The sequence below is a fragment of the Streptococcus parasanguinis genome (assembly GCF_009717775.1).
In the GTDB taxonomy this organism is placed as follows: Bacteria; Bacillota; Bacilli; order Lactobacillales; family Streptococcaceae; genus Streptococcus; species Streptococcus parasanguinis_AG.
Genome location: NZ_WMZF01000001.1, coordinates 401198 through 458263, shown reverse-complemented (window position 1 = coordinate 458263; position 57066 = coordinate 401198). Strand labels below are relative to the sequence as shown.

Genomic DNA, 57066 nt, shown 5'->3' with positions numbered 1-57066 from the left:
TTGAAGAGTTTTCTATTTTTACGATTTGCGAGCTTAGTTATTTTCTAAATAAAATTCGAACCGCTCGCCGACATACTGACTTTTTACATACTCAAAAGCCGTCCCATCTTCAAAATAGGAAACCTGTGTCAGACCTAAAATAGCCTGCCCTTTTGAAATCTGTAAGTACTCCGCAATCTTATCCTTGGCCAATCGCGCATAGATGGTCTGGTGCGACTTTCCAATCTTATAGCCATGACGCTCCAAGGTTTGGAAGAAATGGCTGGTAACCTCTTCACGATTGAAATTCTTAATAAATTTCTCTGGAATAGAGGCCACTTCATAAACAACAGGGATCCCATCGGCATACCGGACCCGCTCCATCCGAATGATGGTTTCTGTCTTATCAATGCCCAATTTGTCCACTTCTTGGAGGCTAGGAATGGTTTTACGGTAAGAAATCACTTGGCTAGAAGGTTCCTTGCCTTGCGATTTCATAATTTCTGTAAAACTGGTTGTGCCTCGCATTTTTTCTTGGACGCGCGTGCTAGTGATAAATGTGCCACTTCCTACTCGTCTTTCAAGCACTCCTTCTTCAACCAGAAGGGTAATGGCCTGACGAAGCGTCATCCGACTCACTTGAAATTTCTCAGCTAGATCGCGTTCGCTGGGAAGGCGCTCCCCGATTTTCCATATTTTTTGATCAATCTCAGACTTAATCTGATCATGGATTTGGATGTAAGCTGGAATCATAACCTTGCTCTTTCTCTGTGTTATCTCTATTGTAGCGTAAAATTCCTAATTCTTCAATCAGAGATTGGTAAAGACATGGCTTTTGTGTTAGAATAGAGGAAAGTAAATTTCTTTAAGAAGGGGATAAGATGACAAACCTATCAACTGATTTGCATGATGTTGAAAAAATCATCGTGCTTGACTACGGTAGCCAATACAATCAGCTTATTTCACGTCGGATTCGTGAAATTGGAGTCTTCTCAGAGTTGAAGAGCCATAAGATTTCTGCTGATGAAGTTCGTGCAATCAATCCAGTTGGGATCGTTCTTTCAGGCGGACCAAACTCTGTATACGAGGAAGGTTCTTTTGATATCGATCCTGAGATTTTTGAACTCGGTATTCCAATCCTTGGAATCTGTTACGGGATGCAATTGTTGACCCATAAATTGGGTGGGAAGGTCGTTCCTGCAGGTGATGCTGGTAACCGCGAATATGGTCAATCCGAACTGACTTTGACAGAATCTTCTGCTCTTTTTGCCGGCACACCAGACAAACAATTGGTCTTGATGAGCCACGGGGATGCTGTTACAGAAATTCCGGCTGACTTTATCCGCACTGGTACTTCTGCTGACTGTCCATTTGCATCCATTGAAAATCCAGACAAGAAAATTTACGGAATCCAATTCCACCCTGAGGTTCGTCACTCTGTTCACGGTTATGATATCTTGCGTAACTTTGCCTTGAACATCTGTGGGGCTAAAGGTGACTGGACCATGGACAACTTCATTGATATGCAGATCAAAAAAATCCGTGAAACCGTCGGAGACAAACGTGTCCTTCTTGGTCTTTCAGGTGGTGTTGACTCTTCTGTTGTTGGGGTTCTCCTTCAAAAAGCTATCGGCGATCAATTGATCTGTATCTTTGTAGACCACGGTCTTCTTCGTAAAGGAGAAGCTGACCAAGTGATGGATATGCTTGGTGGTAAGTTTGGTTTGAACATCGTCAAAGCAGACGCTGCAAAACGTTTCCTTGATAAGTTAGCTGGTGTGTCTGATCCTGAGAAAAAACGGAAGATCATTGGTAATGAGTTTGTATATGTCTTTGATGACGAAGCAAGTAAACTCAAAGATGTGAAATTCCTAGCACAAGGAACTCTCTATACAGACGTAATCGAGTCAGGTACGGATACTGCTCAAACCATCAAGTCTCACCACAACGTTGGTGGACTTCCAGAGGATATGCAGTTCGAACTGATCGAACCACTGAATACTCTTTATAAAGATGAAGTTCGTGCGCTTGGTACTGAACTTGGTATGCCCGACCACATCGTTTGGCGCCAACCATTCCCAGGACCAGGTCTTGCTATCCGTGTCATGGGTGAAATCACTGAAGAAAAACTTGAAACAGTCCGTGAATCTGACGCTATCCTCCGTGAAGAAATCGCTAAAGCAGGTCTTGACCGCGATATTTGGCAATACTTCACGGTTAACACAGGCGTTCGTTCAGTAGGTGTTATGGGTGACGGCCGTACCTACGACTACACTATCGCCATTCGTGCTATCACTTCTATCGATGGAATGACAGCTGACTTTGCGAAGATTCCATGGGAAATCCTCCAAAAAATCTCAGTCCGTATCGTAAACGAAGTTGACCACGTCAACCGCATCGTCTATGATATCACAAGCAAACCACCTGCAACTGTAGAGTGGGAGTAAAAAAAGGTCCGGGGGACCTTTTTTTCATGAGCTAAGAAATAGAAAAGCGAGTTAAAGGTCCATTGGACCTTTTTTTATGAGCTTAACATAAAATTTTTTATTAAGTATAAAAATAGGAAATCACACACAAAAAGCACTCTGACTTCTTGTCAGGAGTGCTTTCCTGCTATTTTTAGCCAACTAACCCACTAAAGAATTTAACGATGGCATTCCAGATGGCTCCGAAGAAGCCAGCAATGGCATTCCACGCATTTGTGAAGAAGTTTCCACTGTCTTTTAGAATAGCATTTGTATCAAAATTGAGATTGATATTATTAAAGGTATCGCCTGCCTTGTCTACGATACTATCTTTCAGATCCGACAAGGTCTTCGTAAAGCTTTTGCTACTGATGACACTACTCTTTGAGAGGTTGACTGCGAAATTCACGATCAAATTAATCTGATCACCTGTTACAGTTGTATCCAGCTTATAATTTTTCAGGGTTTCTTCGACAATCTTTCGAATATCATCCTTGCTTAAATCCTGATTGTTCTGTTTGGCATTGGCTACTGCTGTTTTAATGTCGGTCAATGCTACGTTTAACTTATCCGCATCGAAGTTTTTCTTACCAGCGTTTTCTTCATTGATCCCGGATAAAGTCTTTAACTCTTCTTGGGCCAGATCTTTGCTTTCTTGAGAAACTTTGGCACCATTTTTCTCAAGCGAGTAATAGATCCCAGCTAAGGCACTTTCTCCGGTCACTTGGATAGGGGAAGCTACTGTAATTTGAGCATGCTCCAATCCAAGTGTAACGGCTGCATTACGATACATATCTGCAGTGACCTTGGTGATATTTTGAGGTGTCACGATATTCACTTCTAGTGGCTTTTTTTTGCCTAATTTTTGAATTTTAACAGAGGAATAAAGTTCCAAACTATCATCGTTGGCAACGTTCATAATCGAAGAATAAACCTCTGGTGTCATGGTCTTCCACTCTTCTTTATCTTTTGAACTATCGTAGTTCAAGAGATTCAAGGTTTGTTCAATTTGACTTTGGTCCAGCGAATAGCCCAAAACATAGTCTGGTTTGACATAGGTTTCATCGATGACTTTCTGCAGATTGCTATCTGCAGAAACACGTGGGACAGCTGTAAACAAAGCCAAAGTCGTCGTTACAAACAATGCAATCTTCTTTAATTTCATCTTTTTCTTCTTTCTAATTCAAATTACCTCTGGGTATCTCATATTACCTTTCTTACCTCACTAGAGATGAAAAAAGAAGTAAATAAAGAGTTTACCCACTTCGATTTTCATTATACAGTTGATTTCTTAAAACTAGCTTACAGTTTTTTTAAGAATGCATGACATTTTTATTTTCCCTAAAAACCGGAGGCAGAACTGATCAGCTTAAAAAAGAGCCAATTGGCTCTCTGGAAAATGATTAAAACCATGAAAATAACTTCATAATCGTCATATTGGTTTCTACTAAACGAGAATAATAAATGTTCCCCCCATTAATGTAGAGTTCCATCCCGTTTAAAAGAGAGATAGGGTGGAGGTAAAGATAAGTTTCACCGGTTACATTGCCAAGACTTGGCGCTACTACATCCCGTGAATAAGCTCGGGCCAACTCTAGGGAATTTGTCCCACCGTGTTTAGCCACATAATCAATGTAGTCTTTCCCGAAATTATAGGCTTGAACGGCTGTCCAGCTATCAACGCCTTTTTTCTTGGCTTCTTTTAACTCATCTGAAAGAGTCTGAATACCTTGGCGAATACTGGCCTTATTATCACTAATGGTATTGGTTTCACCACTTGCACTCTCACTTGCCTGCATGACATCGTCCTCTCGACCTTTGGTCTCAGTATAGATCATAGCAAGAATGAGGTTTTCATTGGCCGTGGTGTCCTCTTCAGCAAGGACTTCTCTAACCAGGGAGCGGTACTGCATGACTTGTTTGACATCATGGTGGATCTGAATTCCCTTGTAGATTCCAAATATTAGTAAGATGAATAAGAAGATCTTCACTATACGTTTAATCATTATTTACTCTGTATATCCTCAATATTTTTGATCAAAATAGAATAAGTCCCATTCTCGTTTAGAATAAATTCAACAGATTCTGCATCTTCATAGACATTATTCGGAACGATCAGTTCAATTCCATTTGACAATGACAATTTCTGATTTTCGAACTTCTTCAACTGGCGACTGGCATCAATCTCTTCAAAAGTGACAGGCTCAGGCACAGCTTCTTTAACTTGGTCAATAAAACTGAGGCGAGCTGTCAAATTGTCGTCGAAGAGATCATCTGCTAATTTCTCAGGAGAGAGTTTATTTTCTTCCTCAATATGGTTAAAAATAGCAGATTTAACCTTTGATTGAAATTGAAAATCATCTGAGTTAAAGCTTTCCGCAATCTTCTGGGCTGTTTTTTCTAGTGCTTTGATCGATTTTTTAGGGGAGATCTTGGGTTGCGCCTGCAACAGATTCTCAGAAAAATAGTTCAAGAACGTCCCGTTGTACTTGATCCGTTTTTCAATCAAGTGGTATTTGCGACTTTGAAGATTGATGACCAAGGCCTCATCAGCACCAGTGCCAAAACCAGGTAGATTATTTTGCGTCAGCTTAATCGGATTATCCACTTCACCACCAAGATGCGTCAGGGTTTCCCGTAAGGCAATCCGAAGAAAGGCAAAATGGTCCACCCCTTCTTTTGAGAATTGGATAAACACCAAATCGTTAGTCTTTTGATTCTCAGAGACGACAAATTCTTCCTTCCATCGATTCGCTACTGCAACCGAAGTTTCTAATAGGTCATCTGAGATCATCTCAAGAAAAGGATTGTCCTCTTCGAAAATACCGGTCCTGGCTTCATCGGAATAGACCCGTTCAATCTTCTTACGCAAGTATTCCTCGATTTTAGGCGTGATATTGAGAAATTTATCTGCCAGATAGAGATCGGTATCGTCTGGGCTAAATTGATGAATGATGGCTTTTTTTACGTAAATATCCATAAGATGGTTTAGTCCTCGTAAAGTGGAAAGGCGTCTGTCAAGGCTTTGACTTGGCTACGTACTTCGTCTAATACTTCTTGCTTGTCCGCATTCTTCAGCGCTTTGATCATGAGTTCAGCAACGGTGCGACTTTCTTTTTCACCAAAACCACGGGCAGTGATGGCAGCTGCACCAATCCGAATCCCACTGGTCTTAAATGGAGACAGGGTTTCATAAGGAATAGAGTTCTTGTTGAGGGTGATATTGACTTCATCCAACAAGTTTTGCGCCACTTTCCCATTTTCAACGACTTTAGTGACGTCGACAAGGAAAAGGTGGTTCTCTGTTCCGCCTGAGATGACGCGGAAATCAGGATCTTGCAAGAAGACATCAGCCATGGCCTGACTGTTCTTAATCACGTTAGCTGCATACTCTTTAAAGGCAGGATCCAACGCTTCTTTGAAAGCGACAGCTTTGGCTGCAACGACATGCTCCAACGGTCCTCCTTGAATACCAGGGAAAATAGCAGAGTTAATTTTCTTAGCTAACTCCTCATCATTAGTCAAGATCAGGCCTCCACGAGGGCCACGAAGGGTCTTGTGAGTAGTCGTAGTCGTGATATGGGCATAAGGAACTGGACTTGGATGGAGACCCGCTGCCACGAGACCAGCAATATGGGCCATGTCAACCATGAGCTTTGCTCCTACTGCATCCGCAATCTCACGGAATTTAGAGAAATCAATGATATGAGAGTAGGCTGAGGCACCAGCGACGATGAGTTTTGGCTTCACTTCTTGGGCTTGTTTTAGGATGGCATCAAAATCCAAGAGCTCTGTTTCAGGATCTACACTATAGGACACAAAGTTATAGGTTTGACCAGAGAAGCTCACAGAAGCTCCGTGCGTCAAATGCCCACCGGCAGCTAAATCCATCCCCATGACAGTATCACCAGGCTCAATCAAGGCCATATAGGCAGCACAGTTTGCCTGACTTCCTGAATGTGGTTGAACGTTGGCAAATTTAGCACCAAAGATTTCTTTGGCCCGTTCAATCGCGAGACTTTCGACCACATCGACCACATCTGTCCCGCCATAGTAACGACGGCCAGGATAGCCTTCGGCATACTTATTTGTCAGAATAGACCCTTGAGCAGCCATCACTGCCTTAGAGACAACATTTTCAGAAGCAATCAACTCAATATTGTTTTGTTGACGCTCTTCCTCTTTAGCGATCGCATTCCATAGGTCTGCATCATAAGCTTTGTAATCTTCTTTATCAAAAATCATCGGTCTACTCCTTTATAAAAAATTATTTATGTACATTATCACTGAGGAAGTTCATCTTCCTCAAAAGAAAGCTCTGGCACTTGTGCAAGCAAGTCAGCTTTCGTTATAGAACCTTGCCGCAAAATCCTGGCCTTGGAACCAGAGATATCCAAAATAGTTGAATCTTGTCCAGTCAAGAAGTCATCATCTTCTATACCAGGAACCACTTGATCAAACTCGCTTACAATAGCCTGATACTTTGTTCCACTTGCATGACCTGAAAGATTGGCTGAGGGACCAACCAAAGGACCGTATTTACGAATTAATTCCAATGTTTTTGGGTGAGCCGGAATACGGAAGCCAACCGTATCCAAGCCTGAATGAATCCAGCCAGGTACATTTTCATTTGCCTGAAGAATAATAGTGAGAGGCCCTGGTAAAAATGAATCAATCAGTTTTGTTAAATAGCTAGGTTGATCTTTCGAATAAATTCGAATTGTATGTTCATCGGCTACATTTAAATTCAGAGCCTTTTCTCTAGGCCTACGTTTTAATTCGTAAATATAATCAACTGCCTCTTGGTCCAAAGCTTTAGCGAAAATACCATAGACTGTTTCAGTTGGCAGAATAACCGCACGGCCTGCTTCTAATTCTTTCTCAATGTGATCCATTGTCTACTACTACCATTCTATCTTGTCCAAATTGGTCTTTCAGAACTCGAACGCGTTTGTCAGGAAACGCTTCTTGAAAGAGCTCTTTTACTTTGGCTCCTTGCTTATAGCCAATTTCTAGGTAAATCTTTCCATCTGGTGTTAAAACACTTGGTGCTTGCTGGGCAATCTTTTCGTAGATGGCATATCCATCACGATCCGCAAAAAGAGCTAAGTGGGGTTCAGAGGCTAAAACATTGGCTCCAACCTCTTCTACATCATCCCGAGAGATATAGGGAGGGTTGGATACAATCAGGTCATAAGGACCTTCTAGTTCATCCAGTACATCTGACGACTTGAATTCAAGGGCAGCTTCTAATTGCTTGGCATTTTTTTGAGCCAGGGCTAAAGCCTCTTCTGATACATCGCTAGCTTGAACCCGCCAGGCAGGTCTAGCAAGGGCTAAGCTAATAGCGATAGCACCACTTCCTGTACCAATATCCAGAACTCGTAAGGCTTTCTCATCGTTTTCTTCGAGAATTAGAGCCACCAACTCCTCTGTTTCTGGGCGTGGAATCAGCACGCGCTCATCCACTGTAAAAATATGGCCACAGAATTCTGCACTACCAATAATATACTGGGCTGGGACGTGATATTTCAACTGCTCAAAGATGGATTCAAGCAAGGCCTGATCCTCTACTTCCACTTCTTTTTGCAAGGCAAGGACAAAGTCTGTAAAAGTCCAGTTTTTTAAAGCTCGATACGCGAAGGAGAGGCTTTCTGCTTCCTCTCCAACGGCTATTAATTCTTCTTCATACTGGGCTAATAATGGTCCCAACAACATTATTTGTTCAACTCTTCTAGTTTTTGTGTTTGATCATACAAGACCAAAGCATCGACCACTTCATCTAATTTACCAGATAAGATGGTATCCAGTTTTTGAAGGGTCAAGCCAATCCGGTGATCGGTCACACGGTTTTGAGGGAAGTTGTAAGTCCGGATCCGCTCTGAACGGTCACCAGTCCCGATAGTAGACTTCCGCTCAGCGTCTTGCTCGTCTTGGGCAATCTGAGCAAAGTGGTCAGCCACACGCGCACGGATGATCTTCATGGCTTTTTCGCGGTTCTTTTGTTGCGTCCGTTCTTCCTGCATCTCGACCTTGATATTGGTTGGCAAGTGGACGATACGAACGGCTGTTGCGACCTTATTGACGTTCTGTCCACCCGCACCAGATGCGTGGTAGATATCAATCCGAAGGTCTTTTGGATCAATGTCATACTCGACTTCTTCGATTTCTGGCATGACCAGAACTGTGGCAGTCGAGGTATGGACACGACCTTGGCTTTCTGTCACAGGAACCCGTTGCACCCGGTGGGCACCAGATTCATACTTGAGTTTTGAATAAACCGATTGACCAGAAACCATGGCTACGACTTCTTTGATCCCACCAACGCCATTGTAGGAAGCTTCCATAACTTCAAAGCGCCAACCTTGGCTTTCCGCGTATTTTTGGTACATTTGTAAGAGGTCACCAGCAAACAATTGGGCTTCGTCCCCTCCAGCTGCTCCACGGATTTCCAAGATAATGTTCTTGTCATCGTTTGGATCTTTTGGAAGAAGTAAGATCTTCAATTTTTCTTCGTACTCTTCTTTTTCAGCCTTAGCATCTTTTAGCTCTTGCTTGGCCATTTCTTCCAAATCAGCGTCTCCGCCTGCTTCCTTAATCATTTCTTCAGCGTCAACAATGTTTTGAAGGACTTGCTTGTACTCACGGTAAGCTGTCACCGTGTCACGGGTGGAAGCCTCTTCTTTTGAAAGCTCCATAAAGCGTTTGGTATCAGAGACCACATCTGGGTCACTCAGTAATTCTCCTAACTCTTCGTATCGGTCTTCTACAGCTTGTAGTTGATCATAGATATTCATGTTTGCTCCTTAATTCTTGGTTGTTAGATCATAGATTGCTACAATCTCGTTTTCTATGACTTCGCCAGTTTCTTTAAATCCATACTGGAGATAGCAAGATCTCGCTTGATTATTTTCCGGTTCATAAGATAACCAAAGACTTGTTGCTTTTCCAGCTGGCTCTGTTCGAACAAAGTCAATGACTGCATCCATAGTCGGTTTAAAATAGCCTAAACCTTGAAATCGTTTATCGATCATAAAACGAAATAACAAGTAATTTCCCTTGCTGATCCCAATTTTCCGGTCATAGGCAATCATAACAAAACCAACTAATACTTCCTTATCATAAACTGCTAAGGGAGCTATAAAATCACCATTTTTATCATATACATAGGCTTCAGCTAAGCTAATGGAATTGGATGCAATAAAATTCCTTTGATTTGGATGAACTTCTAGATTTAAAACGTCAAAATAATTCTCTATTGTAATATCTTTTAAATAAATAGACATTATTATCCTCTCTAAAACGTTCTATACGCTTTCAGTTGGTATGTCTGGATTAAAATAATGTTTGCGGCAAACGGAGATATAGGTCTCGTGTCCGCCGATCTGGATCTGCTCTCCATCATAGACAGGTTTACCCGCTTGGGTACGCAAGACCATGGTTGCCTTGCGGGAACAGTATTGGCAGATGGTTTTGATCTCCTCGATCTTGTCGGCTAACAAGAGGAGATGTTTGGAACCTTCAAAGAGTTCATTTCGGAAATCATTTTTGAGGCCAAAAGCCATGACCGGCACATCCAGTTCATCCACGACTCTTGCCAAGTCATAGACATGGTGGCGTTTCAAAAACTGAGCTTCATCGATTAACACACAGTAAGGTTTGATTGCTTGGCTTTTAATAAAGCCAAAGATATCAGTATCGTCTTCAATTGCAACGGCTTCCCGTTTCATACCGATCCGACTAGAAACTACTCCTACTCCATCTCGTGTATCGATTGCCGAGGTCATGATGACGACGCTCTTGCCTTGCTCTTCATAATTATGGGCCACCTTCAAGATCTCAATGGTTTTCCCCGAGTTCATGGTCCCATATTTATAATATAATTGTGCCATTTTCCTTTTGTTCTCTCTAAAATGTGTTTCATTATCATTTTACCATAATTTTGCTAAGCTTTGTATCCCAAAATGTGATAAAATAGTCCTATAAAAAATTTAGGAGGTGGCCATATGCCATTTGTACGAATTGACCTATTTGAAGGACGCACCTTGGAACAAAAGAAAGCCTTGGCCAAGGAAGTAACCGAAGCTGTTGTCCGCAATACTGGTGCTCCTCAGTCAGCTGTTCACGTCATCATTAACGATATGCCTGAAGGAACCTACTTCCCTCAAGGTGAAATGCGCACCAGATAATATTTCCACTAAAAAAACCTTTCTCGCTTGTGATATCACATAGCAGGAAAGGTTTTTTCTTATTTTTCTTGGGCTTGACGTTCTGCTTTCCGTTCTTCGAATTCTTCGTCACTCATCAAGGTTCCACCGACATTGGCTGATTTGGCAAAGGCTGTATAGCGACGCAACCAACCGCTAGAGATTTTTGATTTGAAAGGTTTCAAATATTTGCGACGTTCTGCAAGGGTTGCATCATCAACAAGCAAATCAATGGTACGATTTGGAAGATCGATCACGATTTCGTCCCCATCTTCAATTAAGGCGATATTCCCACCTTCTGCTGCTTCTGGAGAAACGTGACCAATCGCAATCCCACGAGTAGCTCCTGAGAAACGACCATCCGTAATCAGTGCCACATCCTTACCAAGACCGCGTCCGACAATCTTAGAGGTTGGCGCTAGCATCTCTGGCATACCAGGTCCACCTTGAGGACCCTCGTAACGAATGACAACGACATGGCCCTTCTTGACAGTTCCATTGTCAATCAACTCAAGGGCTTGATCTTGTGAATCACAGCAGATGGCCTTTCCACGGAAAGTGGTCACAGATGGATCTACCCCACCGACCTTGATAACAGCCCCATCCTGAGCGATATTTCCGTAAAGGATTGACAAACCACCTACAGGTGAAATCGGATGCTCGATTGGATGGATAATTTCTTCATTTTTGATTTCAGCACCAGCTACATTTTCTTTCAAGGTTTTACCAGTAACTGTGATACGATCACCCTTAATGGCACCTTTTTTGATCAACTGATTGATAATGGCTGGTACCCCACCAGCTTCATGTACATCATGCATAGTGTAAACACTTGAAGGTGCAATTTTAGAGAGATAAGGTGTCTTCTTGGCAATCTCGTTGATATCTTTGAGATCATAGTCAATCCCTGCTTCACGCGCAATAGCGAGTGTATGAAGCACAGTATTGGTAGAACCACCCATGGCCATATCAAGCGCAAAGGCATCATCGATAGCTTCTTTGGTCACAATATCCCGTGGACGGATATCCTTTTTAATATTCTCTACCAATTGTTTGGCCGCTTGGCGAACCAATTCCCGCCTTTCATCTGAAACAGCTAGGATGGTACCATTTCCAGGAAGAGCAAGGCCTAATACTTCCATCAAACAGTTCATGGAATTGGCAGTAAACATACCAGAGCAAGAGCCACAGGTTGGACAGGCATTTTTTTCCAAGAAATCCAGTTCATCCATGCTCATATCACCAGCTTGATAAGTACCGACAGCTTCAAACAAACTTGAGAGCGTCGCCTGATGCCCTGTCATGTCAACGCCACCCTTCATGGGTCCACCAGAACAAAATACGGCAGGCACATTGGTCCGCATGGCTGCCAAAATCATACCTGGTGTAATCTTATCACAGTTGGGAATATAGAAAACACCATCAAACCAGTGGGCATTGATGACCGTTTCAGCAGCATCTGCGATCAACTCGCGAGATGGCAAACTATAACGCATCCCGATATGGCCCATAGCAATCCCATCATCCACACCGATGGTATTAAATTCAAAAGGAATCCCACCAGCCTCGCGAATAGCTTCCTTGGCAACATCTGCTAATTCACGCAGGTGAACATGGCCTGGAACGATATCAATATAGGAGTTACAAATGGCAATAAAGGGCTTTTGCATATCCTTTGCTGATTTTACTTGCCCTGTCGCATAGAGGAGACCACGCGCTGGTGCTCGGTCGATCCCCATTTTGATCATATCACTTCTCATCTTGTTCTCCTTCTAGTTCTTCATTTCTACCTCCTAATCTTACCACTTTGACATCAATTGTCAAGAACTTTCAGAAAATTTATAATATTCACGGTACGTAAAAAGCCTGGTTTCCCAGACTTCATTTTAGTTTGTTTGTTTTTTTTCGATCTGCCAGAGCCGAAGTTGGTAACAAATTCCACTCACGACAAGGCTAGAAATAAGGCCGATCCAATAAGCATATGGACCAAGGTTGATCACATGATCAAGGAAAATCCCTAGTGGGATAGAGATACACCAATAACTAAAGACACCTAATAAGAACGGAACCGTTGTATCCTTATAGCCCCGCAAAATCCCTTGTAGGGGTGCTGCGAAGGTATCGGCTACTTGGAAAAAGAGACTATAGGTCATGAAAATAGCTGTTTGTTGGATAAAGACTGGATCCTTGCCATATAGCCCTGCTAGTTGGAAGCGGAATGTATAGAGAAAGACCAGGGTGATAATGGCAAAGCCAAAGGCTGTCAGCCGGCCCAAACGGCAATATTGTTTGACCACTTCTGGTCTTCCTGCTCCCAGTTCATAAGATACGATAATCGCCATGGTACTGGAGATACTAACCGGGAAAGCATACATCAGGGTAGAAAAATTCATGGCCGATTGGTGACTCGCAATGGTAAGTGATGGGAATTTTGCCATTAACAAACCAACCAGCGAGAAGATGATGACTTCTGCAAAAACAATTCCACCGATTGGAAGCCCAAGGCGCAATATTTCTTTCATCCCTTTAAAATCATAAGGTTGTGGCTTCCACAATTGGAAAGATGCTACCTTAGGGTGCTTGCACAAGATCAAAACTGCAATAGCCAGCAAGACCCAGTAGGCCAGAGAGGTTCCAAGACCTGCTCCCGCTCCTCCCATCTCAGGAAAACCAAATACCCCATAGATCAAGATATAGTTAAAACAAGCATTCAAAGGCAAGAGCAAGAGCATCAAGTACATCGATAGTCGCGTCATTCCCAACGTATCAAGGAAGGTCCGCACGATACTAAAGAGCAACAAGGGTAAGATTCCTAGAGAAAGGAAATATAAGTAGCGAATGGCCATTTGAGCAACAACATTTTCTAAGCCGATCTGCTTGAGAATCATGGGTGCAATCCCCCAAACAAAGCCTATTAAGAGAATGGCCATACCAAATGACATATAGAGGAATTGGTAAAAATCACCAGCAATCCGTTCTTTATTTCCCTTGCCTAAATGATGCCCAACAATCGGCGTCAGCGCAGAGACAATCCCTGTCAGGAAAGTAAAAAATGGATTCCACAGACTGGTAGCTGTAGAAACACCAGCCAAATCAAGGGTCCGGTACTGACCAGTCATGGCTGTATCGACAAAGCTGGCCGAATAATTGGCCAATTGATAGATCAAAATCGGCAAAAATAGACTCAAAAACAAGCGTAAGCGCTCTTTAAAGTGATAGGTTACATACATGATTCTAACTCTCTTCTCATCAAATAAGATTTTCTCCTCTTCCACTCTACTATATGTTTCTTTAAAAGTCAAAAAAACCGAAGATCCAAGGACCTCCGGTTCATGTGAGATTAGTGTTTGTTACGGTTTAAAATAGCATTGAGAACGATCGCCAAGACACTGGCAACGACAATTCCGTTCGCAAAGAACATTTGGAATCCTGTTGGAAGGCCGTTGAAGAGAGTGCTGTTGTTCAAACCAACCCCTGCAGCAATCGATACAGCAGCGATCAAGAAATTGTTCTCATTGTGTTCAAAATCAACACGCGCAAGGATCTGCATCCCTTGAATCGATACAAAACCAAACATGACTAGCATCGCTCCCCCAAGAACTGGACTTGGAATGATTTGTGCCAAAGCACCAAACTTAGGAAGGAGACCAAGAAGAACAAGGAAACCAGCCGCATAGTAGATTGGAAGACGAGTCTTGATACCAGACAATTTCACCAAGCCAACGTTTTGTGAGAATCCAGTGTAAGGGAAGGTGTTGAAGATACCACCGAGGAGAACAGCCAACCCTTCAGCGCGGTACCCATTGCGAAGGCGCGTGCTATTAATTGGATCTTTGGTAATATCAGAAAGAGCGAGATAGACACCTGTTGATTCCACCATAGAAACTGTTGCGATGATACACATCATTAAGATGGAGGTGATTTCAAACTTAGGAGCTCCAAAGAAGAATGGCGTTGGAACGTGAACCACTGGTGCTTGCGATACAGGTGTGAAATCCACCAAGCCCATTGAAGCCGCAATGGCAGTACCTGCGATCAAACCAATCAAAATTGAAATGGATTTAATAAAGCCAGTCGTATAGATATTAACAACTAAAATGATGAGAATGGTCACCACAGCCAAGATCAAGCTTTGAACGGTTGGTTTTGGCGCATTATTTCCCATATTTCCAATTGCTACTGGAATCAAAGTCAATCCAATGGTTGTAATAACGGATCCCGTTACAATAGATGGGAAGAGATTGGCAATCTTAGAGAAGAAACCTGAGACAAGGATGACATAAATCCCTGAGACAATCAAGGCACCAAACATGGCACCACTACCATGGCTAGCCCCGATCATGCTGAGAGGCGCTACAGACTGGAAGGCAACCCCAAGGACTACCGGAAGGCCAATCCCAAAGTATTTATTGAGCTGCACTTGAAGGAAAGTTGCGACCCCACACATGAAGATATCTGTAGAGATGAGATAGGTTAGTTGATGAGCGTTATAGCCCAAAGCTCCTGCGATCATGATCGGCACCAAAATAGATCCCGAATACATGGCCAAAAGGTGTTGCAAGCCTAGAATGGCCGCCTGTGAATGGCTTTCTTGTTTTTGCATTAGATGTCTGCCTCCTTAAATACAACCTGACCATTTTCAAAACGGTCCAAACGTGCGAGGGATACAACTGGATATCCCAACTCTTCTAACAATCCCCGTCCATCTTGGAAGGATTTTTCAATCACAATTCCAATCGCTTCGACTTGAGCCCCGGCTTGTTCGATGATTTGAATCAAGCCTTTGGCTGCTTGGCCATTTGCGAGGAAATCGTCAATGATCAAAACCTTATCTGATGGATCCAAGAATTTACCAGCAATCGAAACGGTGCTGGTGACTTGCTTGGTAAAGGAATAAACCTCAGCCGTCAAGATGCCTTCATTCATCGTGATGTTTTTCGCCTTCTTAGCAAAGATCATGGGAACATCCAAGGCTTCAGCCACATAAAGGGCTGGTGCAATCCCAGATGCTTCAATGGTCACGACTTTCGTCACACCAGCATCTTTAAAGCGGTCCGCAAAGGTCTGACCAATTTCTTTCATCAATTTGAAATCCACTTGGTGGGTCAAAAAGGAATCCACCTTGAGGATATTCTCACCTAAAACATTGCCATCTTTTAAGATGCGCTCTTCAAGTAATTTCATACTTCCTCCTACTTTTTTAAAAAATCCTCTACTTCATTCACAAAACACAAAAAGGCCTGCTAAGCAAGCCTTGAAATCTCTCTAGAAAGAGAAATAGTCCCGACTTACTTATTGTTAGGTGTTCCGGCACCTTGTAGAAACATCACGCCCATTCGTGAAATAAATAAGTAATTCAATTAGTGTGCATCGCCATTCCAGATAGAATTCTTAACGATCACATAGTCAACATGTTTCAAATCTGCTAATTTCCGGCCTCCTGCATACGAGATCGAACTTTGCAAATCTTGTTCCATTTCCGTTAAGGTATCTTGCAAATGACCCTTGGCAGGCAATAAAATCTTCTTACCTTCGACGTTCTTATATGCACCTTTTTGGTACTCTGAAGCAGATCCATAGTATTCTTTGAAAGACTCTCCATCAATCTCTACTGTTTTACCAGGACTTTCAATATGTCCTGCAAAGAGAGAACCGATCATGACCATAGACGCCCCGAAACGAATCGATTTGGCAATATCACCATGGGTCCGAATACCACCATCCGCAATGATTGGCTTACGAGCTGCTTTTGAGCACCAGCGAAGAGCAGCCAATTGCCAACCACCTGTACCAAATCCAGTCTTCACTTTGGTGATACAAACCTTACCAGGGCCGATTCCGACCTTAGTCGCATCAGCTCCCGCATTTTCCAATTCACGAACAGCTTCAGGTGTTCCAACATTTCCGGCAATGACAAAGGTATCTGGTAATTCTTTCTTGATGTGTTGAATCATCCGAATGACACTATCCGCATGACCGTGTGCGATATCAATAGTGATATACTCAGGCGCATCTACCTTTAATTGACTCACAAAGTCGTATTCGTATTCCTTAACACCAACCGAAATGGAAGCGATCAAACCTTGATCATGCATGCGTTTGACAAAAGGAATCCGACCCTCTTCATCAAAACGGTGCATGATGTAGAAGTATCCACCACGCGCCAACTGCTCTGCTACATTCTCATCCAAAATCGTCTGCATATTGGCTGGAACAACTGGAAGCTTGAAGGTATGGTTTCCAAATTGAACGGTTGTATCTGCTTCTGAGCGGCTATTGATGATACATTTGTTGGGAATCAACTGAATATCTTCATAGTCGAAAATAGGAAATTCATTTAACATAGATTGAAAAATCTCTTTTCTAAAAACTGACCTACCTATGCGCAAGCGCATCGCTACGTCTCTTGACGTTTCCTTGATAGATTATACCAAAGATACGGACCTAATGCAATGGGAATGATTTTATAGGAAATAACGTTCGGAAATTACAAGACAAAAACCCGTTTCAAAAAGAGAAACAGGTTTTATTTATGAACATTTTGGAGCCAATTGTTGACTTCTCTAGCTACAATTTCTGGCGCCTCTGTATACAGTTCGTGCCCCAAACCATCTAGCAAGACTTGCTTGATCTGGGGATCTAGTTGATTCAGAGCTTCTTTTCTCCATTCCGGCTCTTCTTGGTATCGTGGCCCGATAAAGAGGACAGGTAGGTCTGCCAGTGGAATCTGGTAAGCCTTGATCTGACGCCGTAGACGCAATAAAGCCATGACCTTTTCGAGATCCAGATTTAATTCATATCGTTCACTCGCTGGATTCCAACGATAGCTAACCTCTACCGCTTTTCGCGCTATAGGCGTAGGATCTGCTTCATCACTCAGTTCTGCTAACACGGCTTCTTCTAAAGTTGCAAAGACTTGCTGCTTCATGAAAGACGCCGTTCCTTCTAGTTCTTCTTCAAGAGGCAGGATCTTTTCCATATCCAGATAACCACCATCCAAGAGAATCAGAGCCTGGATCTGAGGAAACTCACTAGCCAGATAACGAGCCAAATCTCCACCCAAGGAATGCCCTAATAAACCGATCTCTTTCGCTTGGCCGATCTGATCTTGAAACCAAGCACGAAGATCGTTTTCTGTCCGAATCATTTCCCTATAGGGATCTAGAAAGGTCACAGGAAAGCCTAGCTCTTCAATAAGTGGAGCCAGATGGTAGCGATTGCTACCTAGGCCACCGATAAAATAATATTGCATGTGTTTTGTCCTAACTGTTAAAATTCTAAAAACTATAAGTGATCTCGATATTTTTCGTACCACTCCTTGTATTCTTGATACGTATTGATCGGAGTTTGCTCATTTGTCTTTGGATCGGTTGCAATAACATCTAATTTATCCTGGCCAACTGGCGCAAACCAATGGCGCATATCTTGGAAAATAGCTTCCGGATCATTGTAGTCTCCTTGTCTAACTACAATAAAGGCTAATCCTCCATTCCTCTTAAAATATTCAGGATATTCTTTAATAAAATTTAGCTGAACGTCTTTTCTTACTTTAAAATTCTTTCTGTAAGATAAATCATAATAGCTTATAAAACCGTACTCATTAGCTATATCAGCTAGATTGGTATAAGAAAATGAAAAAGGGCGCCATTTATATTCTGTCTTATCTTCAGGAAGTGCCCGTGTGATCTTCTCACTTTCTAAATCTAAAGCAACTTCTTTTTTATCTTTATCGTTCTCCTTATTTACCAAAGAAAGAACCATATAATCTCTACCATTATCCGAATATCCTCCTCTTGCCTGAAAGTCCAGTTTGTATCTCTGATCATAGGTTTGTAAAAGCTCGACCACGTTAATCGTTTTCGGTGGATTCTTCAAATGATTAAGATCATAGACATCAAATGATAATCCAACCGGTTGATTAGATCCGCTACCAATAAACTTATCTGTAGTTGCAACATAATAATTGGATAAAACAAAAGATCCATTAGCTCCACTCGTCTCATAATAAACATAGCGATTCTGAGATCCAAAAGTTTCGATTTTTTCCACCTTTGTTTTAACAATCAGTACTTCATGATCTTCCTTCCACTGAACATATTTAGGCCAGATGTAGGAATAAGCAGAGTAGGCAAAGAGAGCTAGTAAAATCAAACTCACAATCGCCTTAGTTCGAAAGCTGAGTGCCTTTAGGTATTTCATTCGATTAACATTCTCCTATTTATTTCAAGTTTTTAATCAATTCTCTAGTTTTTCCACAAACTGTTTCGATTAAACGAGGGGTTGGTATTACTCCGGCAATTCCACCTTCAAGCTCATATCTGTTGGTTGTAACACTTTCTGAACCACTGCGAGAAAGGCCAATCCGTTATCAGATGGGGAATACTGGAATGTGATATGGATGACTTTTTTATCAAACTTATCACCGTATCGTTCTACATACTGCTTGCTTTCGAGGAAGTAGATGTAGTTGTTGAGTTTTTCTTGAAGCTTCAAGAGATGCTCCTCTTCTAATGACTCTATCCATTTGTTTTCATCAATCAACAACAACTCTAGATGATCATCTGAAACACCCATCGCATCGATACTCGTAACGTCTAGTACAATTGGCCATACCTCTGCAACTGATTTAATTTTTCTTCTATTCTTATTTTCCTCTTTCTTTTGCTCTTTAACCATATATTCTACTTTCTCTTTATCACAGTTTTTGAAAAGCTCCATAGAATCAATTAAATTACAAATATTACGGTAATAATTCACCTTTTTCTCATTAGGAAGATTATAAATACTGTCAAGAACAATAGGTACTATGGCCTCCGCATCAATAATAAAAGGTAAAGAATCATATTCTTCCAGTAAATCCTCTTGTTTTTTGATAAATGATACAACTTGATATAAATGTATAATATACTGACTAGAAGCTAATTCCTTTAAAATATTAAAAGTTCGATCTGGAATATCAAAATCTCACTCTACATAAATTGGATAAAGGCTATATTCTATCAAAATATGAGTATCTGTAATATCTTGATAATATGAATCTCGATGACCAATTCTATACTCGGGATCAATACCTAAGAAAGCATCTATTTCTCTGTGATTTTCAATAGCTTTTTTATACCTCACAATATCCCACTCGGTATCTTTTTTTAGTCTATATGTCTTCATTTATTTACTCCATTGAATCTAAAATGAACTTTCATGACGTTTCTCTACCTTTCGTTTCGATTAAATAATAGTGCAATATCATTCACTATCTTAAATTGATATCATCGCCCTTTTCAATCCAATATTGTTCTTCTTTGGGGATCAAATGATCAAAACATCCTGAAAAAACCTTCCATCCGTTTGGCACATATCTTTCGTAGTTTTTCATCCCTAGATGATTTGAATAAAATTCTTCTTTATCAAAATCGATGAAAAGATCCGGAAGCAAGGCTTTTCCTTCCAGAATAATCTCTGAATTCAAGTTATCCTCTTCCATTGTGCGTTTGATCATTGAGATCAATTCTTCAACGGTCACCTTCAGCCAATCATCTTTATACATTTCTAAGTAGGACTCAAGATTGCTTTTTGTAACCACATGAAGATTCTGTTGAATCTCAGGTAAATAGGAAAAATCAAGATTCCAACCAGCTTCCTTGTAGGATTGAATATATTTATCAATATCCATTGTCCACATATCATTGGAACAAACGTACCAGTTAAACCTATGGTTCGCAATAACTCCAACAATATTTATTTCTGGCTTGTTTATTAATTGATCTTTATCCACTAGTATTTATCCTATATCTATTCTTCAATTGTAATTAATCCTCGCCATATACATCACTGCCACAAGTCAACCAGAATTTTTCTTCTTCTGGAATCTTATCCCCAAATGATTTATATTGGCCTTTCCATGGTTCTGAAACATATTCTTCGAATGATACGTATTCTGCGTACTGCGAGTACAGTTCCATCTCATCCATATCGATAAACAAGGAAGGTTTAAAATCATAAACTGCGTTCAATCTATCTTCTTGATACGATTTAGCAAATGCTTTTCCTAGCTCATTTCGATCACATTTATATACTTCCATATCTTCTAAGAAATATGGCAATGTTTCATGGGTCAGTTTCGAAGAACGTTTTCTCTCATCATACAGAGTATCAAGTGAATAGCGTGCTACCTCATAATCAATATACCAGAATTCTAAATCCGAAACATACCAGGTATATTTATTTTTATGTTTAAAAAGAACAACAATATTTTCACCGTACTTAGGTTCGATCATAATTTCATTTACTCTTCTTCTTCAAATTTAATGAGTCAAAATCACTTGACTTATTATTTTATCTCACTTTCCGCAACCAAATCATATGGAAAGTACGGAAGTCCTTCAAGCTGTTTATAATCCAATTCCTTCAATTTGCAGAGAGCGCCAGATTCAAAGGACCAGTAGCCTACATGATTTTTTACATTTTGATTATGTAAATCATACCAAGCAGCATCCCTGCTTCCTTGGTACCATTTCTTAACCAAATATTCTTTTAACAATTTTAGGGCCTGTTCAGAATTCTCTTCTTCAATGATTTTCCTAGTAAAGCCATAGGGTCTTGGGAAATCATAGTTTATCCGAATCTTCCACTCTGGATGACGAGACTGGATGAGGTAATCGATCAAATAGTCCTCCGGATCATCCTTTTTGACTAAATCTGCTAACTGATCAAAAATTTTCTCATCAATCTCTAACAGAATGCCAATAGAAAGCGCCCATAGCATTTGTTCGTAGCCCCATTCCTTACTCCAAATTGGAATTAGAAACGATACAAAGGAAATGTATTCCTTTTTAAATGCTGACAAAGAGGCTCCGCTAGAATAAGTTGCTAATAAAATGTCTGTCTGATAAGACAAAATAGTAGCTAAAGTTGACTGATAAACTTCGATCGTTGGCTTTTTATAGTTTTCTATTCCATTATCTAAATCACTTTGAAGTTTTCGTAATTTTTCTTGAAAATACAGTAAGGCTTCTCGATTTGAAATTAAGCCATCTTTATAATTCTCTTCTGTACTTAAAGTATCTCGTAACCCCATTTTGTGTCTCCTTTAAAAACGATTCGTTAAATCAATCTGAGATCTCAAGCGATTTTGTTCTATTTCAAAGTCACGTTTCGTTTTGATAAATCAATCCCCCACTTCCTTGCTCTCTCAAAATCTGCCTCAGTCGGTTCTAATTTTTCATCGATAATATGGCCAGCCTCATCGTACTCAATATAAGTTACTCTTTCCCCTAAAACACAATGTATCTGTGATTTTAATGCGCCGTTTTCATAGTATTTCTTTTGATGCCCATCAGCTGCACCGCAATCTTGAGGATTGATGCTTTCAATATTTCCATTAGGATAAAACAATACATTCATTCCATGACGGAACCCATCTTTAATATAACCATAATACTCTAATTTACCATCTGGGTATAAATCATAAGCTAAACCTGTAAATGGAATTTCTTCACCAGATTCATTCTCACAAACAATCTGCTCGCAATACCATCCACCCCAATCAAGCTCTTCTTCAAAACAAACACCATTTAGAAGCACTTCTTCTTTTGTTAAAATCATATCTTCCATCATTTTTCAACCTTTTTAAATAATTTGTTTCTCATTACATTTTGACATCTGAAAAAGTTAACTGAGCAGGAATTTTTCTTAAAATCCTCCCTTTTTCAAGACATCTTGTAGAGTTTCAGGAGAAATCGTGTCAACCAGAACGTATTTGGCATCTAGCATATAGATGCCTTCAGTCAACGACTCTAGGAATTGTCGATAAGGAACCTCGGCTAGTTTTTCTCCATCGGCTGTCATAATGAATAATCGTGCTACTGCAACCTTACTTCCTCGATACTGTTGCAAATATTGAGGTTCCAACTCAGGGTATGCTGGTAGGACTGTCCTCGCTTCACTATTTAGATAATTGATAGGGATAAGGATGTCCTCACCATTTTGCTCTACTTTAAAAACTTGTTGCTCAGAGTAATAAGCATTCAACTGTTGGGTGAAGCGCAAGCGCTGGTCATAACTATTTAAGAGTTGATCATCCGGTACATGGATAATCTGCCCTAGATAGAGTTCATTGATGTAAATAGGACGTTTCACTCCCATAATTTCCACGATAGGATGATCTTTTACTTCCTTGGTCAATTCCGAAAGAGCTGATAAGAAAATATCCGTGAAATGAAAATCAAGAATGGAATCTTTATCATAGTTCACGCCATCATGTTCACACACACTTACATCTAAGAGAACAAGCAAGGTTTTCAAAAACATCAAGGCCCCGGTCCAGTCAGAAGCTGTCGCTAAATCTGGAACAGATACCTGATAGGCTTGGCCGTCAAAAGCTAGACGGAACCCTAGACTAGACTTCCCTTTGACTCCAAACTGAACAGAATGGAAATCCGAAATAAGAGAGTCTGCAGATGGCTTTAATCCTGTATCCTTAGCGGAAACGCTGTAACATTCAAAGATTTCTGCTTGAAGCACCTCACCAATCCTTAGTGGTTGGTTGCTTTTTATTGTAAAACTAACTGATTTCATATTTTTCTCCTTCGGTCTACTGGCAAATTCTTTCTACGACGTAGAATCGTTACTTCGCTGACAGGGATTTTTCCTGATGCATACGTGATAAGACCGTACTTATCATCCATCAATTCCGCACCATCTGCTATATTGTTTTCATTTAAAAATTCTTTATCAGAAACCAATATTCGCACATAAGAATCGGGTGCTGTAAAATCATCATCTCCACGCTTGTGACCAGCCATTGCAAATTCCTGACCTTTATATAGGACACGATCATAAACCACATACCTTTGACTAATCTCGCTGTAAGAAATAAGCTTTCCGTATATACCTTCACCGGCATCGGAAATATAGGAGCTATAGGGGATGTAGCCTTCATCCAACATCGCTGGATCTTCCGAAAGCAGGATATAACTATTTATATAATTCACAAAATTAGAGTATACTTTGTTTTGATAGACTAGAAATTCTTTACGCATACTAACCCTCCACAAACTGTCATATTAACAACCTTTATCTTCTATTCATCTTGTTTTCTTACTTCGCTTGAAATTTCAAATTCGATCATCCGATCATGATCACTCAAAATAACACCATTGAAAAATAGAACCAGATAAAGCACAATCGGTACAATTAAGAATAGCCTCAATTGGACAAAATAAGCAAATAGAAACATTGGAAGAATGAAGACAAAGAATAACAATCCGTAACCCAAGCCTTTTTGAAAAATTCGTTTCTTCATTACCAAAAATCCACTCCTTCTTTCGTTAGTGTTAATGGATTCAGTGTTTTAACTCTGCCAATATACTTTAAATCCGCCTTTTTTCCTTTAAGAAAGGCTTTTAATTTCATTTTCCTAAGCACAGCAACAAACATAAATGAGAAGGTCATCGCAAGAGCCAAAGATAGTAAATGTACCGTGCCTTGAAAATAATTTGTCGCTTTAATGGTAGGTCCTAGCCAAAATTGATACGGAGTAAGTAAACGAATGAGTGCAGCTATCACAATAGTTGCTCCAAGGTATGATAGACCCTTCCTACTTCTCACGTTTTGGCTATGTGTATGTTTACTAAATGAATAGTTTGTTTGATAAATGGCAAAGGATCTCTTAGTAGACAGACTCCAGTTTCTTTGCACTAAGTACTCTTGATGTTGGTCTGTCACAATCAAATACCATCCTTTTTGAAGTGTCTGCTCATTTAAGGAGATATTGTAGACACGACCTTTAAAATTTTGTTTACAAACCATGAAAACAACCTTTCGATGCTATTAAAACTTAGATCTAATATTTTTAATATCCATTAATCCTTATGTTCAATCATTGAATAACCTATAACAAGGCCCGTTCGATCTGTCATAAACTTTTCACAATTTTCTTGCGCTTATGCACCTTATTTGCTAAACAGATAGAAAGAACAAATAGGAAAATAGAATTGATAAAAGAGCCTTACTACTTCATGTAATCCGTATTGATATATTTTTCAAAACGAAACCTTTTCGTAAAAAATCCATTCGTATATAAAAGATAAGACGAAAAAACCACATAGTCCATCACTAGTAACAAGAAGATACTAGGAGTTGAAAGATATAAATGCATTGAAATGAAAAACATACCAATAAATAAGATGATAAGTAAAACGATGGTTTTGTTATATTTTTTTACTTGCTTTCGAAATTCCTCATACTCATCTTTTGTCAATTCAACCTTTTCAAACTCTATCTTTTTATACAGCCTGTTATTAAAAACAACCGCAGCAATAATTGAAAGAACAAAGGAAACAAGCAAGAGAACAATACTTAGGACCACGTTAGATTCAACACTTTTAAATAGACTCAATCCTAGAACATGGTAACCAATGATAGATGACAAAAATATTTTGGATGTAGATGCCTTATGAGCAACTGACTTTTTCAAGTCGCCAGTAGATAAATCGATATAATAGGTATCTTCTTTATAATCTCCTAAACAAAGAAGCGATTTATAGGTATACTTCATTCCTTCTCCTTCTTATCTGCAGCCCCTTGTATATTACTCAGTCGGGGTCCCCACAAACAAACCGTAAATCTATTACCTACTATCATACCGAAATACAGTTTGAAGTTCAAGTTAGTCACTATCTAGGGGAATTGGATAAGCAAAAAGAGACCATAGGGTCTCTTACTATTTGATTCTATACTGAATGAACGAGACACAAAAAAATCCACTCACTCGGGGTGAAATGGATTGTTTCATTATTAACGGTTCAACAAGAAATTGAACAATTTTTCGACAATTTTTACGACCAACCAGCATAAGAATCCGATATAGCTGAAATAGAAAATGAGTGACAAAATCGTAATAATCATGGTTTCCTCCTTCGTCGATTGCAAGTACTTGTCTTATTATACCTTTTTATGCAATCGAACTCAATAGAATTTTGAAAATTGTCTGATTATTCTTTTTCTTCTTTGGCTTCTTTGGTGTCTTGATCAGCTTCTTCACTGCCTTTATTGACAGCAGTCTTAAATTCAGCAAACATTTTGCCGATGGACTGGCCCAACTCAGGCAGGCGTTTTGGTCCAAAAATCAAGAGGGCGCCCAAGATGATGATGATCAATCCTGGTGCTCCAATATCACGTAAAATTCCCATTAGTTTCTCCTTTTTCTTGAATAGATGACTTTACTGATGGCGACACTGACTTCAAATAAGAGGATCAAAGGGAGTGTCATGGCCAAGTCACTAATAAAGTCCGCTGGCGTCAACACGACGGCTAAGACCAGCAGGACAAAGTATGCGTAACGTCGGTAGGTTATTAAAAACTGTGGTGTCAAGAGCCCAATCGAGGTCAGAAAAGCGACCAAAACTGGTAACTCGAACAAGACCCCTATTGGCAAGGTGGTGTGCCATAAGAAGGTTAAATAATTTTGTGCCGTTAATTGGGTATCAAACAGCCCTTCTCCCAAGCGCATTAGGACCTCTAAAATAGCTGGACTGACAAAGAAATAACCAAATGCAAGTCCCAGCACAAAGCAAATAAAGCTAGCTGGAATGTAGGCAAAGACTGCACGCGCTTCCTTCTCTTTCAAAGCCGGCCTTACAAATTGCCAAATCTGGTAAACAATAAAGGGCAAGGTCAGGCTAAAGGATGTGAGATTGGCCAGCGATACATAGATCCAGAGAATATCATTCGGTCCCAGTACCAGCAGTTTTTGATGCAGGCTAGCCGTCAAGGCTTGATAGATTTCTCCTCCAAATACAAATGCTAGGATGAAGACGATAATATAGCACAAGACCACTGCGATCAATCGTTTTCGAAATTCGACCAAATGTTCAACAATAGTCATTTCATCTGCTCTACTCTTTGCCATGTTGTCTCACCGTAACGAGTGCGATCAAGGCCACAAAGATACCTTGAGGAAGAAGAACTTCCCAGCTTGGATAGATCCCCGCCCAATCGATGGTTGGAAGTCCATTGACCAAATGGCTAGGTAGGATATTGGTCAACTGCAGGGCGTGAATGCTGACACCGAGCATCTTGAAGGCCAAGGCGTAAATCAACCAAGTCAAAATGAAAAAGATTCGATGAGGTTGGATAGCTTGACTAGCCTTAGTCATGGCCACTGCAATGATGATGAGAACAGCTATAGCAAGCCCGATTCCCAGTAAGAAATTCGTGGTCGTAATCCGCGGAATGATCCCGACATAAAAGAGAATGGTCTCAGCCCCTTCACGAAAGACTGCTAAGAAACTGAGGGCAAACATCGAGACAAAGCTTCCTGTAGCCGTTACGGTCTTCATTTGACGGTCCATAAAGGCATTCCATTGTTTGACAGAGGACTTGCTGTGGAGCCAAATTCCGATGAGGATCATCATGACCACAGCGAAAATCCCAACACCACCTTCAATGATTTCCCGATTAGACCCCGAAGTAACGGCTGGAAATGCTACTTGCAGAACAAGAGCAATCGCTGCACTGGCAAGAACACCCGCAATAGCCCCTCCGTAGACCCATTTGAGGGCTTTCCTCATCTTAGCAGCCTTAAGGGTCGTCACAAGCGCCATAACGATCAGAAGGGCTTCCACTCCTTCACGCAGAAGAATCAACATGGCATCAAAGGCGTTGTAAGAAGCTGTCGTATCGATCGCAGACAGGTCTCTGATCAAGGCTTGTAATTTCTCTTGATAGGCCTTTTCTTTCCCCTTGACCATAATGACCGGGGATTCGCTCTCTACGCGAGTGTAGAGACTGGGATTGGTCGTGCTGACATCTCCCTCGATAGTTGGCCAGATAGTGATGAACTGCTTCATAGTCGCTGCAGCAGATTTATCGTCGCCGGATTGGAATTGGCTTTGTGCCTTTTCCAAAAGCTTGATCCCATCTTCCAATGTCAAATCCGTACTGACACTGCTAATGGCTTCACCTTTTACAAAGGCATCAATCCCATTTTTGAGGTCATCATAAGAGGACTGGATGTTGGTAAAATCGGTAGGTTCTGTTTCAATACTACTGCGTAAGAGCGAAATGGCCGTCTCGATTTTGCCATAGTAGGCTGTGCTGTGATCTCTTACCACCGCTTCGTTACGGGTCCAGGTATTATTGAGATCTGCATAGGTTTGACGAGTTTTATCCAGATTCTTAGCTGTAATGGCCTCTTGTAGGTTCTTAAAATAAGGTGCGAGGTGACTCACGAGTTTGTCTTTTTCCGCCTCTAAATCGACCGGATTTTGCTCTTTTTCAAAAGCCAGCAAGGCTGATGAGATCTTGGTAAGATCCTCTTTTCTTACCTCCCCTTTTATTGCTAAGGCTTGGCTAACTTTTTTCCCTGCCTTGGAATCATGGTGGTCTTTTGATTCAAAATCAGACTGAATCGCAGCGATTAATGCCTTGGCCTTATCCTGATTCTTATTTTCTACAGCGGTTGTTGCATCCGTGATCTTGATAAAGAGATCGCTATAAGAGTCCGCAGCCACTGGATGAGTCCAGAACAAGGCAAGAAGGCCTAATAAGATCAAGAATTTATTCAAAGAGTGCTTGACCAAGATACCCTCCTTTCTCAACGCCTGCAAAGCAAGCAAAGAGTCCACTTCCGATATGGGTGATGTACTCGTTCATTTTGTCTACTGCGCCTAAGTTGGTTTGGATTTTGACAAAGCTGTTCGGATCCTTTTGAAAGGCGATAAAGATCAAGCCAGCATCAAATTGCCCTGTTTGTTCATTGATGCCATCCGAATAGGAATATGATCTGCGTAAAATCGGTCGATCGACTTCTTTGGCCAAGCGGACATGTGAATCTACTGGTAATTTAGATAAATCTACTTCATCAAATTCGTTGGTTTTACCAAAGGGAGCACCAGACTCCTTGTAGCGACCAAAGGTATTTTCCTGCTCCTGCAAATTGGTTCGGTCCCAAGTTTCCAGGTGCATTTGCACTAGACGAAGAGCCATATAGGAACCACCCTTCATCCAGTCCTTGCTGTCAGTCCAGACGACCTTGTCAAAGTCCTTCTCCGTCGTGACATTTGCTGTTCCATCCTTGAAACCAAAGAGGTTGCGCGGCGTTTCTTTTCGGTCGCCAATAGCTGCAAATCCTGATTTGCTCCACTTCATGGTAATGGTATTGCGACCCTTACGAATCAGATTTCGCACCGCATGAAAGGCTACCTGCTCATCATCTGCACAGGCCTGAATGACGATATCGCCACCCGTATATTTGTCCTGCAACTGCTCCTTTGGAAATGGAGGCAAATCACGAAAAAGTTTCGGACGTTTGGACTCCAAGCCCAGTTTCTTTAGAAAGGAAGCAGAAACCCCAAAAGTCAGGCTCAAGCGATAGGGGTTGAGTCCCACTGTTTCACCTGTATCCGTTGGTGGCAATAGGGCATTGGCGCCATCTTTTTTGACCAATTCTCCTTCGACTAATTTACTACTATAGTCGGTCCAGTCTTTAAAAAGCTGGATGATTTCTTTTTTGTCCGTCGTGTGAAGGTCTAATACCACCAAGTAGCAAGCCTTCTGCATGGCCGTTATAATCCCTGCTTGATGCTTGCCATAAAAGGAGATGTCTTCATCCCCATCATAAGCTTTTTTGCTGGAACTGTCTTGATTAGCGAAAAAAGCAGATGCACCAGAGAGACCTAGCGCTAGACCAGCCCCTCCAATACCTGCTTTTTTAAGAAATTCACGACGGTCCATTTTTTTATCTAAAAATTTTTCGCCAGCCATTTTTCTTATTTCCCATCTAAAATCACACCCATTTGAGATAATGGTTCACCAAGTTTGGTCACAGCTTCTGCCAATTCCTTGGTATCTTCCTTGGATAAATCTGTGTAAGACTTATAGTTTGAATCATCTGTCATGTGTTTGTCCAATAAAGCATTGACATTCTTGAATTCTGCTTCCAAGGTTTTAACCAATTTAGCATCTTTTTTCTCAATCAAGGGTTTAAAGAGAGAGAAGATCTTTTCAGCCCCTTCAATATTGGCGCGGAAGTCGTAAAGATCTGTATGAGAGAAGACTTCTTCTTCACCCGTAATCTTTTGTGTTGCCACTTCATTGAGTAGATCGACAGCTCCGGTCAACATGATATCCGGTGTGACTTCTACTGTAGCAATTTTAGCTTTCAACTCCTTGATATCGTTCACCAGTTGGTCAGCGTATTTGTCTGTTCCATCTGTAGTATTGTTTTCCCAAAGGATACGCTCAATCCGGTGGAAACCTGACCAGCCATCTTCTGATTTATTTTCATCCACATAATCCACCAAACGGTAGTCGATCTTAACATCCGATTCCCCGAAGGTTTCAGCAATCGGTTCAGAACGTTCATAGGCCATGCGGATCAAGGGGTATTGCTTTTTAGCTTCTTCCAAATTACCGTCTTTTAGGGTAGCACGGAATCCTTCTGTATCCTTGAGCAATTGGTCAATTTGCATTTCAACAAAGTCTTTGTATTCAGCTGTCGCATTGTCCAAGGTCTTCTGATCAGCCTTTGACAACTGCACCGTTGAGCTGGTTTGCGTCTTTTGACTGGACTGTTTGCTAGTAGAATTTGCACACCCTGCTAAAAGAGCAACACTCAATAAGAGTAGACTATATTTTTTCATGAAAGACTTCTCCTCATTTGTTCTTGCCCTTATTTTACCAGATAGTTTCTCATTTTTCAATAATTGTCTGAAAATTTAATAATAGAAAAACTTTTCTGAGAATCTGTCTTTTACAAAAGAATATCTTTGACTCGTCCGATTTCGGATTCTTTAACCACCACAAAGATGCTATCCCCTAGATACAAGCGGGTCGCACCATTGACCGTATAGCTCTTACCGCTTCGCATTTGCGTGGTAATTAAGATATCTTGAGGGAGGTGCAGTTCATGAACTTGCTTCCCTGCAATCTTTTCTGATACAGGGATCTCGATCAGGGTCAACTCTCCTTCTTCTTGCGCCTTATCCGGCAACAATTGCTCGAGCATGGCTTCATAGACTGGCGCTCCATGGAAGAGATCCATGATCATATAAGCCAGCAAGGTCACCATGCCTAGGGGCATTAAACTGCGAATATCACCGACCATCTCTGTCACTAAAATCATCGCTGTTAATGGCGCTTTTGAAATAGCCCCAAAATACCCACTCATTCCTAAAATGATGAAAAGAGGCAGCTGATTTTGAGAGATAAAGCCAATGTTTTGGAGGAAGGTTCCAACGATGGCCCCTAAAAGTGATCCTAATGCTAGTATAGGCAGGAAGATGCCACCTGGTAAGCCACTACCATAGCTCAACATACTCCAGATGAAACGGATCGCAAAATAAAGAAGGATGGTCAGCACTGGATACGGTACTCGAGCTAAATCCAAGACCAATTGGTTCCCACCACCAAGAATTTGGGGAAGAAAATAGCCGATTGGAAGAATCAAGACAAAGGCAAATAAAGAGGAATAATGTGAAGTAACACGGAAAAACTTCTCTAGCAAACGATACAGGCGACCGATATTGAGAACCACTATTTCGTAGACATAACCCGCTGCCCCTAAAAAGACTCCAAGAAAAAGATAAATCCAGTACTGAGACAGATGGAGTGGCGGAATATTTTGTGGCATATGAAGCACTGGTGTTTGACCAAAGACATTGAGTGAAATAAAATTAGCCGTCAAACTAGCAGCCAAGGTTGAAATCCAAAAGAAGCGTGAAAAATGATGGTAGACCTCTTCAACCACAAATAAGAGCCCCGCTATAGGTGCATTAAAGGCAGCGGCAAGGCCAGCAGCAGCCCCACTTGCAATCAAAGACCTCTCCTCAACTGGGCTGACCTTCAAATGATGAGCCACACCTTTTCCACCCATCGCTCCTAATTGAATACTAGGACCTTCACGACCAAGCATTAAACCACTTCCGATGGCCAAGACACCTAGAATATACTTCTTCCACAGGGTATCCCACCAGCTCACCGCCAAAAGGCCCTTAAGCTCCGCTTCGACTTGTGGAATTCCTGATCCCTTGATATCCCGATTGGTGCGAATAAGGCGACCAGCAATCAGTACGATCACCCCATAACCCAATAGCATAGCAAGTAAATAAAGTGGTTGACCAGGCATCTCCTTGTAAACGCCTTGAACAAAATGAAAAATATGTTCGATCAAAAAACGAAAACTCGAGACGATACAGCCCACAACGATCCCAACCAGAACACCTCTGACAATATGGGCCACAATCGAACTAGAGGCAAATTGAAATTCATTTTTAATGGCTTCTTCTTTAGCAGACATTCCTAACTCCTTCAAACTCTTATCCTATTCATTATACCTTATTTCACTGCCTCTGAATACATGGAAAGACAGAAAAAAACAAAACTAGCACCGCTAGCTTTGTTTTTCATTGATTCATTATTCAGCAGTTAAAGCTGCCATTGTGATGTAGTTGTAAGGTTTGTTGAAGTGTGGCAAGAAGAACAAGTCTGTCAAGGCCAATTTATCAATCGTCACGTGTTCTTGAATCGCAAGTGAGAACATGTGGATAGCCATTGAGATGGCGCTATCACGTGATACCATTTGAGCTCCAAGGATTTGACGAGTGTCTTTATCGTAGACGATCTTGATACCAACTTCATAATTATCGTGTTTGATAAATTCAGGTTTTTGAAGGTCGTTGAAGCCAGTTTCAGTGGCATTGAAGCCAGCAGCTTTCGCTTTTTCAAGAGTCAAACCAGTTGAAACCATGTGAAGGCCGTAGATAGAGATACCGTTAGAACCTTGAACACCGATTCCTTCTAATTCATGACCAGTCGCATTGTAGGCACCGACAATACCTGAACGAACCGCATTAGATGCAAGAGCGATATAGCTCATTTCGTTACGAGCGTTATCGAAGATAGTCGCACAGTCACCAACTGCGTATACACCTGGAAGTGACGTTTCTTGTTTCTTATCAACAAGGAAGGCACCGTTGCGGAAGAGTTCGATCTTACCATCAGCAAGAGCTGTATTTGGACGGAAACCAACAGCCAAGATAACCATATCTACATCGAAGGTCTCTTTATCGGTTACAAGGCGTTCTACCTTACCATCTCCTTCAACCGCTTGAACCGTTTGTCCAAGCGCCAAACGGATATTGTGGTCTTCCAAGTTTTTCGCCATGATGTCTGTGAAGTCTTTGTCGTAGTAGCCATTCAAGACAGTGTCCACGATATCTACTAAGACAACATCTTTACCAAGACGTTCGAAAGCTTCCGCAAGTTCAACACCAATGTAACCACCACCAACTACGGCGATACGATTCAAGTGTTTGCTGTTGTCTTTCAATTTTTCGATTACTTCTTCAGCATTTTGGTACAATTTAACGAATTGAAGATTTTCAAGAGTTGCTTTGAATTCGCGGTTACCAGGTACGATTTCAACTCCTTTAATTGGAGGAATGATTGGTGTTGATCCAGTCGCAAAGATCAATTTTTCATAAGATTCTTTGTGTTCTTTTCCATCAACTTCCGCTGTAACCACTTTGTTGTCATAGTCAATTGAAAGAACAGGTGAATTCATGTAGACTTTTGCACCTTTTGCTTCCAATTTTTCTTTGTCAGAGTAGAAAAGACCTTCAGGACCATCGATTTGTTCACCGATCCAAAGCGCCATCCCACATCCAAGGAATGAAATGTTTGAGTTTTGGTCAAAAACTACAATTTCATTTTCATTTCCGAAATTATCTAACATAGTGTTGATACAAGCTGTTCCGGCATGGTTAGCCCCTACAACAACGATTTTACTCATAGAATAAATCCTACCTTTAATTTAATTTACTTCTTGAGTATATCATAAAAATGATATCGGTTACAATTATTTTGCTCAGAATTTGTGATCTTTTTTTCAATTTTCCAGAAAATCACACTTCACATGTTTCAAAAAATGTCAAACAATATGCTCGAAAGGATTGTGAAAACGATATCTTTTTGATATACTGTAAGTGAGTGAAAATAGGAAAGGATAGATTTTTAGTGGACCTAAGTAGTCGATCCGAACGTTTGATGGGTACGACCATCACTGTTTCGATCTGTCACCCACAAGCGAATGAACTCTTAGCCCGCTGCTTTGAACTTCTTCGCTCCTACGAACATCACTTCAGTGCTAATGATGCAAGTTCTGAACTCATGGAGGTCAATCACCAAGCTGGTATTGCTCCTGTCCAAGTTCATCCAGATCTTTTTGAACTGATTGCATTAGGTACCTTGCATAGTCAAGCTCAAGACAGCCATTTAAACATCGCCATTGGTCCTCTTGTACAGACCTGGCGAATTGGATTTTCAGATGCTAGACGTCCCCAGCAAGGGGAAATTGATCAAGCCCTGGCCAAGATCGATCCTCACCAAATCCAGCTCGACCCAGAAAACCATACGGTCTTTCTGACGCGTCCTGGAATGAAGATTGATTTAGGAGCCTTGGCTAAGGGCTATAGCGCAGACTGCATTGCGACCTTTTTAAAGAGCCAGGGAGTAACAGATGCCTTGATCGATCTTGGAGGAAATATCCTCACTGTCGGTCAACATCCCGTCAAACAGCAACCTTGGCGGATTGGCATTCAAAATCCAGTCGAAAAAAGAGGTCAGCACCTACTGGTCCTCTCTGTCAAGGATAAATCTATTGTCACCTCTGGCATCTACGAGCGTCATTTAGAAGTGGACGGCCAGTCGTTTCACCACATCTTTGATAGCGCGACGGGCTATCCGGTCGAGACAGACTTAGCCAGTATCACCATCATATCTGATCGATCCGTAGACGGGGAGATATGGACTACCCGCTTGTTCGGGGAATCTCCTGCTTCTATCCTCAACACTGTTGAATCACTTCCTGGTATAGATACCTTATTGGTTTCTCAATCAGGCAAGATCGCCTATACAAGTGGGCTTCAATCTTATTTATAATTCTCCTATCAGAAAGGAATTTTCCATGATAAAACTTATTGCGATTGTGGGGACTAACTCCAAACGTTCTACAAACCGTCAACTGCTTCAATACATGCAAAAACATTTTGCTGATAAGGCTGAGATCGAATTGGTCGAAATTAAAGATATCCCTGTCTTTAACAAACCAGCCGACAAACAAGTTCCTGAAGCTGTCTTAGATATTGTTGCAAAAATTGAAGAAGCTGATGGGGTCATTATTGGAACTCCAGAATACGACCACTCTATTCCAGCAGTCTTGATGAGTGCACTCGCTTGGCTCTCATACGGAGTCTTCCCATTGTTGAACAAACCGGTCATGATTACTGGGGCATCATACGGTACCTTGGGATCTTCACGCGCCCAACTCCAACTTCGCCAAATCTTAAATGCTCCTGAAATTAAAGCGAATGTCTTGCCAGATGAATTCTTGCTCTCTCATTCATTGCAAGCCTTTGATCAAAATGGAGACTTGGTGGATTTAGATGTCATTCAAAAATTAGATGCGGTCTTCAATGATTTCCGTGTGTTTGTAAAAATTACAGACAAATTGCGCAACGCCCAAGAATTACTTCGCAAAGATGCTGAAGAATTTGACTGGGAAAACTTGTAAGATAGGAGACAGAAAAGAATGAAATTTGTTGGACTTGTAGGCTCAAACTACGATCAATCATATAACCGTAAACTTTTGGAATTCATTCGCCGCCAATTTAAAATCAAATTTGAATTGGAAGTTCTTGAAATCGACGAAGTTCCAATGTTTAACCAAGATGAAAAATGGGACGAAAGTTTCCAATTGCGTCTTTTATATAACAAAATCACTCGTGCAGATGGTGTTATCATTGCCACTCCAGAGCACAACCATACGATCTCTGCTGCTCTCAAGTCTGTTCTTGAATGGCTCTCTTTCGAGGTGCATCCATTTGAAAACAAACCGGTTATGATCGTCGGTGCTTCTTACTATGATCAAGGGACTTCACGTGCGCAAGTTCACCTCCGTAAGATCCTCGATGCCCCAGGTGTCAATGCTTATACCCTTCCAGGAAATGAATTCCTTCTTGGAAAAGCCAAAGAAGCTTTTGACGAAGACGGCAATATCATTAACGAGGGAACCGTCAAATTCCTTGAAACCTGCTTGGATAATTTTATGAAATACGTTGAGGTTGTATCTAAATTGAAAAAACCAAAACCAATTGAACCAGAAGACTTGGATTGTAATCATCCAATCGCTACAACTGTTACTGAAGTCGATCCTGACGATCCAGATTGGGTAGAAAAAGTAGCTGAAATCACTGGTGCCGTTTCCGGCGATACCTATGTCAAACTCGACCACGGTATCCTAACCGTTAACCAAATTGATATGTTCTTAAAGGCTATGCCATTTGAATTGACCTATGCCGATGATAACAACCAATTCCTCTACTACAACAATGCCCATCAAGATCCTGATACCATGTTTGCCAAACGCGTGCCACCTCAATCAGGAAGCCGGATGTCAACCGTTCATGGTTCCCTACCACCAGCACGTATGAAAAACGTAGAATGGGTGATTGGTACCCTTCGTAACGGTAACCAAGACTATGTTCGGACCATTGTTCCAGGTTCTCCTGAAGGCGTGATTAACACTCACAACTACCAAGCTATGTACTATGAAGATGGTTCTTACGCTGGTATCAATGAGATTGTCTTCAACTTCAAACCATGGTTGGACTGGTACCTGCAAACAACAGGTCAACGTCTAGTTGGTGGAAGCGGTCCATTTGCTCCTGCTGGTGGACACGGTAGTGCAGATGCAACTTCTGGTGCTTCTGATGCTGGAGGACATGGTGACGGAGGGCACGGAGATGCCGATGCCACTTCTGGTGCAAGCAACTAAGAAACAATAAAAAAATGAAGCTTCGTGCTTCATTTTTTTATTGTAACTCCTTGATGATCTTCTTAGCATCGTCGTTTGAAATAGCCCCTAATTGGACATGTCCAATTTTCCCATGACTGTCTATAAAGACTTCTGTAGGAATAGAGCGAACCTGATAATCTGCAAATGCAGAACCGTCTGGATTGTACAAGACCGGTACGGACTTGTAATCTTGTTGATCAAACCATTTAACGAATTCTTCTTCTGTTTTTTCACCTTGGAGTCCCGGTGCCATAATGGTCAAAATTTCAAAGTCTCTATCCGTATCCTTGACCAATTTCTCTAATTCAGGCATACTTTTCCGGCAAGGACCACACCAGGTTGCCCAAAATTTCAAATAAACCTTCTTCCCTTTGTAGTCTGAAAGTTTAACCGTATTCCCCTTCATATCCTTTAGTTCAAAGTCACTAGCGTCTTTTCCTACCAAAGCATTCTTATTCGTTGTTGTATTCATTGTTGGCTGATTGTCCATACTACTCTCACTGGATTGATTCATGGAACAAGCTGACAGCAAAGCTAAAGAGAGGACTGAGAAACAAGCGTATTTAAAACCTTTCATCATGCGTTAAACCTCCGGATTATTTTATGAAAAGATAGATGACAAACTGTTCAATTGTCCCAAAAGTAAGAGAATTCCCATCAGAATAATGATGGCTCCGCCGATTTTCTTCAGCAATAACAAATGGGGTTTGAGACGATTAAAGTAAGGTAGGACCAGACTAGATGCTAAGGCCAAGAGTAAAAACGGAAGAGCCATTCCCAAGGTATAAACAAAGAGATAAATAGCTCCCATAAGAGCATCTTGCCCATCTGATGCTGCTAAAGCAAGAACCGATCCTAATACCGGACCAATACAAGGGGTCCAACCAAAACTAAAACCAAGACCAAGTAGAAAAGCTGAAAACAATTCATTCTTCTGTTTGTTGGCTCCAAAATCCATTGTTTTTTGCTTCTCAAGGAAATGAAAGTGGAAAACTTCCATTTGATGAAGACCAAGGATAATGATAAGGGCTCCCATCAGATAACGGAACCAATTGGTGTACATGATCTTTCCAAGCAAGCCCGCTCCAAAACCAATGAGGAGGAAAATAACAGAAATACCTGCAATAAAACAAAGGGTTTTCAGCAAGCCATGCCAGCGAATTTTTTTCCCGAACAATCGGATAGCCTTTTCCTGATCACTTCCTAGTAAGATTCCAATATAAACCGGCAGCAAAGGAAAGACACAGGGAGAAAAGAAAGACAGAATACCCGCAAGAAAAACTGTCAATGAAAAAATGATTGGATTCATAGTTCACTCCGTATATTGATATGCTACATTCAGTATAGCATTGACTGACAAAAAATAAAAATTTCTGCTACGTTTTTTTTACTAAAGTTTGGATTTAGATACTAGTTTCAAAAGAAAAACTCTAAAGCATAAAACTTTAGAGTTTCTAATATACTTATTCTTCTGCCGTTTGTTTATTTGGTAATACGAGCGATAAAAGAATCCCGATAACTACTGGAACCAACCATGGAAGAGATTGAGCCGCAAATGGAAGCAAAGCAATCCCCTTTTCTACTAGTGAAATTTTAAAGGTACTTGCCAGAACACTTGCAAGAGAGACCACGCTGGCCAAGAAAATAGTCAGTTGCATCCCTGGTTTTGAAAGAGCCACAAATTTATTCACTATCACAATCAATACAATGGTAATGGTGATTGGGTAAAGAATCATCAAGACCGGCAATGAGAAAGCAATAATGGTATTCAAGCCAAGGTTGGCAATCGCAAAACCAATCAGAGTGAAGACACTTGCATAGACCTTGTAAGAAACCTTAGGGAAGGTGCTATGGAAGAATTCACTGGTAGAGACGATTAAACCAGCAGTTGTGGTAAAGCAAGTTACCGTCACCATTCCCGCTAGGAAAATCTGAGCAGTCGGACCAAAGATCGCTTTGGTCGCTTCTGATAATACATACACCCCTTTATTGCTATCAGATGCCATAACAGAAGCTGGAATAGGAAAATGATTCCCCAGATATCCTAAACCGATATACAGCACACTAAAACCAAGGGCTACAACAATTCCAACCAACCAAATAGTCTTGATGTATTCTCTCTTACTTGAAAATCCAAGTTGATTCAAGGTAGTCACTGCGATCACACTAAAGGCAACAGATGCCAAGGCATCCAAGGTATTGTAGCCCTCTAAAAATCCTTGCCCAAAGGCAGAAGCCTGATAGGCTTTGGTAGCCACCATTGGAGCGTGTCCACTGTATTTCAGAGCCCCAAGAACGACCAAGATCAAAATGAGAATCGCAAAGATCGGGGTCAATATACGACCGATCCGATCTAGAATCTTAGATGGATTCAAAGCAATCAAAAAGGCTAGTAAAAAGTAGACCAGGGTAAAAATGAAAAGTGCTAAACTGGCATTCATTCCACCTAATAAGGGGGCTGTCCCCACTTCGAAAGATACCGTCGCCGTTCTTGGAATGGCAAAGAAAGGACCAATCGAAAGATACAGCGCAACTAAGTATACAATTGCGAAAATAGGTGAAATCTTACGAGAAATCTCATCAATATAACCTTTGGGATTGAGTGTCCCGATAATCAAGGTCACAATGGCAATTCCCACTCCTGAAAGGACAAACCCAGCAATAGCTGGCCAAAATTGATTACCCGATAAAGCACCAAGAGTCGGCGGGAAAATCAGGTTTCCAGCACCAAAAAAAATACCAAACAGTAATAAACCTGTCAGGGAACCTTTTCGTAACATACAATCTCCTTAAAAAACGATAATCTTAACTTTATCAAATTCATTTGAAGAATGCAACTTATTTGTATGAACAATCCGCTATTTTTATCAGTCATTATGGTACAATGGATATAAGATTTTACGAGGGGCAAAACATGTATCTATATCTATTCTGGTTATTTCCAGCTCTTATTTTTTTATTGTTCTTTATGAGTGATCGCAGAAGGCTTTTCAATGCTTATCTCTTTTCGATAAACCTGGGGCTTCTTCTACTGATTTCTGCATTTCTACTAGTCGTTCGAACTGAGCTATGGTTTAATCAACAAATTGCAATGATTGTCTTTGTAGTGATTTCCATCCTCGTTTTTCTCAGCATTATTTTCTCATCTATCTTTCTCCTTTTTAACGGCCGTCAAATGATGGCTTTTGAAGGAAAAAGACTGGCCAACCTCCTCTCTCTGCTTTATGGACTGTTTATTATCGGAGCTTTGGCACTACATTTTCTACCCTATTTCCCAGGGAATGACATCCTCATCTATCTGACTGACTTTGCCCTGTTTTACATGACCTTTCTCTACCTCTCTTATGTATCCTATGGGACCTTTTGCAATCTCTTTCCGGTTCGCAAAGAACCAGACGCCATCATCATCCTTGGCTCAGGTTTGATCGGAGACAAGGTTCCCCCACTCTTGGCCCAGCGTCTTGAGAAGGGAAAGGCCATTTATGAGCAGTTCAACGGACGACCAAAGCTGATTGTTTCTGGTGGTCAAGGGTCAGATGAGCTGATCGCTGAGGCGGAAGCTATGGCCGGATACTTGATAGAACACGGGGTTCCAGAAGACGCCATTCTCATCGAGAATCGCTCTCGTACTACTTTTGAAAACCTGACCTTTAGCAAGTGTATCTTTGAAGAAGAGGGTCTTGGCAAGAGAGTCCTTGTGGTAACTAATTCTTTTCACGCGCTCCGTGCAGGTGTCTTTATGAGACGATTGAAAATACCTGGTCGAAGTATCGGTTCAAGAACAGCTTTTTACTATCTCCCATCCGCTTGGATTCGAGAAACCGTTGGCTTGGTTTCACTTTATTGGAAATGGCATGTTACCTTCCTAGCTCTTCTATTTCTGCCTTGGTTCTTTACACAAATCATGAAACTGATTGAGTTCTTCATTAAATATCTAAACTAAAAGAGAGTGGGACAGAAATCGGTAATTCGTTAGAATTCGATTTCGTCGTCCCACCTCCGCACAGTTGAGTAGGGCTGTAAAAGCTGATGAAATCAGCGTAGTAGAGCCCACTCAACCACTGCGTCTTGCTCGACATTCCAAAAATAATTGAGAGGCTAGGATTTTTGTCCCAGCCTCCTTCTTGTCTAGTGGTCACTAAAGCGTCTATATTTAATGCGGAAATCGAAATAATTTTCTTCCTGCAGTTTACGGAAAATATCACGATAAGCCTCTTCGTCAAAGTGATCACCCCGATAGAGAATTTCAAAGCTAAGTCCTTCGTATTCTAAAAAGGCATTGGCAGTTTTAAATCCATTTCGCTTATAGAAATCCATCCGAGACTGACGTTGCTCTAGATTGTCACATTCTTCATCTAAACGTTCCACTTCAAGAATCATGGTTCTTTGGTAAAATTCTACCAATTTTTCAATGATTTCTTGACCATAACCGTGGCTACGTAGGTGGGGCATAATGGCAAAGAAGCTAACATAAAAAGCTTTCTGATTGTAGATAGAGAAAGCAAATCCGACAAATTCTTCTTCGTTATAAAAAGCAAAGAAATTGGCATCGTCATTATCCGTATAGCGTAAGTATTCTGATAAAGGAATCCGTTCCTCTTCAGGGAAAGCCTCGATATTTAACCTCTCGACCTTATCTAGATCAGGGAACGATTCAGTGATTAATTGGCTGGTTAAGCGCATAAAGCCTCCATTTCTGCACTGATTATACCAAAAAATGTAAGGGTATTCAACTAAAGACGCTTGTCCCTGTTTTGTGAAGTTGGTATAATGGCACTATGAAAAAAATTCAACGTGTGGATCTCATAGATGGCCCTATTTTACCCGCTCTTTTGAGTTTTGCCTTTCCTATTCTCTTATCCAATATTTTCCAACAAGTCTACAATATATCGGATGTTATGATTGTTGGGCGTTTTTTAGGTCAAAAATCATTGGCAGCCGTTGGGGCGACCTCTGCTATCTTTGATCTGATTGTCGGATTTGCTGTCGGTGTTGGAAATGGGATGGGCATCATTATTGCGAGAAATTATGGAGCAAAAAACGAAGACCAATTACGAAAATCAGTCGCCGCAACTGCTGTTATTGGCGGCGTCCTCAGTCTCTTCGTGATCTTCTTTGGTGCTGTGGGGCTTTATCCCCTACTCCAATTTTTAGGGACTCCATCAGCTATTGTGTCTCAATCTTATCTCTATATCTCCACCATTGTCAATGGTGTGGCTGTGACCTTTGCCTATAATCTTTGTGCTGGACTTCTTAGAGCGGTTGGCGATAGTTTAGCGGCACTCTACTTCCTGATTATCGCTGCTATTCTCAATATTCTTCTCGATCTATATTTTATTACCCAACTGCATCTCGGAGTCCAATCTGCTGGGGTTGCGACCATTATTGCGCAAAGTTTTTCCGCCCTTCTTTGTTTCTTTTATATCCGCAAAAAAGTACCTTTTCTCCTGCCAAATCGCAACGATTTTGTTTGGGATCAAAGGCTCTATCAGGACTTAATCAGTCAGGGATTTACCATGGGGCTCATGTCTTCTATTGTCTCTATCGGAACAGTCATCTTACAATCAGCTATCAATAAGCTTGGAATGACCATCATTAGTGCTCAAATCTCAGCTCGGCGAATCATGTCCTTTGCCCTTCTGCCAATGGCTGCTATTTCCACTAGTATGACGACCTTTACCTCGCAAAACTTTGGTGCCAAACAATTCCGACGCATTCAAAAAGGCGTTAAACAAGCTTGTCTCCTCTCCTTCGTTTGGTCGATCATTGTTGCCATCCTCCTCTTCTTTACAAGCCCCTTCTTGACAAGCCTCATATCTGGATCAACCAATCCCAACTTGATCGCAAATGCCAGTCTCTATCTGCAAATCAGCTCCTGCTTCTATCCGGTCTTAGGATGCCTCTTGATTTTAGGGAATTCCCTCCAAGGTATCGGCCGAAAATTGACCCCTTTGATTTCTAGCTTTATCGAGTTAACAGGAAAAATTCTCTTTGTATTTTTCATTATCCCTCATACAGGCTATATAGGAGTCATTCTTTGCGAGCCTCTCATTTGGGTTCCAATGACCCTTCAACTTTGGTTTACCTACCACAAAGCCAGTCATCAGCTTCTTGCATCATAACATTCGACGAGTACATAATAAAATAACTTCTGCTCTTTTGAACAGAAGTTATTTTTTGTCATCAGGCGTCTATTAGAACAAGCCGATCGCTGTACCATCAGCAGCCACATCCATATTTAAAGCAGCTGGACGTTTTGGTAGCCCAGGCATGGTCATGACATCCCCAGTCAAAGCGACAATAAAGCCTGCTCCCAATTTTGGAACCACTTCACGGATAGTGATTTCAAAGTTTTCAGGAGCTCCCAAGGCATTTGGATTATCAGAGAAGCTATATTGTGTTTTGGCCATACAGATTGGCAACTTATCCCAACCATTTTTCACGATTTGGGCAATTTGTGTCTTAGCTTTCTTCTCAAAATTCACCTTCGTACCGCGGTAAATTTCTGTAACAATCTTTTCAATTTTTTCTTCAACAGAAAGATTGTTATCATACAAGCGTGTGTAGTTAGCTGGACTTGTTTCGATGGTTTTAACCAAGGTTTCAGCAAGTTCAACTCCACCGTCAGCACCATTCGCCCATACACTCGCAAGCTCAACTGGCACCTCAATTTCAGCACACAATTCTTTCAAAGCAGCAATTTCTGCTTCTGTATCAGTGATAAATTCATTGATGGCAACCACTGCAGGAATGCCAAACTTACGGATATTTTCAACGTGACGTTTCAAGTTGGCAAAACCAGCACGAACAGCCTCTACATTTTCTTCAGTCAAAGCATCCTTGGTCACTCCACCGTTCATCTTAAGGGCACGGAGTGTCGCTACGATTACGACTGCATCTGGTGATGTAGGTAAGTTTGGAGTCTTAATATCCAGGAATTTTTCAGCGCCAAGGTCAGCACCAAAACCTGCTTCTGTAATTGTATAGTCCGCTAAATGAAGAGCTGTCGTCGTTGCTAATACAGAATTACATCCATGGGCAATATTGGCAAACGGACCACCGTGAACAAAGGCAGGAGTTCCATAGATGGTTTGAACCAAGTTTGGCTTAATCGCATCTTTAAGGATCAAGGCAAGAGCCCCTTCCACTTCCAAATCACGGACATAAACTGGACTGCGATCATAGCGGTAACCGATCACAATATTAGCCAAACGTCCTTTCAAATCTTCAATATCTGTCGCCAAGCAAAGGATGGCCATAATCTCAGAAGCAACTGTAATATCATAACCGTCTTCACGCGGAATCCCATTCAAAGGACCGCCAAGACCTACACTGACATGGCGCAAAGCACGGTCGTTCAAATCCACTACACGCTTCCAGATAATGCGACGTTGGTCAATACCGAGCTCATTTCCTTGATGCAAATGATTGTCAATCAAAGCTGAGAGAGCATTATTAGCCGTTGTGATGGCATGCATATCCCCTGTGAAATGAAGGTTGATGTCTTCCATCGGTAACACTTGAGCATAACCACCTCCAGCAGCACCACCTTTAATCCCCATAACCGGTCCTAAAGAAGGTTCGCGAATGGCAATCATGGTTTTTTTACCGATTTTATTCAAAGCATCTGCCAGTCCAATTGTAATGGTTGATTTCCCTTCTCCAGCAGGAGTTGGGTTGATCGCAGTGACTAAAATGAGTTTTCCTACTGGATTTTTCTCAACATCACGAATCTTATCAAAGCTCAATTTCGCCTTGTATTTTCCATACAATTCAAGATCATCGTCTACCAAACCAATCTTCTTAACAACGTCCACAATCGGTTGGAGTTCAATGCTTTGAGCAATTTCGATATCTGTTTTCATAAGGGACTCCTTTATATTTGATAGATCTATTATACCTAAAATTCGCGAAAATAACATGGTTTTTCCATGTTTTGAATCCAACGTTCGCTTTTTATGTATATTTTATGGCTTGTCATAGCCTATTTGAATAGCTTCAGAACTTTACTTACGTATCTTTTTTGTGTAAAATAAGCATATGCATATTTTAATTACATCAGGCGGGACGAGTGAAGCCATTGATAGCGTTCGTTCAATCACCAACCATTCCACTGGGAGCCTAGGGAAAATCCTTACAGAAGCAGCTCTTGCAAAGGGACATCAGGTAACCTTGATCACAACGCCTACCGCGCTTAAACCCGATCCTCACCCACACCTTCGTCTCCTATTGATCCAGAATGTCGAAGAACTAGTCGCACAAATGAAAGCGGAAGTCCCTCATCATCAGGTTTTGATTCACGCTATGGCTGTTTCAGACTACACACCTGTTTACATGACAGGCCTTGAGGAAGTTGAGAAGGCTCAAGACCTTCATAGCTTTATCCATCGCGAAAATCAGGAAGCTAAAATCTCTTCCAAAGAAGAATACCAAGTGCTCTTTCTAAAGAAAAATCCCAAGATTATCTCGCTCGTCAAAGAATGGAACCCTGCTATTCAACTGATCGGCTTTAAGCTATTAGTCGATGTTTCTTCTGAAGAGTTGATCCAGGTAGCGCGTGAAAGCCTCGTTAAAAATCATGCCATCATGATCGTTGCCAATGATCTGACCAAGATTCAGAACGGTCAGCATCAAGCCTATCTAGTGACAGACGATCAGGTCCTAGAAGCTTCTACGAAAACAGAAATCGCAGAGGCTATCCTACATTATATCAAATAAAAAGGAACATATGACACACATTACTTTAGCGGTTACCGGTAGTATTTCCGCCTATAAAGCTGCTGATATTACCAGCCAACTAACCAAATTGGGCTTTGAAGTGAAGGTCCTCATGACCCCTTCAGCCAGAAAATTCATCACCCCTTTAACCTTGCAAGTTCTTTCAAAAAACCAAGTAGGGCTAGATGTTATGATGGAAGACGATCCACAGCGGATCGAGCACATCGACATTGGGAAAGAAACTGACCTCTTTCTTGTCGCGCCAGCCAGTGCCAATACCATTGCTAAATTGGCTATGGGACTTGCAGATAATATGGTCACTAGCACAGCTCTAGCCTTGCCTCAGACCTCAAAAAAATTACTGGCCCCTGCTATGAATACAAAAATGCTAGATCATCCTGCTACCCAACGAAATCTGGAGATTTTAAAAGATTTTGGTTATCAGATAATTCAACCTCGTGAGGCCACTCTCGCTTGTGGAGATCAAGGTTCTGGAGCTCTAGCCACTGTTGACACTATCATCCAAGCTGTTAAGGAGAATTGTTTATGAGAAAATCAGCCTCTATTTCACGAATTGCCATCTTTTTTGCCGTGATGATCACCATTCACTTTGTGACGTCCTTCATTTTGCAATTTGTTCCATCAGGAATTCAACCAACCTTGGTTCATATTCCTGTCGTGATCGCTTCTATCATCTACGGACCTCGAACTGGAGCAATTCTAGGACTCCTCATGGGACTCTTTAGCCTCACCATGAATACCCTGGTTATAACACCAGCCAGCTATCTCTTTAGTCCCTTTGTCCCTCACGGGAATCTTTACTCCCTTATCATTGCCATAGTCCCTCGGATTCTCATCGGGGTAACCCCTTACTTCGTCTATCGCTGGATTCGCAATCGTACAGGACTTATGATCGCTGGAATTGTCGGTTCTATGACCAATACTGTTTTCGTTTTAAGCGGGATTTACTTCTTCTTTGGTAACAGTTTTGGAGGGGGAATTCAAAATTTCCTTGGCTTGATTGTCTCTACTAACTCACTCATCGAAGTCATTGCGACAGTACTCATTACTAGTGCAGTTGTTCCATCACTTGAAAAATTAAAATAACCTTTCAAGCCAAGACCAATTTATCTTGGCTTTTTTTGATGGTGAATTAGCTCTATTTTTTTGAAAAGATTTACAATTATCGCTAGAATTTTCTGAAAAAATTTGCTATAATGTAAGCGATTAAATTATAAGCAAAAAGGAGACGCTTGCATGACCTATCAAGAAAACTACCAAAAATGGCTCGACTTTGCTGAATTACCAGCTTACCTTCGTGATGAGTTGGTCGCAATGGATGAAAAAACAAAAGAAGATGCCTTCTATACCAACCTTGAATTCGGTACAGCTGGTATGCGTGGCTTAATCGGTGCTGGTACTAACCGTATTAATATCTATGTTGTTCGCCAAGCAACTGAAGGGTTGGCCCAATTGATCGACTCAAAAGGTGAGGAAGCGAAGAAACGCGGTGTTGCGATCGCCTACGACAGCCGTCACTTCTCTCCTGAGTTTGCTTTTGAATCTGCTCAAGTTTTGGCTGCTCACGGTATCAAATCTTATGTATTTGAAAGCCTACGTCCAACACCGGAATTGTCATTTGCCGTTCGTCACCTCCACACATTTGCTGGGATCATGGTAACAGCTAGCCATAACCCTGCTCCATTTAATGGATACAAGGTATATGGTGAAGACGGTGGACAAATGCCACCTGCAGATGCGGATGCATTGACAGATTACATCCGTGCGATCGAAAATCCATTCACTGTTCAATTGGCTGATCTTGAAGAAAGCAAAGCTAACGGCTTGATTGAAGTTATCGGTGAAAACGTCGACGCTGAATATTTGAAAGAAGTGAAAGGCGTTAACATCAACCAAGACTTGATCAATGAATACGGTCGCGACATGAAGATTGTCTACACTCCTCTTCATGGTACAGGTGAAATGTTGGCTCGTCGTGCTCTTGCACAAGCTGGATTTGAAGCAGTTCAAGTTGTTGAAGCTCAAGCTGTTCCAGATGCAGACTTCTCAACTGTTAAATCTCCAAACCCTGAAAACCAAGCTGCTTTTGCTCTTGCTGAAGAACTTGGCCGCAAAGTAGACGCTGATGTATTGGTTGCAACTGACCCAGATGCAGACCGCCTTGGTGTTGAAATCCGCCAACCAGACGGTTCTTACCTCAACCTTTCTGGTAACCAAATCGGAGCGATCATTGCTAAATATATTCTTGAAGCTCACAAAACAGCTGGTACTCTTCCTGCCAATGCTGCTCTTTGTAAATCAATCGTATCCACTGAGTTGGTGACCAAGATTGCAAAAAGCTACGGCGCAACCATGTTTAACGTCTTGACTGGTTTCAAATTTATCGGTGAAAAAATCCATGAATTTGAAACCCAACACAACCACACTTACATGCTTGGTTTTGAAGAAAGCTTCGGTTACCTCATCAAACCATTCGTACGTGACAAAGACGCTATCCAAGCCGTTCTTATCGTTGCTGAAATCGCAGCATACTACCGCTCACGTGGTATGACTTTGGCAGATGGTATCGAAGAAATCTATAAACAATATGGTTACTTCGCAGAAAAGACTATCTCTGTTACCCTTTCAGGTGTGGATGGAGCTGCTGAAATCAAGAAAATCATGGATAAATTCCGCGGTAACGCTCCTAAACAATTCAACAACACAGACATTGCTAAGACAGAAGACTTCCTGGAACAAACAGCTACTACTGCTGACGGCGTTGAAAAATTAACAACTCCTCCAAGTAACGTATTGAAATACATCTTGGCTGATGATTCATGGTTTGCCGTTCGTCCTTCAGGTACCGAACCAAAAATCAAGTTCTACATTGCTACTGTTGGTGAATCTGAAGCAGATGCTAAAGAAAAAATTGCGAATATCGAAGCAGAAATCAATGCTTTTGTAGGCTAAAACATGAAAAGCTCCTCAACGGAGCTTTTCTCTTTCGTAGCAAATACCAGCGATTTTTTAGAAAATATGGCATACTAGATTTAGAAGAAAGCGAGGTAATCTCATGGAACAATTTTTAGAAGATATTAAAGATCTTGAAGTAACCACTGTTGCGCGTGCGCAAGAAGCCATCGACCAAAAAGAAACAGCGACCTTCTTTATTGGACGCAAAACTTGTCCTTACTGTCGTAAATTCGCTGCTAAATTAGCAACTGTCGTAGCTGAAACAAAAGCTCATATCTACTTCATTAATAGTGAAGAACCAAGTCAACTTGATGCTTTACAAGCCTTCCGCTCAACTTACGGTATTCAAACTGTCCCTGGATTTTTGCATGTCGAATCTGGTGAAGTCACTGTTCGTTGCGACTCTTCCATGTCAGAAGAAGAAATCAAAGCCTTTGCTCATTTATAAGAAAAAATAGCTAGAGATGATTCTCTAGCTATTTTTCGTTTTCAATAAAAATTGTCAAAATCTTTTAATCAAACTATTTTAATAAATCTTCTTTTCTTTTAAGAAAAATATTGGAAATTCATGCTCCTCTAACCTATCATCAAGATTAAAATGTTTTGTATACCATTTTCTATATCTTTTAGAAAGTAATTCTAATATAGCGATTAGCACAAATAACAGGATGAAGATGATACAAAAATAGATTTTATTTTCGTTATTGAACTCTGTTATATTAAAATGTATTATAAAATAAAAATATATAAAGGTACAGATGGGTAATAAATTTAAATAAAGCAAATAACTGAGTAGGAATAGAAATTGGTGCTTCTTTGATCTTTTCATGTAATGCATTTTATATGATCTTGTTATTTTATTAAATAAAGGAAATCTCCCTCTGCCAAATCTATTATATTTTGGTGAGGCGTGGTAACCACACCAGTGAAGGATTTTAAAATTTAACTCACGAATCAGGAAAAATAAATTGTAACAAATAAAGCAACAAATTAAGATAGAACTGATTTTTGTATGATTAGAATACAATACGCGAATATAAGCAAAATATGCAAAAGCCAAAAAATAATTGAAACAAGCTAATATAAAATAGAGAATACAAGCAAATATACTACGAGTTCCTATAAAATTTTTATCTGAATAATCTGGTCTATACTCCATATAAGTTACATAATCCTATTCTTTCTTCATAAACTTATGCTCTAAATTGAGATGAACCTTTATTTATTAAAGGCTTCCCAAATCTTTTGCTGGGGTTTGGCAAAAGGATAGGCCGAAAATTCTTCTGGTAGCAACCAAACAGTCGATTCACTTGTTGATTGCTCTCCTTCTTTTACCAAGCCGTATCGAAGTTGAACCTGCCACTTGCGATGCGAAAAAACATGCTGAACGATAGGATAAGACCTATCCTGCCAATCAATGACCAAATCATAGTCCTGCTCAAAGGAGAGAATTTCTGGGTTGTCTACTAAATGACCCTGCCCATCCAGTAGTGACAATTGGCCTAGGTTCTCAGATAGGCTATCCACTTCGATCAAAGGGAAATGCCAAAAACCTGACAAAAGCCCTTCTCGCTCATTTTTCTCCAGCAAATAGCGCCCTTGGCTATCCTTGATAATAAAGGCTGTTAGATGGACAGGTACCGGTTTCTTCTTAGGAGCCTTAATGGGATAACGATCCATGGTTCCATGTTGATAAGCCGCGCTAAACTCTTTTACAGGACTCTCTTCCGGCCGTGGATTGATTGGAGATTCAATATCTGAGCCCAAATCCATCAAAGCCTGGTTGAAGTCACCAGGACGGTCTGGATCAATCAAAAACTCCATCATGGCTTGAAAAATCTTGCGATTGGTCGAGACTCCAATATCGTAGTCCACCTCAAACAAGCGGGCTAGAACACGCATGACATTCCCATCCACTGCTGGCTCTGGCAAGCCAAAAGCAATACTCGCAATGGCACCAGCTGTATAAGGCCCAATTCCCTTCAGTTTAGATATTTTCTCATAACTTGATGGAAACACACCCCCATGGTCCTCCATGATTTGCTGTGCGGCTTTCTGCATGTTGCGGACCCTTGAGTAATAGCCCAATCCCTCCCAGGCTTTCAAGAGCTTTTCTTCTTGCGCATTGGCCAGATCCTCGATAGTCGGAAACCAGTCAAGAAAGCGCTCATAATAGGGAATCACCGTATCGACACGTGTCTGTTGGAGCATAATCTCTGAGATCCAAATTTTATAAGGATCCTGGGTCCTTCTCCAGGGGAGATCCCGCTTATGGGCATCATACCAGGCTAATAACTTTTCTCGGAAGGAAGCAATTTTTTCCTCCTCCCACATGATAATCCCGTAATCTTTTAAATCTAACATATTCCTAGTATACCATAGAACGGCTTAGAGTTTAGAAATTCTGATTTTATAAAGAAAAAGGCTCAAGATCATCCTGAGCCTTTCAATCATTCTTATTGTTCTACTGCTTGTGCCGCTGTAATCAAGGTTAATTTATAGACGTCATCTGCATTACATCCACGAGAGAGGTCATTGACTGGTTTGTTCAACCCTTGCAATACTGGACCTACCGCTGCAAAGCCTCCGAGACGTTCAGCCATCTTGTATCCAATGTTTCCTGCTTCAATACCAGGGAAGATAAAGACATTAGCTTGACCTGCCACCTTGCTTCCTGGAGCCTTCAAGGCTGCAGTTGCTGGGACAAAGGCTGCATCAAATTGCAATTCCCCGTCAATTTCAAGATCTGGACGAAGTTCATGGGCAAGCTTAGTCGCTTCGACAACCTTATCAACACTTTCACCGAAACCAGATCCTTTTGTTGAATAGCTCAACATAGCAATTTTTGGATCAATACCAAACATCTTGGCAGTGATAGCTGAATTGATGGCAATTTCGGCTAATCCTTCAGCATCTGGATTGATGTTGATGGCACAGTCCCCAAACAAGTAGCGTTCAGATCCACGAACCATAAGGAAAGCCCCTGAAGTACGTTTTACATTTGGACGAGTTTTGATAATTTGCAAGGCCGGACGAACAGTTGCGGCTGTTGAGTGAATCGCACCAGATACCATCCCATCAACAATTCCCATGTGTACCAACATGACACCAAAATAGTTAACATCGTCTTTCAAGACTTGACGCGCTTCTTCTTCTGTCATTTTGCCCTTACGACGTTCTACCAAGGAAGCTACCATTTCTTCAAAACCTGGATAAGAATGAGGATCGATGACTTCATATCCATCCAAAACCCCTTCGATTTCAAGATAAATCCGAATTTTATCCGGATTACCAAGCAATACAGGGGTTACTTCTGTCTCGTTCACAATGCGTTTTGTCGCTTGGAGGATACGAGGTTCTTCACCTTCTGGTAATACAATACGTGCATTCTTACCAACGAGGTTGGCTTTGAGATTTTCGAAAACTTCCATTAGTTTTACTCCTTTTAATAATTAATAACTTGTTTGAAGCTGTGTTAATACAGCTTGGAAATCTGGAGGTAGTGGACTTTCTATGACCAACTCTTCCTCTAGAAATGGATGATAATAGGATAGACGATGACAATGAAGGGCTTGGCGCTCAATGCCGTCTTCTAAACTTCCGCCATAGAGATCATCTCCCAAAAGCGGAAAACCAATATGGGAAAAATGAACGCGGATCTGATGGGTTCGACCTGTGTGTAACTGAATATCCACTAGGTGAATATCACCAAAAGATTGAACAACCTGGTAGCTAGTATGGGCATACTTGCCACCTTTAGCTACCTTGCGGGTGATAATTGAATCTTCATCACGCGCAATCGGAGCAATAATCTCTCCGACAGGATCAAGCTTCCCAGATCCCTTGACCAAGGCGTAATAGCGTTTCAGAATCGTTTTAGATTGCAATTGCTTATCCAAGCGGGCATGGGCATAGCCATGTTTGGCAAAGAGCATAACGCCACTTGTATCCTTGTCCAGACGAGTGACAATGTGGACCTGCTGATTCTCGTAGCCTTGTTTCACATAATAGCCTTTTACAAAATTTGCTAAGGTATTGGAATGAATCGCACTTGGAATAGAAGCAATCCCAAAGGGTTTGTTTAAGACCAAAAAATGATCATCTTCAAACAAAATATCCAAAGGCCGATCCATGGGTTTTAGGGTTTCAAACCCTTCTTCTGCTGGAATATCAATGACCAAGCGATCTCCAATATCCAACAAATAAATCGCATTCTCCGGACGTCCATTGACAAGGATCTGGCCACCACGAAACTTAATCTTTGCTAAGAGCCCCTTAGAAACCTCGTGCTTTTTCAGGAAGGTCTTAACCTTGACATGCTCATCGACAATGAATTCAAATCTCATTCTCTATCATCTCCGATAAAGGCATCCTTGACCCGATTCCAGAAGCTGGTGTGACTGGAGCTTGCCACAAAATTAATCTTATGGTTGTCAATCTGATATTCTACCTTTGCAATATTGCGGTAAGAATAGGTTGAATTATCAACAGAAATAATGTGGAATCCAGGTCTCGTCGGTGTAATCTCGATCTTATCCTTTTTAGGGACAATGACAGAAGAACCCAAGGTACGATAGACACGATTGTTGAGACTGGCGATCTCAGCAATCTGCAGTGCCTCAATAGTTGGGTGAAGAACTGCTCCTCCCAAGGATTTGTTGTAAGCCGTACTTCCTGTCGGAGTCGAAACAGTAATGCCGTCTCCTCTGAAGCGCTCAAAATCCACTCCATTAATCGTAAGATCGGCAACCATGGTCCGGTCGCTTCTCTTAATCGTTGCTTCGTTCAAAGCTCTCATGGTACGGGTTTCCCCATTTTCGAAAGTAATCTTGACATTCAAAATAGGGTAAGAAACCTTAGCGCCTGTATCATATTTTAAGTTCTCAACCAGCTTATCGATTTCACTGTCTAAGTAATCCGTATAGAATCCTAAGTGTCCGGTATGGACGCCAACAAATCGTACCCGATCCAACTGGTGTTCATACTTGTGAAAGGCCGATAGCAACATCCCATCGCCACCAATTGAAATCACAATATCCGGGTGCTTCTCCGTCAAAATAAAATTATTTTTCCGAAGCTTGTAGCGCAACTGCTGAAAAACCTCTTCGCTTTGACGCTTGCGATTGCGAATAATGGATACTTTTTTACCTGTAGTCTTCATCTGTGTCATCACTATTTCCAACGCCATCATTTAACTTACGATGAAGTGGATCAAACAGGGCTTGAGCCTCCTGAATCGCATCCCGAATTGCCCCCATCTCTTCATCCAAGAGATAGGCCAGGTTTGCTGTCGTCTCTAAGCGTTTTTTGATCTCGTCTGGAAAGTCTCCTTTATATTTATAATTGAGCGAGTGTTCAATGGTTGCCCAAAAATTCATGGACAAGGTCCGAATTTGAATCTCTGCTAAGATCGTTTCATTTCCATCAATGGTATCGACCGGATACTCAACCACGACGTGGTAACTCCGGTAGCCACTTGATTTCTTATGGCGGATGTAATCTCGCTCTTGGACCACGCGCATATCCTGGCGTTGTCTCAGAACCTCTAGGATCTCTTCGACGTCATCCACAAACTGGACCATGATGCGAAGACCAGCAATATCTTGCATATCCTGAGCCAGATTTTCTTCAGAAATATTTCTTCGGATCATCTTTTCACGGATGCTCTCAATCGGTTTGACCCGTCCTGTGACAAACTCAATTGGAGAATGCTTTTGCTGTTTACGATATTGCTTACGAATCCCACGCAGTTTGATTTTTAATTCCCCAACTGCTTGGATATATGGATCTAAGAAGTTTTCCCAATCAATTGCCATCCTACCACCTTGTAATCTGAACCATTTTTGTATACAATAAACACATCTCTTATTATATCATGAATCGCTTTCGAAAAAAAGCAAAGGACTACAAAATGAACCATTTAGAAATTGAATACAAAACCTTGCTAGACAAGGAGGAATACCAATCCCTCCTTCCACTTTTTGCTGATACAGAATTGGTTGTCCAAACCAATCACTATATCGATACCCCCGACCAGCTCATCCGTAAGGAAAAAATGGCCTTGCGGGTGCGTACTTTCACAGATCAGGCTGAATTGACTCTCAAGGTTCCTGAAGCAGTTGGCCATTTCGAGTACAATCAAAACCTCAGCCCAGAAGAAACCGACGCGATTCTTCAACACCAACAGTTTCCTGACGGAGAAATCAAAAACCTCTTAATCTCTAAAGAAATCCCTGTTGAGCAACTCGCTGTCTGGGGAAGCCTTACAACAGAACGCTTCGAAAAAGAAACAGTTGCAGGCCTAGTGGCACTAGACCACAGTCTCTATCTAGACACTGAAGATTATGAGTTGGAAATCGAGGTCGAAACTGCTGAACAGGAAGAAAATTTCCATCAGTTCATCAAAGAGCATGGAATCGTCTACAAAGCAGCAAAAAATAAAATCGCCAGATTGGCGGAAAGATTGTAAAATAGCTGAAATTATCGCAAATTTTTGCTAAAATAGTGCTAAGATCAAAAATCTAAATGAGGTTGGAATCACATGTCAGATAAAAAAAATATGAAGCTCTTCTCTCTCAATTCAAATCCAGAGATTGCGCAAAAAATCGCGGATCATGCTGGGGTTCCACTTGGGAAAATTTCATCCCGTCAATTCTCAGATGGTGAAATCCAAGTCAATATTGAGGAAAGTGTTCGTGGATATGATATTTATATCATTCAATCAACCAGTTTCCCTGTCAACAATCACTTGATGGAACTCTTAATTATGGTGGATGCTTGCCAACGGGCCAGCGCAAATACTGTCAATGTGGTCATGCCTTACTTCGGTTATGCCCGCCAAGACCGGACTGCGGCTCCTCGCGAACCAATCACAGCTAAGCTCGTCGCAAACATGTTGGTCAAAGCTGGGGTGGATCGTGTCGTCACACTGGATCTCCATGCAGTGCAAGTCCAAGGTTTCTTCGATATTGCCGTGGATAACCTCTTTACCATTCCACTCTTTGCAGAACACTACATTAATAAAGGTCTAACAGGGCCTGATGTCGTAGTCGTCAGCCCTAAAAACTCAGGTGTCAAACGCGCTCGTAGTTTAGCGGAATATCTTGATGCACCGATTGCCATCATTGATTACGAACAAGATGATGCAAACCGTGATTATGGATATATTATCGGGGATGTCAAAGATAAGAAAGCGATCTTGATTGACGATATCCTCAATACTGGTAAGACATTCTCAGAAGCTGCGAAAATCGTCGAACGCGAAGGTGCTACTGAAATTTATGCTGTTTCAAGCCATGGTTTATTTGTAAAAGGCGCTGTTGAATTATTAGACCAAGCTCCGATCAAAGAAATCTTGGTAACCGATTCTGTTGCTCCAAATGGACCAACACCAAAAAATATTAACTATCTGACAGCTAGCGAACTGATCGCTGAAGCTATTGTTCGCATTCAAGAAAGAAAACCTGTTAGTCCTCTATTTGCCTACCACAAGAAATAAGGTCTTAATGTGATATATTTTGATAATGCCGCAACAACTCCCCTTCTACCTGAAGTCATTGATAAAATGTCTGCAACTATGAAGACTACTTTTGGAAATCCATCGAGCCTTCATGCTCATGGACGGATGGCTAGTAAACTACTCCGAGAATCTCGCGAGCAGATTGCTCAGTCCCTCCACACTCTTCCAAATCGTATTTTCTTCACCTCAGGTGGATCAGAAAGTAATAATACCGTTATAAAAGGCTACTGCTTGAAACACCAAGCGGATGGCAAACACATCATTACGACCGCTTTGGAACACCATGCGGTTCTTGAACCCATCGAATATCTTGTAGAACGTTTCGGATTTGAAGTGACGATCGTCCAACCAAGAGATGGACGCATTCAGGCTAGTGATATCAAGGCGGCTCTTAGACCGGATACCATTCTTGTCTCTACCATGTTTGCCAATAACGAGACAGGCGATCTTCTTCCGATTAAAGAAATCGGAGAACTCTTAAAAGATCATCCAGCTGCCTTTCACGTTGATGCTGTCCAAGCAATCGGAAAGGTCCCTGTCTATCCCGAAGAGTTGGGAATTGATTTTCTCAGTGCTTCTGCCCACAAATTCCACGGACCAAAGGGAGTCGGCTTCCTTTATGCAGCCGTCCCAGATTTTGATAATCTCATCCATGGTGGCGATCAGGAAAATAAGATGAGGGCCAGCACGGAAAATCTCATTTCAATTGTAGGGATGGCGACTGCGCTACAGCAAGCCACACTTCATCAAGAAGAAAATTTCCAGCAAGTTCAAAAACTCGGCCAAGAACTAGTCAATGGTTTAACAGCCTACGACTACTACGTTAATGCGAATGAAGATCATCTTCCATTTGTTTGGAATCTTGGCTTTCCGGGTGTCCAAAATGACGTTTTACTGATGCAACTCGATCTTGCTGGAATTTCTGTCTCTACAGGTTCTGCTTGTACCGCTGGTACAGTTCAACCCAGCCATGTCCTTGAGGCGCTCTATGGAAAAGATAGCTCGCGCCTAAAAGAATCCCTTCGAATTAGTTTTTCAGAACTCAATACCGTAGAGGAGGTTCAAGACTTCCTCTCAAAACTTAAAGAAATTTTATCATAGGAGAACAATATGGCTTTTGAAACAAGTGTTTCATTGAAAGACTGCAAATATACCTATAGTCTACACCCAAATGTTAAAAAATATACCTTACGTGACAATACATTTGCTGTTACAAAAGTTGGAAATTACGAGTTAAATCGTTTGCTCGAAGCTGTTCCAAATAGCGGTGAAGGCTTCTTGCTTAAAATTATCTTCAACAAAGACCTCACAGGTTTTAAAATCAATATTACAGATAAGTCTGGACTTCGT

Annotated in this window: 59 protein-coding genes, 1 pseudogene and 1 riboswitch (1 of these 61 running past the window's edge); of the genes and pseudogenes, 16 read left to right on the top strand and 44 right to left on the bottom strand. The window is 41.2% G+C overall.

Going from position 1 to position 57066, the window contains the following annotated elements:
• Nucleotides 1–33: 33 nt before the first annotated feature.
• Nucleotides 34–732: a GntR family transcriptional regulator gene (locus tag GMC92_RS02370; protein WP_003007291.1), complete on the bottom strand. Its 699-nt coding sequence runs from the start codon at nt 730–732 to the stop codon at nt 34–36.
• Between the two features lie 128 nt (nt 733–860).
• Between GMC92_RS02370 and guaA the strand changes: the two genes are divergently transcribed.
• Nucleotides 861–2426, top strand: coding sequence for a glutamine-hydrolyzing GMP synthase (gene guaA, locus GMC92_RS02365; RefSeq protein ID WP_155199599.1), 1566 nt, complete (start codon nt 861–863; stop codon nt 2424–2426).
• A gap of 172 nt (nt 2427–2598) precedes the next feature.
• On the opposite strand, the gene GMC92_RS02360 is transcribed toward guaA, so the two are convergent.
• From GMC92_RS02360 to GMC92_RS02320, 9 genes are all read right to left on the bottom strand, one after another.
• Complete coding sequence (locus GMC92_RS02360) at nt 2599–3609, bottom strand: DUF1002 domain-containing protein (RefSeq protein ID WP_155199598.1); 1011 nt, start codon at nt 3607–3609, stop codon at nt 2599–2601.
• Between the two features lie 238 nt (nt 3610–3847).
• Complete coding sequence (locus GMC92_RS02355; protein WP_003007284.1) at nt 3848–4450, bottom strand: lysozyme family protein; 603 nt, start codon at nt 4448–4450, stop codon at nt 3848–3850.
• Nucleotides 4450–5424, bottom strand: a complete 975-nt coding sequence (locus tag GMC92_RS02350) for a nucleoid-associated protein (protein ID WP_155199597.1) — start codon at nt 5422–5424, stop codon at nt 4450–4452. The genes GMC92_RS02355 and GMC92_RS02350 overlap by 1 nt, the downstream gene beginning before the upstream one ends.
• Before the next feature lie 8 nt (nt 5425–5432).
• Complete coding sequence (glyA, locus tag GMC92_RS02345) at nt 5433–6689, bottom strand: serine hydroxymethyltransferase (protein ID WP_155171828.1); 1257 nt, start codon at nt 6687–6689, stop codon at nt 5433–5435.
• A 38-nt stretch (nt 6690–6727) separates the two neighbouring features.
• A complete protein-coding gene (locus tag GMC92_RS02340; RefSeq protein WP_155199596.1) occupies nt 6728–7339 on the bottom strand; it encodes an L-threonylcarbamoyladenylate synthase in 612 nt (203 codons plus the stop codon).
• Nucleotides 7326–8162 (bottom strand): peptide chain release factor N(5)-glutamine methyltransferase, encoded by an 837-nt coding sequence (gene prmC, locus GMC92_RS02335; protein WP_155199595.1) that lies wholly within the window; start codon nt 8160–8162, stop codon nt 7326–7328. Before prmC ends, GMC92_RS02340 begins: the two co-directional genes overlap by 14 nt.
• Complete coding sequence (gene prfA / locus GMC92_RS02330; protein WP_003007273.1) at nt 8162–9241, bottom strand: peptide chain release factor 1; 1080 nt, start codon at nt 9239–9241, stop codon at nt 8162–8164. Before prfA ends, prmC begins: the two co-directional genes overlap by 1 nt.
• A gap of 9 nt (nt 9242–9250) precedes the next feature.
• Nucleotides 9251–9730, bottom strand: a complete 480-nt coding sequence (locus tag GMC92_RS02325) for a GNAT family N-acetyltransferase (RefSeq protein WP_155199594.1) — start codon at nt 9728–9730, stop codon at nt 9251–9253.
• Nucleotides 9731–9751: 21 nt separating this feature from the next.
• Nucleotides 9752–10336 (bottom strand): thymidine kinase, encoded by a 585-nt coding sequence (locus tag GMC92_RS02320; RefSeq protein WP_129299271.1) that lies wholly within the window; start codon nt 10334–10336, stop codon nt 9752–9754.
• Nucleotides 10337–10450: 114 nt separating this feature from the next.
• Here GMC92_RS02320 and GMC92_RS02315 point away from each other — a divergent pair, with 114 nt between their 5' ends.
• Nucleotides 10451–10633 carry a 4-oxalocrotonate tautomerase gene (locus GMC92_RS02315; protein WP_129299272.1) on the top strand — a complete coding sequence of 61 codons (183 nt, stop codon included), beginning with the start codon at nt 10451–10453 and terminating at the stop codon, nt 10631–10633.
• A gap of 59 nt (nt 10634–10692) precedes the next feature.
• Here GMC92_RS02315 and ilvD read toward each other — a convergent pair whose 3' ends face one another.
• The 24 genes and pseudogenes from ilvD to nox all read right to left on the bottom strand — a co-directional run bounded on the left by ilvD (nt 10693) and on the right by nox (nt 33440).
• On the bottom strand, nt 10693–12411 hold the full coding sequence (gene ilvD / locus GMC92_RS02310) for a dihydroxy-acid dehydratase (RefSeq protein WP_049515620.1): 1719 nt from the start codon (nt 12409–12411) through the stop codon (nt 10693–10695).
• A 126-nt stretch (nt 12412–12537) separates the two neighbouring features.
• Nucleotides 12538–13881, bottom strand: coding sequence for an MATE family efflux transporter (locus GMC92_RS02305; protein ID WP_155199593.1), 1344 nt, complete (start codon nt 13879–13881; stop codon nt 12538–12540).
• A 110-nt stretch (nt 13882–13991) separates the two neighbouring features.
• Complete coding sequence (locus GMC92_RS02300; protein ID WP_155199592.1) at nt 13992–15254, bottom strand: nucleobase:cation symporter-2 family protein; 1263 nt, start codon at nt 15252–15254, stop codon at nt 13992–13994.
• On the bottom strand, nt 15254–15835 hold the full coding sequence (locus GMC92_RS02295) for a xanthine phosphoribosyltransferase (RefSeq protein WP_003001484.1): 582 nt from the start codon (nt 15833–15835) through the stop codon (nt 15254–15256). Before GMC92_RS02295 ends, GMC92_RS02300 begins: the two co-directional genes overlap by 1 nt.
• Before the next feature lie 91 nt (nt 15836–15926).
• Nucleotides 15927–16022, bottom strand: a riboswitch (purine riboswitch).
• On the bottom strand, nt 16012–16995 hold the full coding sequence (gene guaC, locus GMC92_RS02290) for a GMP reductase (protein ID WP_155199591.1): 984 nt from the start codon (nt 16993–16995) through the stop codon (nt 16012–16014). It overlaps the preceding riboswitch by 11 nt.
• 182 nt (nt 16996–17177) lie before the next feature.
• Nucleotides 17178–17903, bottom strand: coding sequence for an alpha/beta fold hydrolase (locus tag GMC92_RS02285; RefSeq protein WP_155199590.1), 726 nt, complete (start codon nt 17901–17903; stop codon nt 17178–17180).
• Between the two features lie 32 nt (nt 17904–17935).
• Entirely contained in the window at nt 17936–18850 is a 915-nt protein-coding gene (locus GMC92_RS02280; protein ID WP_155199589.1) for a hypothetical protein, read from the bottom strand.
• 87 nt (nt 18851–18937) lie between these two features.
• A pseudogene (gene ifs, locus GMC92_RS02275) lies at nt 18938–19816 on the bottom strand (NAD glycohydrolase toxin immunity factor).
• Nucleotides 19817–19901: 85 nt separating this feature from the next.
• A complete protein-coding gene (locus tag GMC92_RS02270; RefSeq protein ID WP_155199588.1) occupies nt 19902–20423 on the bottom strand; it encodes a hypothetical protein in 522 nt (173 codons plus the stop codon).
• Nucleotides 20424–20457: 34 nt separating this feature from the next.
• Nucleotides 20458–20925, bottom strand: coding sequence for a hypothetical protein (locus GMC92_RS02265; RefSeq protein WP_155199587.1), 468 nt, complete (start codon nt 20923–20925; stop codon nt 20458–20460).
• 53 nt (nt 20926–20978) lie between these two features.
• Nucleotides 20979–21725, bottom strand: coding sequence for a PoNe immunity protein domain-containing protein (locus tag GMC92_RS02260; protein WP_155199586.1), 747 nt, complete (start codon nt 21723–21725; stop codon nt 20979–20981).
• 59 nt (nt 21726–21784) lie between these two features.
• Complete coding sequence (locus GMC92_RS02255; protein ID WP_241672872.1) at nt 21785–22261, bottom strand: toxin-antitoxin system YwqK family antitoxin; 477 nt, start codon at nt 22259–22261, stop codon at nt 21785–21787.
• Between the two features lie 78 nt (nt 22262–22339).
• Complete coding sequence (locus GMC92_RS02250) at nt 22340–23224, bottom strand: DUF4299 family protein (RefSeq protein ID WP_155199584.1); 885 nt, start codon at nt 23222–23224, stop codon at nt 22340–22342.
• On the bottom strand, nt 23221–23688 hold the full coding sequence (locus tag GMC92_RS02245) for a hypothetical protein (RefSeq protein ID WP_155199583.1): 468 nt from the start codon (nt 23686–23688) through the stop codon (nt 23221–23223). The genes GMC92_RS02250 and GMC92_RS02245 overlap by 4 nt, the downstream gene beginning before the upstream one ends.
• Nucleotides 23689–23729: 41 nt before the next feature.
• A complete protein-coding gene (locus GMC92_RS02240; protein ID WP_155199582.1) occupies nt 23730–23951 on the bottom strand; it encodes a hypothetical protein in 222 nt (73 codons plus the stop codon).
• On the bottom strand, nt 23951–24457 hold the full coding sequence (locus GMC92_RS02235) for a hypothetical protein (protein ID WP_155199581.1): 507 nt from the start codon (nt 24455–24457) through the stop codon (nt 23951–23953). Before GMC92_RS02235 ends, GMC92_RS02240 begins: the two co-directional genes overlap by 1 nt.
• 202 nt (nt 24458–24659) lie before the next feature.
• Complete coding sequence (locus GMC92_RS02230) at nt 24660–25205, bottom strand: hypothetical protein (protein WP_155199580.1); 546 nt, start codon at nt 25203–25205, stop codon at nt 24660–24662.
• A 436-nt stretch (nt 25206–25641) separates the two neighbouring features.
• Nucleotides 25642–25839 (bottom strand): Sec-independent protein translocase subunit TatA/TatB, encoded by a 198-nt coding sequence (locus tag GMC92_RS02225; protein ID WP_003007243.1) that lies wholly within the window; start codon nt 25837–25839, stop codon nt 25642–25644.
• Nucleotides 25839–26558 (bottom strand): twin-arginine translocase subunit TatC, encoded by a 720-nt coding sequence (gene tatC, locus GMC92_RS02220; RefSeq protein ID WP_155199579.1) that lies wholly within the window; start codon nt 26556–26558, stop codon nt 25839–25841. The genes GMC92_RS02225 and tatC overlap by 1 nt, the downstream gene beginning before the upstream one ends.
• Nucleotides 26545–28230 carry an FTR1 family iron permease gene (locus GMC92_RS02215; protein ID WP_155199578.1) on the bottom strand — a complete coding sequence of 562 codons (1686 nt, stop codon included), beginning with the start codon at nt 28228–28230 and terminating at the stop codon, nt 26545–26547. The genes tatC and GMC92_RS02215 overlap by 14 nt, the downstream gene beginning before the upstream one ends.
• Nucleotides 28208–29413 (bottom strand): iron uptake transporter deferrochelatase/peroxidase subunit, encoded by a 1206-nt coding sequence (gene efeB / locus GMC92_RS02210; protein WP_155199577.1) that lies wholly within the window; start codon nt 29411–29413, stop codon nt 28208–28210. The genes GMC92_RS02215 and efeB overlap by 23 nt, the downstream gene beginning before the upstream one ends.
• Nucleotides 29414–29418: 5 nt before the next feature.
• Nucleotides 29419–30291, bottom strand: coding sequence for an iron uptake system protein EfeO (efeO, locus tag GMC92_RS02205; RefSeq protein ID WP_070661354.1), 873 nt, complete (start codon nt 30289–30291; stop codon nt 29419–29421).
• A 110-nt stretch (nt 30292–30401) separates the two neighbouring features.
• A complete protein-coding gene (locus GMC92_RS02200; RefSeq protein WP_155199576.1) occupies nt 30402–31946 on the bottom strand; it encodes a ClC family H(+)/Cl(-) exchange transporter in 1545 nt (514 codons plus the stop codon).
• A gap of 117 nt (nt 31947–32063) precedes the next feature.
• Nucleotides 32064–33440, bottom strand: coding sequence for a H2O-forming NADH oxidase (nox, locus tag GMC92_RS02195; RefSeq protein ID WP_003001563.1), 1377 nt, complete (start codon nt 33438–33440; stop codon nt 32064–32066).
• Between the two features lie 224 nt (nt 33441–33664).
• On the opposite strand from nox, the gene GMC92_RS02190 reads away from it, so the two are divergent.
• The 3 genes from GMC92_RS02190 to GMC92_RS02180 are packed head-to-tail and all read left to right on the top strand — an operon-like array spanning nt 33665 to nt 36482.
• Entirely contained in the window at nt 33665–34588 is a 924-nt protein-coding gene (locus GMC92_RS02190) for an FAD:protein FMN transferase (protein ID WP_338324024.1), read from the top strand.
• Nucleotides 34589–34613: 25 nt separating this feature from the next.
• Nucleotides 34614–35219, top strand: a complete 606-nt coding sequence (locus tag GMC92_RS02185) for an NADPH-dependent FMN reductase (RefSeq protein ID WP_023918073.1) — start codon at nt 34614–34616, stop codon at nt 35217–35219.
• An 18-nt stretch (nt 35220–35237) separates the two neighbouring features.
• Nucleotides 35238–36482, top strand: a complete 1245-nt coding sequence (locus GMC92_RS02180; RefSeq protein ID WP_023918071.1) for an NAD(P)H-dependent oxidoreductase — start codon at nt 35238–35240, stop codon at nt 36480–36482.
• Nucleotides 36483–36519: 37 nt separating this feature from the next.
• Here GMC92_RS02180 and GMC92_RS02175 read toward each other — a convergent pair whose 3' ends face one another.
• The 3 genes from GMC92_RS02175 to brnQ all read right to left on the bottom strand — a co-directional run bounded on the left by GMC92_RS02175 (nt 36520) and on the right by brnQ (nt 39283).
• Nucleotides 36520–37080, bottom strand: coding sequence for a TlpA family protein disulfide reductase (locus tag GMC92_RS02175; RefSeq protein WP_037599449.1), 561 nt, complete (start codon nt 37078–37080; stop codon nt 36520–36522).
• Between the two features lie 24 nt (nt 37081–37104).
• Nucleotides 37105–37812, bottom strand: coding sequence for a thiol-disulfide oxidoreductase-associated membrane protein CcdA2 (gene ccdA2, locus GMC92_RS02170; protein WP_023918067.1), 708 nt, complete (start codon nt 37810–37812; stop codon nt 37105–37107).
• A gap of 154 nt (nt 37813–37966) precedes the next feature.
• Entirely contained in the window at nt 37967–39283 is a 1317-nt protein-coding gene (gene brnQ, locus GMC92_RS02165; RefSeq protein WP_155199575.1) for a branched-chain amino acid transport system II carrier protein, read from the bottom strand.
• Between the two features lie 134 nt (nt 39284–39417).
• On the opposite strand from brnQ, the gene GMC92_RS02160 reads away from it, so the two are divergent.
• The gene (locus tag GMC92_RS02160; protein ID WP_155199574.1) at nt 39418–40446 is read left to right on the top strand and encodes a YdcF family protein; all 1029 of its coding nucleotides are present in this window, start codon (nt 39418–39420) and stop codon (nt 40444–40446) included.
• 185 nt (nt 40447–40631) lie between these two features.
• Here GMC92_RS02160 and GMC92_RS02155 read toward each other — a convergent pair whose 3' ends face one another.
• Nucleotides 40632–41186, bottom strand: a complete 555-nt coding sequence (locus GMC92_RS02155) for a GNAT family N-acetyltransferase (protein WP_155199573.1) — start codon at nt 41184–41186, stop codon at nt 40632–40634.
• Between the two features lie 95 nt (nt 41187–41281).
• On the opposite strand from GMC92_RS02155, the gene GMC92_RS02150 reads away from it, so the two are divergent.
• Nucleotides 41282–42625: an MATE family efflux transporter gene (locus GMC92_RS02150; protein ID WP_155199572.1), complete on the top strand. Its 1344-nt coding sequence runs from the start codon at nt 41282–41284 to the stop codon at nt 42623–42625.
• Nucleotides 42626–42697: 72 nt separating this feature from the next.
• Here the strand turns inward: GMC92_RS02150 and GMC92_RS02145 are convergent, their stop codons facing one another.
• A complete protein-coding gene (locus GMC92_RS02145) occupies nt 42698–44368 on the bottom strand; it encodes a formate--tetrahydrofolate ligase (protein ID WP_155199571.1) in 1671 nt (556 codons plus the stop codon).
• Between the two features lie 175 nt (nt 44369–44543).
• Here GMC92_RS02145 and GMC92_RS02140 point away from each other — a divergent pair, with 175 nt between their 5' ends.
• The 5 genes from GMC92_RS02140 to GMC92_RS02120 all read left to right on the top strand — a co-directional run bounded on the left by GMC92_RS02140 (nt 44544) and on the right by GMC92_RS02120 (nt 48645).
• Entirely contained in the window at nt 44544–45221 is a 678-nt protein-coding gene (locus GMC92_RS02140) for a phosphopantothenate--cysteine ligase (protein ID WP_155199570.1), read from the top strand.
• A 10-nt stretch (nt 45222–45231) separates the two neighbouring features.
• Complete coding sequence (gene coaC / locus GMC92_RS02135) at nt 45232–45771, top strand: phosphopantothenoylcysteine decarboxylase (protein WP_155199569.1); 540 nt, start codon at nt 45232–45234, stop codon at nt 45769–45771.
• Nucleotides 45768–46328 (top strand): ECF transporter S component, encoded by a 561-nt coding sequence (locus tag GMC92_RS02130; RefSeq protein ID WP_070586178.1) that lies wholly within the window; start codon nt 45768–45770, stop codon nt 46326–46328. Before coaC ends, GMC92_RS02130 begins: the two co-directional genes overlap by 4 nt.
• A 150-nt stretch (nt 46329–46478) precedes the next feature.
• Nucleotides 46479–48194 (top strand): phospho-sugar mutase, encoded by a 1716-nt coding sequence (locus GMC92_RS02125; protein WP_023918051.1) that lies wholly within the window; start codon nt 46479–46481, stop codon nt 48192–48194.
• A gap of 103 nt (nt 48195–48297) precedes the next feature.
• Nucleotides 48298–48645, top strand: a complete 348-nt coding sequence (locus tag GMC92_RS02120) for a DUF6568 family protein (protein WP_155199568.1) — start codon at nt 48298–48300, stop codon at nt 48643–48645.
• Between the two features lie 770 nt (nt 48646–49415).
• Here the strand turns inward: GMC92_RS02120 and mutY are convergent.
• The 5 genes from mutY to yjbM form a co-directional block, all read right to left on the bottom strand.
• On the bottom strand, nt 49416–50561 hold the full coding sequence (gene mutY / locus GMC92_RS02110) for an A/G-specific adenine glycosylase (protein WP_155199566.1): 1146 nt from the start codon (nt 50559–50561) through the stop codon (nt 49416–49418).
• 92 nt (nt 50562–50653) lie between these two features.
• Nucleotides 50654–51628 (bottom strand): phosphate acetyltransferase, encoded by a 975-nt coding sequence (gene pta, locus GMC92_RS02105; protein ID WP_021153149.1) that lies wholly within the window; start codon nt 51626–51628, stop codon nt 50654–50656.
• A 21-nt stretch (nt 51629–51649) separates the two neighbouring features.
• Nucleotides 51650–52543 (bottom strand): RluA family pseudouridine synthase, encoded by an 894-nt coding sequence (locus GMC92_RS02100; protein WP_155199565.1) that lies wholly within the window; start codon nt 52541–52543, stop codon nt 51650–51652.
• On the bottom strand, nt 52540–53358 hold the full coding sequence (locus tag GMC92_RS02095; protein ID WP_282188909.1) for an NAD kinase: 819 nt from the start codon (nt 53356–53358) through the stop codon (nt 52540–52542). Before GMC92_RS02095 ends, GMC92_RS02100 begins: the two co-directional genes overlap by 4 nt.
• On the bottom strand, nt 53342–54013 hold the full coding sequence (gene yjbM / locus GMC92_RS02090; RefSeq protein WP_023918039.1) for a GTP diphosphokinase: 672 nt from the start codon (nt 54011–54013) through the stop codon (nt 53342–53344). The genes GMC92_RS02095 and yjbM overlap by 17 nt, the downstream gene beginning before the upstream one ends.
• A 95-nt stretch (nt 54014–54108) precedes the next feature.
• On the opposite strand from yjbM, the gene GMC92_RS02085 reads away from it, so the two are divergent.
• The 4 genes from GMC92_RS02085 to GMC92_RS02070 all read left to right on the top strand — a co-directional run.
• The gene (locus GMC92_RS02085; protein WP_155199564.1) at nt 54109–54666 is read left to right on the top strand and encodes a CYTH domain-containing protein; all 558 of its coding nucleotides are present in this window, start codon (nt 54109–54111) and stop codon (nt 54664–54666) included.
• A gap of 72 nt (nt 54667–54738) precedes the next feature.
• Nucleotides 54739–55695, top strand: coding sequence for a ribose-phosphate diphosphokinase (locus GMC92_RS02080; protein ID WP_003007186.1), 957 nt, complete (start codon nt 54739–54741; stop codon nt 55693–55695).
• 9 nt (nt 55696–55704) lie between these two features.
• On the top strand, nt 55705–56817 hold the full coding sequence (locus tag GMC92_RS02075) for a cysteine desulfurase family protein (protein ID WP_338324023.1): 1113 nt from the start codon (nt 55705–55707) through the stop codon (nt 56815–56817).
• Nucleotides 56818–56826: 9 nt separating this feature from the next.
• Nucleotides 56827–57066 carry the 5' portion of a DUF1831 domain-containing protein gene (locus GMC92_RS02070; protein WP_003015156.1) on the top strand. It continues 108 nt past the right edge of the window, so only the first 240 of its 348 coding nucleotides appear in the window; it begins with the start codon at nt 56827–56829; its stop codon lies beyond the right edge, outside the window.

What these genes read in the sequence shown, in the direction of transcription:
- guaC (WP_155199591.1), bottom strand. Translation starts at nt 16,995, where the DNA reads ATGTTAAATGAATTTCCTATTTTCGACTATGAAGATATTCAGTTGATT.
- GMC92_RS02295 (WP_003001484.1), bottom strand. Translation starts at nt 15,835, where the DNA reads ATGAAATTACTTGAAGAGCGCATCTTAAAAGATGGCAATGTTTTAGGT.
- GMC92_RS02225 (WP_003007243.1), bottom strand. Translation starts at nt 25,839, where the DNA reads ATGGGAATTTTACGTGATATTGGAGCACCAGGATTGATCATCATCATC.
- coaC (WP_155199569.1), top strand. Translation starts at nt 45,232, where the DNA reads ATGACACACATTACTTTAGCGGTTACCGGTAGTATTTCCGCCTATAAA.
- efeO (WP_070661354.1), bottom strand. Translation starts at nt 30,291, where the DNA reads ATGAAAAAATATAGTCTACTCTTATTGAGTGTTGCTCTTTTAGCAGGG.
- yjbM (WP_023918039.1), bottom strand. Translation starts at nt 54,013, where the DNA reads ATGGCAATTGATTGGGAAAACTTCTTAGATCCATATATCCAAGCAGTT.
- glyA (WP_155171828.1), bottom strand. Translation starts at nt 6,689, where the DNA reads ATGATTTTTGATAAAGAAGATTACAAAGCTTATGATGCAGACCTATGG.
- GMC92_RS02185 (WP_023918073.1), top strand. Translation starts at nt 34,614, where the DNA reads ATGATAAAACTTATTGCGATTGTGGGGACTAACTCCAAACGTTCTACA.
- efeB (WP_155199577.1), bottom strand. Translation starts at nt 29,413, where the DNA reads ATGGCTGGCGAAAAATTTTTAGATAAAAAAATGGACCGTCGTGAATTT.
- GMC92_RS02355 (WP_003007284.1), bottom strand. Translation starts at nt 4,450, where the DNA reads ATGATTAAACGTATAGTGAAGATCTTCTTATTCATCTTACTAATATTT.
- GMC92_RS02340 (WP_155199596.1), bottom strand. Translation starts at nt 7,339, where the DNA reads ATGGATCACATTGAGAAAGAATTAGAAGCAGGCCGTGCGGTTATTCTG.
- guaA (WP_155199599.1), top strand. Translation starts at nt 861, where the DNA reads ATGACAAACCTATCAACTGATTTGCATGATGTTGAAAAAATCATCGTG.
- prfA (WP_003007273.1), bottom strand. Translation starts at nt 9,241, where the DNA reads ATGAATATCTATGATCAACTACAAGCTGTAGAAGACCGATACGAAGAG.
- GMC92_RS02265 (WP_155199587.1), bottom strand. Translation starts at nt 20,925, where the DNA reads ATGATCGAACCTAAGTACGGTGAAAATATTGTTGTTCTTTTTAAACAT.
- GMC92_RS02150 (WP_155199572.1), top strand. Translation starts at nt 41,282, where the DNA reads ATGAAAAAAATTCAACGTGTGGATCTCATAGATGGCCCTATTTTACCC.
- GMC92_RS02180 (WP_023918071.1), top strand. Translation starts at nt 35,238, where the DNA reads ATGAAATTTGTTGGACTTGTAGGCTCAAACTACGATCAATCATATAAC.
- GMC92_RS02160 (WP_155199574.1), top strand. Translation starts at nt 39,418, where the DNA reads ATGTATCTATATCTATTCTGGTTATTTCCAGCTCTTATTTTTTTATTG.
- prmC (WP_155199595.1), bottom strand. Translation starts at nt 8,162, where the DNA reads ATGTTGTTGGGACCATTATTAGCCCAGTATGAAGAAGAATTAATAGCC.
- GMC92_RS02230 (WP_155199580.1), bottom strand. Translation starts at nt 25,205, where the DNA reads ATGAAGTATACCTATAAATCGCTTCTTTGTTTAGGAGATTATAAAGAA.
- GMC92_RS02130 (WP_070586178.1), top strand. Translation starts at nt 45,768, where the DNA reads ATGAGAAAATCAGCCTCTATTTCACGAATTGCCATCTTTTTTGCCGTG.
- GMC92_RS02100 (WP_155199565.1), bottom strand. Translation starts at nt 52,543, where the DNA reads ATGAGATTTGAATTCATTGTCGATGAGCATGTCAAGGTTAAGACCTTC.
- GMC92_RS02325 (WP_155199594.1), bottom strand. Translation starts at nt 9,730, where the DNA reads ATGTCTATTTATTTAAAAGATATTACAATAGAGAATTATTTTGACGTT.
- GMC92_RS02350 (WP_155199597.1), bottom strand. Translation starts at nt 5,424, where the DNA reads ATGGATATTTACGTAAAAAAAGCCATCATTCATCAATTTAGCCCAGAC.
- ccdA2 (WP_023918067.1), bottom strand. Translation starts at nt 37,812, where the DNA reads ATGAATCCAATCATTTTTTCATTGACAGTTTTTCTTGCGGGTATTCTG.
- GMC92_RS02305 (WP_155199593.1), bottom strand. Translation starts at nt 13,881, where the DNA reads ATGTATGTAACCTATCACTTTAAAGAGCGCTTACGCTTGTTTTTGAGT.
- GMC92_RS02200 (WP_155199576.1), bottom strand. Translation starts at nt 31,946, where the DNA reads ATGTCTGCTAAAGAAGAAGCCATTAAAAATGAATTTCAATTTGCCTCT.
- GMC92_RS02155 (WP_155199573.1), bottom strand. Translation starts at nt 41,186, where the DNA reads ATGCGCTTAACCAGCCAATTAATCACTGAATCGTTCCCTGATCTAGAT.
- GMC92_RS02175 (WP_037599449.1), bottom strand. Translation starts at nt 37,080, where the DNA reads ATGAAAGGTTTTAAATACGCTTGTTTCTCAGTCCTCTCTTTAGCTTTG.
- brnQ (WP_155199575.1), bottom strand. Translation starts at nt 39,283, where the DNA reads ATGTTACGAAAAGGTTCCCTGACAGGTTTATTACTGTTTGGTATTTTT.
- GMC92_RS02120 (WP_155199568.1), top strand. Translation starts at nt 48,298, where the DNA reads ATGGAACAATTTTTAGAAGATATTAAAGATCTTGAAGTAACCACTGTT.
- GMC92_RS02370 (WP_003007291.1), bottom strand. Translation starts at nt 732, where the DNA reads ATGATTCCAGCTTACATCCAAATCCATGATCAGATTAAGTCTGAGATT.
- GMC92_RS02080 (WP_003007186.1), top strand. Translation starts at nt 54,739, where the DNA reads ATGTCAGATAAAAAAAATATGAAGCTCTTCTCTCTCAATTCAAATCCA.
- GMC92_RS02280 (WP_155199589.1), bottom strand. Translation starts at nt 18,850, where the DNA reads ATGAAATACCTAAAGGCACTCAGCTTTCGAACTAAGGCGATTGTGAGT.
- tatC (WP_155199579.1), bottom strand. Translation starts at nt 26,558, where the DNA reads ATGGCAAAGAGTAGAGCAGATGAAATGACTATTGTTGAACATTTGGTC.
- GMC92_RS02320 (WP_129299271.1), bottom strand. Translation starts at nt 10,336, where the DNA reads ATGGCACAATTATATTATAAATATGGGACCATGAACTCGGGGAAAACC.
- GMC92_RS02360 (WP_155199598.1), bottom strand. Translation starts at nt 3,609, where the DNA reads ATGAAATTAAAGAAGATTGCATTGTTTGTAACGACGACTTTGGCTTTG.
- GMC92_RS02260 (WP_155199586.1), bottom strand. Translation starts at nt 21,725, where the DNA reads ATGGGGTTACGAGATACTTTAAGTACAGAAGAGAATTATAAAGATGGC.
- GMC92_RS02245 (WP_155199583.1), bottom strand. Translation starts at nt 23,688, where the DNA reads ATGCGTAAAGAATTTCTAGTCTATCAAAACAAAGTATACTCTAATTTT.
- GMC92_RS02145 (WP_155199571.1), bottom strand. Translation starts at nt 44,368, where the DNA reads ATGAAAACAGATATCGAAATTGCTCAAAGCATTGAACTCCAACCGATT.
- GMC92_RS02285 (WP_155199590.1), bottom strand. Translation starts at nt 17,903, where the DNA reads ATGCAATATTATTTTATCGGTGGCCTAGGTAGCAATCGCTACCATCTG.
- GMC92_RS02300 (WP_155199592.1), bottom strand. Translation starts at nt 15,254, where the DNA reads ATGCAAAAACAAGAAAGCCATTCACAGGCGGCCATTCTAGGCTTGCAA.
- nox (WP_003001563.1), bottom strand. Translation starts at nt 33,440, where the DNA reads ATGAGTAAAATCGTTGTTGTAGGGGCTAACCATGCCGGAACAGCTTGT.
- GMC92_RS02125 (WP_023918051.1), top strand. Translation starts at nt 46,479, where the DNA reads ATGACCTATCAAGAAAACTACCAAAAATGGCTCGACTTTGCTGAATTA.
- GMC92_RS02085 (WP_155199564.1), top strand. Translation starts at nt 54,109, where the DNA reads ATGAACCATTTAGAAATTGAATACAAAACCTTGCTAGACAAGGAGGAA.
- GMC92_RS02240 (WP_155199582.1), bottom strand. Translation starts at nt 23,951, where the DNA reads ATGAAGAAACGAATTTTTCAAAAAGGCTTGGGTTACGGATTGTTATTC.
- GMC92_RS02250 (WP_155199584.1), bottom strand. Translation starts at nt 23,224, where the DNA reads ATGAAATCAGTTAGTTTTACAATAAAAAGCAACCAACCACTAAGGATT.
- pta (WP_021153149.1), bottom strand. Translation starts at nt 51,628, where the DNA reads ATGGAAGTTTTCGAAAATCTCAAAGCCAACCTCGTTGGTAAGAATGCA.
- mutY (WP_155199566.1), bottom strand. Translation starts at nt 50,561, where the DNA reads ATGTTAGATTTAAAAGATTACGGGATTATCATGTGGGAGGAGGAAAAA.
- GMC92_RS02140 (WP_155199570.1), top strand. Translation starts at nt 44,544, where the DNA reads ATGCATATTTTAATTACATCAGGCGGGACGAGTGAAGCCATTGATAGC.
- ilvD (WP_049515620.1), bottom strand. Translation starts at nt 12,411, where the DNA reads ATGAGAAGTGATATGATCAAAATGGGGATCGACCGAGCACCAGCGCGT.
- GMC92_RS02235 (WP_155199581.1), bottom strand. Translation starts at nt 24,457, where the DNA reads ATGGTTTGTAAACAAAATTTTAAAGGTCGTGTCTACAATATCTCCTTA.
- GMC92_RS02255 (WP_241672872.1), bottom strand. Translation starts at nt 22,261, where the DNA reads ATGGAAGATATGATTTTAACAAAAGAAGAAGTGCTTCTAAATGGTGTT.
- GMC92_RS02315 (WP_129299272.1), top strand. Translation starts at nt 10,451, where the DNA reads ATGCCATTTGTACGAATTGACCTATTTGAAGGACGCACCTTGGAACAA.
- GMC92_RS02095 (WP_282188909.1), bottom strand. Translation starts at nt 53,358, where the DNA reads ATGAAGACTACAGGTAAAAAAGTATCCATTATTCGCAATCGCAAGCGT.